61 protein-coding genes, 1 tRNA gene, 1 other RNA gene and 1 pseudogene (1 of these 64 running past the window's edge) are annotated in these 57,671 nt (G+C 40.3%); 17 read left to right on the forward strand and 47 right to left on the reverse strand.

All coding sequences use genetic code 11. The annotated features are described in order from the left end of the window. Positions 1–119: 119 nt before the first annotated feature. From B5771_RS25160 to B5771_RS01785, 5 genes are all read right to left on the reverse strand, one after another. Positions 120–1,130, reverse strand: a complete 1,011-nt coding sequence (locus B5771_RS25160) for a hypothetical protein (protein ID WP_348982924.1) — start codon at positions 1,128–1,130, stop codon at positions 120–122. Between the two features lie 86 nt (positions 1,131–1,216). Then, a complete protein-coding gene (locus B5771_RS01770; protein ID WP_088185982.1) occupies positions 1,217–1,690 on the reverse strand; it encodes a pyridoxamine 5'-phosphate oxidase family protein in 474 nt (157 codons plus the stop codon). A gap of 154 nt (positions 1,691–1,844) precedes the next feature. After that, positions 1,845–2,036: a hypothetical protein gene (locus B5771_RS24975; protein WP_282433305.1), complete on the reverse strand. Its 192-nt coding sequence runs from the start codon at positions 2,034–2,036 to the stop codon at positions 1,845–1,847. Between the two features lie 77 nt (positions 2,037–2,113). Beyond that, positions 2,114–2,371 (reverse strand): GNAT family N-acetyltransferase, encoded by a 258-nt coding sequence (locus B5771_RS24980; protein ID WP_282433306.1) that lies wholly within the window; start codon positions 2,369–2,371, stop codon positions 2,114–2,116. A 699-nt stretch (positions 2,372–3,070) separates the two neighbouring features. Next, on the reverse strand, positions 3,071–3,454 hold the full coding sequence (locus tag B5771_RS01785; RefSeq protein ID WP_088185984.1) for a cytidine/deoxycytidylate deaminase family protein: 384 nt from the start codon (positions 3,452–3,454) through the stop codon (positions 3,071–3,073). Between the two features lie 348 nt (positions 3,455–3,802). On the opposite strand from B5771_RS01785, the pseudogene B5771_RS24625 reads away from it, so the two are divergent. Beyond that, positions 3,803–3,916: pseudogene (locus B5771_RS24625) on the forward strand (HicB family protein); the annotation flags it as partial. 181 nt (positions 3,917–4,097) lie between these two features. Continuing rightward, the gene (locus B5771_RS01795) at positions 4,098–4,307 is read left to right on the forward strand and encodes a hypothetical protein (RefSeq protein WP_047808197.1); all 210 of its coding nucleotides are present in this window, start codon (positions 4,098–4,100) and stop codon (positions 4,305–4,307) included. Between the two features lie 28 nt (positions 4,308–4,335). Here B5771_RS01795 and B5771_RS24050 read toward each other — a convergent pair whose 3' ends face one another. Next, positions 4,336–4,503 carry a hypothetical protein gene (locus B5771_RS24050; protein WP_172408120.1) on the reverse strand — a complete coding sequence of 56 codons (168 nt, stop codon included), beginning with the start codon at positions 4,501–4,503 and terminating at the stop codon, positions 4,336–4,338. 113 nt (positions 4,504–4,616) lie between these two features. On the opposite strand from B5771_RS24050, the gene B5771_RS01800 reads away from it, so the two are divergent. The 3 genes from B5771_RS01800 (at position 4,617) to B5771_RS01820 (ending at position 7,401) form a co-directional block, all read left to right on the forward strand. Then, positions 4,617–4,868, forward strand: coding sequence for a hypothetical protein (locus B5771_RS01800; RefSeq protein WP_088185985.1), 252 nt, complete (start codon positions 4,617–4,619; stop codon positions 4,866–4,868). A gap of 451 nt (positions 4,869–5,319) precedes the next feature. Beyond that, positions 5,320–5,724 carry a type II toxin-antitoxin system HicB family antitoxin gene (locus tag B5771_RS01810; RefSeq protein ID WP_088185986.1) on the forward strand — a complete coding sequence of 135 codons (405 nt, stop codon included), beginning with the start codon at positions 5,320–5,322 and terminating at the stop codon, positions 5,722–5,724. Between the two features lie 513 nt (positions 5,725–6,237). Beyond that, the gene (locus tag B5771_RS01820; protein WP_088185988.1) at positions 6,238–7,401 is read left to right on the forward strand and encodes an MFS transporter; all 1,164 of its coding nucleotides are present in this window, start codon (positions 6,238–6,240) and stop codon (positions 7,399–7,401) included. Positions 7,402–7,930: 529 nt separating this feature from the next. Here B5771_RS01820 and B5771_RS01830 read toward each other — a convergent pair. After that, entirely contained in the window at positions 7,931–8,203 is a 273-nt protein-coding gene (locus tag B5771_RS01830) for a hypothetical protein (protein WP_088185989.1), read from the reverse strand. Between the two features lie 564 nt (positions 8,204–8,767). Next, the gene (locus tag B5771_RS01835) at positions 8,768–9,961 is read right to left on the reverse strand and encodes a hypothetical protein (protein ID WP_088185990.1); all 1,194 of its coding nucleotides are present in this window, start codon (positions 9,959–9,961) and stop codon (positions 8,768–8,770) included. A gap of 594 nt (positions 9,962–10,555) precedes the next feature. Here B5771_RS01835 and B5771_RS24055 point away from each other — a divergent pair. Next, a complete protein-coding gene (locus tag B5771_RS24055) occupies positions 10,556–10,711 on the forward strand; it encodes a hypothetical protein (protein WP_172408121.1) in 156 nt (51 codons plus the stop codon). An 87-nt stretch (positions 10,712–10,798) separates the two neighbouring features. On the opposite strand, the gene fusA is transcribed toward B5771_RS24055, so the two are convergent. Next, positions 10,799–12,820, reverse strand: coding sequence for an elongation factor G (gene fusA, locus B5771_RS01840; RefSeq protein ID WP_088185991.1), 2,022 nt, complete (start codon positions 12,818–12,820; stop codon positions 10,799–10,801). Between the two features lie 140 nt (positions 12,821–12,960). Beyond that, on the reverse strand, positions 12,961–14,124 hold the full coding sequence (gene iadA / locus B5771_RS01845; protein WP_088185992.1) for a beta-aspartyl-peptidase: 1,164 nt from the start codon (positions 14,122–14,124) through the stop codon (positions 12,961–12,963). A 188-nt stretch (positions 14,125–14,312) separates the two neighbouring features. On the opposite strand from iadA, the gene B5771_RS01850 reads away from it, so the two are divergent. Together B5771_RS01850 and B5771_RS01860 are read left to right on the forward strand one after the other, a co-directional pair. Next, entirely contained in the window at positions 14,313–15,854 is a 1,542-nt protein-coding gene (locus B5771_RS01850; RefSeq protein WP_088185993.1) for a polysaccharide biosynthesis protein, read from the forward strand. A gap of 380 nt (positions 15,855–16,234) precedes the next feature. After that, positions 16,235–16,456, forward strand: coding sequence for an alpha/beta-type small acid-soluble spore protein (locus B5771_RS01860; protein ID WP_047808207.1), 222 nt, complete (start codon positions 16,235–16,237; stop codon positions 16,454–16,456). Between the two features lie 43 nt (positions 16,457–16,499). Here the strand turns inward: B5771_RS01860 and surE are convergent, their stop codons facing one another. The 12 genes from surE to B5771_RS01920 all read right to left on the reverse strand — a co-directional run bounded on the left by surE (position 16,500) and on the right by B5771_RS01920 (position 26,832). Then, positions 16,500–17,255 (reverse strand): 5'/3'-nucleotidase SurE, encoded by a 756-nt coding sequence (gene surE, locus B5771_RS01865; protein ID WP_088185995.1) that lies wholly within the window; start codon positions 17,253–17,255, stop codon positions 16,500–16,502. A 14-nt stretch (positions 17,256–17,269) separates the two neighbouring features. After that, on the reverse strand, positions 17,270–17,443 hold the full coding sequence (locus tag B5771_RS01870; protein WP_088186042.1) for a YpmA family protein: 174 nt from the start codon (positions 17,441–17,443) through the stop codon (positions 17,270–17,272). 38 nt (positions 17,444–17,481) lie between these two features. Next, positions 17,482–18,054: a GTP cyclohydrolase I FolE gene (gene folE / locus B5771_RS01875; protein ID WP_172408122.1), complete on the reverse strand. Its 573-nt coding sequence runs from the start codon at positions 18,052–18,054 to the stop codon at positions 17,482–17,484. A 39-nt stretch (positions 18,055–18,093) separates the two neighbouring features. Then, the gene (locus tag B5771_RS01880) at positions 18,094–18,825 is read right to left on the reverse strand and encodes a 7-carboxy-7-deazaguanine synthase QueE (protein ID WP_088185996.1); all 732 of its coding nucleotides are present in this window, start codon (positions 18,823–18,825) and stop codon (positions 18,094–18,096) included. After that, a complete protein-coding gene (locus B5771_RS01885; RefSeq protein ID WP_088185997.1) occupies positions 18,825–19,382 on the reverse strand; it encodes a DUF366 family protein in 558 nt (185 codons plus the stop codon). The genes B5771_RS01880 and B5771_RS01885 overlap by 1 nt, the downstream gene beginning before the upstream one ends. A gap of 59 nt (positions 19,383–19,441) precedes the next feature. Then, complete coding sequence (gene queC / locus B5771_RS01890) at positions 19,442–20,137, reverse strand: 7-cyano-7-deazaguanine synthase QueC (RefSeq protein ID WP_088185998.1); 696 nt, start codon at positions 20,135–20,137, stop codon at positions 19,442–19,444. A 3-nt stretch (positions 20,138–20,140) separates the two neighbouring features. Then, positions 20,141–20,518 (reverse strand): 6-carboxytetrahydropterin synthase QueD, encoded by a 378-nt coding sequence (gene queD / locus B5771_RS01895; protein WP_088185999.1) that lies wholly within the window; start codon positions 20,516–20,518, stop codon positions 20,141–20,143. 99 nt (positions 20,519–20,617) lie between these two features. Further along, the gene (locus tag B5771_RS01900) at positions 20,618–21,784 is read right to left on the reverse strand and encodes a tetratricopeptide repeat protein (protein ID WP_088186000.1); all 1,167 of its coding nucleotides are present in this window, start codon (positions 21,782–21,784) and stop codon (positions 20,618–20,620) included. Positions 21,785–22,200: 416 nt separating this feature from the next. After that, positions 22,201–22,650, reverse strand: a complete 450-nt coding sequence (locus B5771_RS01905) for a Fur family transcriptional regulator (protein WP_088186001.1) — start codon at positions 22,648–22,650, stop codon at positions 22,201–22,203. A 71-nt stretch (positions 22,651–22,721) separates the two neighbouring features. Beyond that, positions 22,722–23,996, reverse strand: coding sequence for a class I SAM-dependent rRNA methyltransferase (locus B5771_RS01910; protein WP_088186002.1), 1,275 nt, complete (start codon positions 23,994–23,996; stop codon positions 22,722–22,724). A gap of 227 nt (positions 23,997–24,223) precedes the next feature. Next, the gene (locus tag B5771_RS01915; RefSeq protein ID WP_047808214.1) at positions 24,224–24,463 is read right to left on the reverse strand and encodes a YkuS family protein; all 240 of its coding nucleotides are present in this window, start codon (positions 24,461–24,463) and stop codon (positions 24,224–24,226) included. Positions 24,464–24,534: 71 nt separating this feature from the next. After that, positions 24,535–26,832: a M28 family metallopeptidase gene (locus B5771_RS01920; protein WP_242966697.1), complete on the reverse strand. Its 2,298-nt coding sequence runs from the start codon at positions 26,830–26,832 to the stop codon at positions 24,535–24,537. 229 nt (positions 26,833–27,061) lie between these two features. On the opposite strand from B5771_RS01920, the gene B5771_RS01925 reads away from it, so the two are divergent. After that, positions 27,062–28,009, forward strand: a complete 948-nt coding sequence (locus tag B5771_RS01925; protein WP_348982925.1) for a phosphatidylserine/phosphatidylglycerophosphate/cardiolipin synthase family protein — start codon at positions 27,062–27,064, stop codon at positions 28,007–28,009. Between the two features lie 73 nt (positions 28,010–28,082). Here the strand turns inward: B5771_RS01925 and B5771_RS01930 are convergent, their stop codons facing one another. The 3 genes from B5771_RS01930 to B5771_RS01940 all read right to left on the reverse strand — a co-directional run bounded on the left by B5771_RS01930 (position 28,083) and on the right by B5771_RS01940 (position 29,502). Then, positions 28,083–28,712, reverse strand: a complete 630-nt coding sequence (locus B5771_RS01930) for a histidine phosphatase family protein (protein ID WP_088186004.1) — start codon at positions 28,710–28,712, stop codon at positions 28,083–28,085. A gap of 103 nt (positions 28,713–28,815) precedes the next feature. After that, a non-coding RNA gene (ssrS, locus tag B5771_RS01935) (6S RNA) lies at positions 28,816–29,001 on the reverse strand. A 51-nt stretch (positions 29,002–29,052) separates the two neighbouring features. Then, positions 29,053–29,502 (reverse strand): IclR family transcriptional regulator, encoded by a 450-nt coding sequence (locus B5771_RS01940; RefSeq protein ID WP_088186005.1) that lies wholly within the window; start codon positions 29,500–29,502, stop codon positions 29,053–29,055. Between the two features lie 289 nt (positions 29,503–29,791). Between B5771_RS01940 and B5771_RS01945 the strand changes: the two genes are divergently transcribed. Beyond that, complete coding sequence (locus B5771_RS01945) at positions 29,792–30,163, forward strand: TIGR04086 family membrane protein (protein ID WP_088186006.1); 372 nt, start codon at positions 29,792–29,794, stop codon at positions 30,161–30,163. 180 nt (positions 30,164–30,343) lie between these two features. Continuing rightward, the gene (locus tag B5771_RS01950; RefSeq protein ID WP_088186007.1) at positions 30,344–30,784 is read left to right on the forward strand and encodes a formylmethanofuran dehydrogenase subunit E family protein; all 441 of its coding nucleotides are present in this window, start codon (positions 30,344–30,346) and stop codon (positions 30,782–30,784) included. Positions 30,785–30,829: 45 nt separating this feature from the next. Here the strand turns inward: B5771_RS01950 and lgt are convergent, their stop codons facing one another. The 8 genes from lgt to B5771_RS01990 all read right to left on the reverse strand — a co-directional run bounded on the left by lgt (position 30,830) and on the right by B5771_RS01990 (position 39,362). After that, positions 30,830–31,639: a prolipoprotein diacylglyceryl transferase gene (gene lgt, locus B5771_RS01955; RefSeq protein WP_088186008.1), complete on the reverse strand. Its 810-nt coding sequence runs from the start codon at positions 31,637–31,639 to the stop codon at positions 30,830–30,832. Positions 31,640–31,899: 260 nt separating this feature from the next. Beyond that, positions 31,900–32,100, reverse strand: a complete 201-nt coding sequence (locus B5771_RS01960; RefSeq protein ID WP_047808221.1) for a hypothetical protein — start codon at positions 32,098–32,100, stop codon at positions 31,900–31,902. A gap of 79 nt (positions 32,101–32,179) precedes the next feature. Then, on the reverse strand, positions 32,180–34,297 hold the full coding sequence (locus B5771_RS01965; protein ID WP_088186009.1) for a cell division FtsA domain-containing protein: 2,118 nt from the start codon (positions 34,295–34,297) through the stop codon (positions 32,180–32,182). A gap of 137 nt (positions 34,298–34,434) precedes the next feature. Continuing rightward, the gene (locus B5771_RS01970; RefSeq protein ID WP_088186010.1) at positions 34,435–35,847 is read right to left on the reverse strand and encodes a glucose-6-phosphate isomerase; all 1,413 of its coding nucleotides are present in this window, start codon (positions 35,845–35,847) and stop codon (positions 34,435–34,437) included. A gap of 83 nt (positions 35,848–35,930) precedes the next feature. After that, the gene (gene pfkA, locus B5771_RS01975; RefSeq protein WP_088186011.1) at positions 35,931–36,902 is read right to left on the reverse strand and encodes a 6-phosphofructokinase; all 972 of its coding nucleotides are present in this window, start codon (positions 36,900–36,902) and stop codon (positions 35,931–35,933) included. Positions 36,903–36,906: 4 nt separating this feature from the next. After that, positions 36,907–37,884 carry a DnaA/Hda family protein gene (locus B5771_RS01980; protein ID WP_088186012.1) on the reverse strand — a complete coding sequence of 326 codons (978 nt, stop codon included), beginning with the start codon at positions 37,882–37,884 and terminating at the stop codon, positions 36,907–36,909. A 76-nt stretch (positions 37,885–37,960) separates the two neighbouring features. Beyond that, positions 37,961–38,860 (reverse strand): selenium metabolism-associated LysR family transcriptional regulator, encoded by a 900-nt coding sequence (locus B5771_RS01985; RefSeq protein ID WP_088186013.1) that lies wholly within the window; start codon positions 38,858–38,860, stop codon positions 37,961–37,963. A 40-nt stretch (positions 38,861–38,900) separates the two neighbouring features. Then, a complete protein-coding gene (locus tag B5771_RS01990) occupies positions 38,901–39,362 on the reverse strand; it encodes a peptidylprolyl isomerase (RefSeq protein ID WP_088186045.1) in 462 nt (153 codons plus the stop codon). 207 nt (positions 39,363–39,569) lie between these two features. On the opposite strand from B5771_RS01990, the gene B5771_RS01995 reads away from it, so the two are divergent. The 4 genes from B5771_RS01995 to B5771_RS02010 all read left to right on the forward strand — a co-directional run bounded on the left by B5771_RS01995 (position 39,570) and on the right by B5771_RS02010 (position 42,684). Beyond that, positions 39,570–40,475, forward strand: coding sequence for a metal ABC transporter substrate-binding protein (locus B5771_RS01995; protein ID WP_047808226.1), 906 nt, complete (start codon positions 39,570–39,572; stop codon positions 40,473–40,475). Positions 40,476–40,497: 22 nt separating this feature from the next. Beyond that, positions 40,498–41,301: a metal ABC transporter ATP-binding protein gene (locus B5771_RS02000; RefSeq protein WP_088186014.1), complete on the forward strand. Its 804-nt coding sequence runs from the start codon at positions 40,498–40,500 to the stop codon at positions 41,299–41,301. After that, the gene (locus B5771_RS02005) at positions 41,286–42,143 is read left to right on the forward strand and encodes a metal ABC transporter permease (RefSeq protein ID WP_088186015.1); all 858 of its coding nucleotides are present in this window, start codon (positions 41,286–41,288) and stop codon (positions 42,141–42,143) included. The genes B5771_RS02000 and B5771_RS02005 overlap by 16 nt, the downstream gene beginning before the upstream one ends. Before the next feature lie 82 nt (positions 42,144–42,225). Then, entirely contained in the window at positions 42,226–42,684 is a 459-nt protein-coding gene (locus B5771_RS02010; RefSeq protein ID WP_088186016.1) for a Fur family transcriptional regulator, read from the forward strand. On the opposite strand, the gene B5771_RS02015 is transcribed toward B5771_RS02010, so the two are convergent. From B5771_RS02015 to B5771_RS02060, 10 genes are all read right to left on the reverse strand, one after another. Then, positions 42,673–43,287: a DedA family protein gene (locus B5771_RS02015; protein ID WP_088186017.1), complete on the reverse strand. Its 615-nt coding sequence runs from the start codon at positions 43,285–43,287 to the stop codon at positions 42,673–42,675. The genes B5771_RS02010 and B5771_RS02015 overlap by 12 nt on opposite strands. A gap of 70 nt (positions 43,288–43,357) precedes the next feature. Beyond that, entirely contained in the window at positions 43,358–43,966 is a 609-nt protein-coding gene (locus B5771_RS02020; RefSeq protein WP_088186018.1) for a DedA family protein, read from the reverse strand. Between the two features lie 166 nt (positions 43,967–44,132). Continuing rightward, on the reverse strand, positions 44,133–45,635 hold the full coding sequence (locus tag B5771_RS02025; RefSeq protein WP_088186019.1) for a SpoVR family protein: 1,503 nt from the start codon (positions 45,633–45,635) through the stop codon (positions 44,133–44,135). Positions 45,636–45,667: 32 nt separating this feature from the next. Beyond that, positions 45,668–46,804 (reverse strand): sporulation protein YhbH, encoded by a 1,137-nt coding sequence (yhbH, locus tag B5771_RS02030; RefSeq protein ID WP_088186020.1) that lies wholly within the window; start codon positions 46,802–46,804, stop codon positions 45,668–45,670. A gap of 23 nt (positions 46,805–46,827) precedes the next feature. Beyond that, positions 46,828–48,729, reverse strand: a complete 1,902-nt coding sequence (locus B5771_RS02035; RefSeq protein ID WP_088186021.1) for a PrkA family serine protein kinase — start codon at positions 48,727–48,729, stop codon at positions 46,828–46,830. Between the two features lie 157 nt (positions 48,730–48,886). After that, positions 48,887–49,090, reverse strand: a complete 204-nt coding sequence (locus B5771_RS02040; protein ID WP_242847054.1) for a hypothetical protein — start codon at positions 49,088–49,090, stop codon at positions 48,887–48,889. Positions 49,091–49,392: 302 nt separating this feature from the next. Continuing rightward, positions 49,393–50,721, reverse strand: coding sequence for a type I glutamate--ammonia ligase (gene glnA, locus B5771_RS02045; protein ID WP_088186022.1), 1,329 nt, complete (start codon positions 50,719–50,721; stop codon positions 49,393–49,395). Positions 50,722–50,859: 138 nt separating this feature from the next. After that, the gene (gene cobO / locus B5771_RS02050; RefSeq protein WP_242966701.1) at positions 50,860–51,393 is read right to left on the reverse strand and encodes a cob(I)yrinic acid a,c-diamide adenosyltransferase; all 534 of its coding nucleotides are present in this window, start codon (positions 51,391–51,393) and stop codon (positions 50,860–50,862) included. A 2-nt stretch (positions 51,394–51,395) separates the two neighbouring features. Continuing rightward, the gene (locus B5771_RS02055) at positions 51,396–51,926 is read right to left on the reverse strand and encodes a hypothetical protein (protein WP_047808236.1); all 531 of its coding nucleotides are present in this window, start codon (positions 51,924–51,926) and stop codon (positions 51,396–51,398) included. 100 nt (positions 51,927–52,026) lie between these two features. Further along, a complete protein-coding gene (locus tag B5771_RS02060; RefSeq protein WP_088186024.1) occupies positions 52,027–53,295 on the reverse strand; it encodes a tetratricopeptide repeat protein in 1,269 nt (422 codons plus the stop codon). 532 nt (positions 53,296–53,827) lie between these two features. On the opposite strand from B5771_RS02060, the gene B5771_RS02070 reads away from it, so the two are divergent. Then, the gene (locus tag B5771_RS02070) at positions 53,828–54,613 is read left to right on the forward strand and encodes a polysaccharide deacetylase family protein (protein WP_047808239.1); all 786 of its coding nucleotides are present in this window, start codon (positions 53,828–53,830) and stop codon (positions 54,611–54,613) included. A gap of 92 nt (positions 54,614–54,705) precedes the next feature. On the opposite strand, the gene B5771_RS02075 is transcribed toward B5771_RS02070, so the two are convergent. Beyond that, complete coding sequence (locus tag B5771_RS02075; protein WP_088186025.1) at positions 54,706–55,575, reverse strand: YitT family protein; 870 nt, start codon at positions 55,573–55,575, stop codon at positions 54,706–54,708. A gap of 151 nt (positions 55,576–55,726) precedes the next feature. Between B5771_RS02075 and B5771_RS02080 the strand changes: the two genes are divergently transcribed. Then, positions 55,727–55,802, forward strand: a tRNA-Arg gene (locus B5771_RS02080). A 46-nt stretch (positions 55,803–55,848) separates the two neighbouring features. Here the strand turns inward: B5771_RS02080 and B5771_RS02085 are convergent. The 3 genes from B5771_RS02085 to B5771_RS02095 form a co-directional block, all read right to left on the reverse strand. Beyond that, positions 55,849–56,523 (reverse strand): deoxynucleoside kinase, encoded by a 675-nt coding sequence (locus B5771_RS02085; RefSeq protein ID WP_088186026.1) that lies wholly within the window; start codon positions 56,521–56,523, stop codon positions 55,849–55,851. 180 nt (positions 56,524–56,703) lie between these two features. After that, positions 56,704–57,297, reverse strand: a complete 594-nt coding sequence (locus tag B5771_RS02090) for an NnrU family protein (RefSeq protein WP_242966698.1) — start codon at positions 57,295–57,297, stop codon at positions 56,704–56,706. A 228-nt stretch (positions 57,298–57,525) separates the two neighbouring features. Next, positions 57,526–57,671, reverse strand: partial view of a hypothetical protein gene (locus B5771_RS02095; protein ID WP_088186027.1) — the 3' portion only. The gene runs 115 nt beyond the window's last position; the window shows 146 of its 261 coding nt (coding positions 116–261); the start codon falls outside the window, past its right edge — the gene reads right to left on this strand; the stop codon is at positions 57,526–57,528.

Raw genomic sequence — 57,671 nt, forward strand, 5'->3', positions numbered from 1 at the left:
TTCATTTGGGATGACCTCCGTTATTTTGATTGGATTCTGTTGGCCAACAGTCCTTTCAAATTGTAACGTGAGGTCTCCTTTTTAACAAAGCTCATTTTTTTCTAAATACAGGAATGCTCCTAATATTGTGCTAATGCGTTTGCAAACAATGACCACCACATAATCAGCTTACCGACACCATTTAGGCCTACTACTACTCCTGAATTATTAATAAACACGTACGATACAAGGCTTCCTGAAATTACAATAGCATATACACCATTTGGCGAAGTCATGAATCCTGTTACCGGATAGGCAGAAGACGCAATCAATGGAGAACCTATAAGTGTTCCATTTAAGTCGTATACATAGCAATAAAAATTACCCCCAGAAGCATAATTAAAAAACACCCTGCTAGTATATGAACTTACTATTGCGGGTTCAGCCATTAAAGGAGAATTATACGTATGAATTAAAGTGCCGTTTTTGTCTGTTAGATACATCGGATAGTTATTAAAAGCCCAAAGCATATGATCCTTAGAAACATTCATAATTTGGGTATTAGCTTGCGAACAAATTATTGTGCTTACTAAGGTTCCTGAGCTATTAAAACCGTAAGCTTTTCCATCTGGTGCGGATGAATTATAGGCCCATAATAAACCAGTGTAGTCATCATAACAGGCTGGAGCATATCCTGTAGGTAAATTTTGAAGATGACCATCAATATTTTGTTTGAGTTGTGCTCCTTGCACTGTCCCTCCGCTTGTATATCCTGCCGGAATTGTTTGTGCTGAAACTGATGGAGTATAATTTAACGCTCCATTATTCGGCATCGTGCCACTAATGCCTGTGTCGTTATCGTTGCTGAATGTTGTCCCAGCTAGTACGTTTGTAGCAACGGCAGTACCTTCCGCACTAGCTTTGATAAAAAAACAGTTACCAGATTGACTCCACCATACGGTATAGGCTTTACCAGCGATAAGATTTGGCGCTGTCGTGGTATTTGGTTTGTATAGCGGTGAGCCATTTATCGTTGTCGAAGCTCCACTGTTTGCTGCACTTGCAATAAACGTCATGGGGAAACCGTCTGTCAAAGTTTCTTTGATTGTTAGGGTTATTGCTGTTGCGGTTCCACCTGCGGTTTGGTACATATAATCGGCCTACTGTGCAATAAAAGACCTGCTTGATTTTTATATCAAGTACAGGTCTTTTATCGAATATAATCTAAAAATGCGAATTAATAATGGTCTTTTCCAGTATAATTTTGAACGATAATTTTAAATACAGAAACGCTATTAACTGTTCCATCATCAAATGAAAAATCCTGTCCAGTCTGGTGTTTCATTAACAGCGATAGCGCTTTTTTCTTTTCTTCAATGGCATCTATAAAGACAACCCTACCCTTTCCAATAATGCTTTTAAAGTAATATCCATATTTACAGGCTATATCCGCTGTAATAAGTCTATGTTCACAATCCATTTCAAAACATACATCGCTGTTCTCTCTCAATGCACAAATTTTTCTTCCTTCCTTTGCACTATGGAAAAATAACACCAATTGACTATTTTCATAAGTATAGCCGAAATTCATTGGCACAATATAAACCCCTGCTTTATCGTGCATAGCAATTCTACAAATTTTACACTGGTCAATAATCTGCATTAATTCCTTTAGTTCTGTTACCTCCCTATCTTTTCTTCTCAAATTCATCATACTCCTTTAAATATTATTGCTACACATTTTGCGTCTACTGCCTAGGAAAAGACCTACTTGGTTTTTATACCAAGTACAGGTCTTTCCACAAATAGGATCAGAAGTAAGTGTAATAAAGTTATGCTCAAACCCCTATCAAAGTTTTTCGCTATTATATAATAAATGAATACATTAACTCTCTTGCAATTTCTGATGTTTTCGGATATTGCCTTACCCCATCGTCCTTCACTAAGGTTAATCCAATTTTATCCATAACTTTACATGAGGCAGCGTTCCTAAAATCGCAATGTGCCACTAAATTAGAAACTTTTAGTTCATTTACTGCAAAGTCCTTTACTGCCATAGCCGCCTCAGTTGCATAACCATTACCCCAATTATTTTTTATTAATTATCCAGCCTAATTCGGCATAAGTTCGCTGTTCATTCAAATAAACAGAAACAGCACCAATTTGTTTTTTCTTCAAGGGTTATGGCAAATTCATAAAATTTTAACTGGTCTTTCTTCCACTCATTTGTGATACGCGTTAAAAAATGCGATGTTTCTTCTATTGTATCATTTGGCAAATGTATCATATATTTAGTGTTTTCAACATCTGATGCATATTCATGAACAGTGTCTAGATCTTCAATATCTAATGGTCGTAAAACTAACCTTTCAGTTTTTAGTACAAAAGACATTTCTATCTCCTTTGTTAGTAAAAAAGCCTTTATTACAGGACATAAAAATAGTTTATTTTTTCAATTTTCATGATATAATTTCTCCTATACATATACGTTTTTTTCAAGCTTCCGTTGACACGGGGGCTTCTTTTTTTTGTGTGATTATGAAGAAAATAGGCTGTCCAATGGTTGACGCAACAGGCAAAGCAGTTGAAGAAACCGCAAGTAATATTAAGATATAAAGAGAGGATGGTATATGATGGAGGACAATAAAAGATTTGTGATATCGATTTTACTTATCACTATGATTATCATTTTTGTCGTTATAGATAAGGGAATAGTAATCGCATCTACCACAGCAGTGGGTATATTAAATTATTGGTTCAAGTCCAACTACCGAAATCGTTGAACTTTTCGCATTTTACGTCTTTAGCGAAGGTCAATCGGTGGCCATTTTTTTAGAGTCCGATAAGAGCGATGTAAATTGCAGCAGCGTTTAACGTTCCATGCATTCCCGACGCGTCACAACCACCTTCATCTTTGCCAGTGTTGAGAATGACGTGTTATTCGATGCCACGGCAGAAGCACGCTCGCAAATCTCTAAGATCATGTAAATCCTGAACCAAATTACATTCATACGTTCAAGCCCTGAGTGGATTATTTCGTGATGCGGCTATCCTTATTTTAATCTTCCGCCGTTAAATGAATTATCTCAACCTAAGGTGCTAGTAGAAACCAATCAAAATCTATACGATAATCCCGACCGAAAACTACCCGTTTTATCCCGGACGAAATAATTAACTTTGAGCATTCGGCACATGGACGATCGGAAATATATATTGTTGCGCCATTTCGTACGTCAGGAGTACATTCTAATAACGCATTTACCTCTGCATGTATTGTTCTGACACAATGATCGTTGACAATTAGACATCCCTCATCTATACAATGTGGTAGGCCAGCCGCGCTTCCGTTGTAGCCAGTTCCCTTAATTCTCCTATCTTTAACAATTACTGCACCTACACTGCGTCTCGGACAGGTGCTTCTGCTGGCTACCTGAGACGCAATATCTAAGAAATAAGAATCCCAATCTTTACGCAATCTTTTTCCTCCTCACAGATAAACCCCAGTAACTCTGTCATTAGACTTAGTGGTTTCGGATAACGTTATATTAACAAACGTAGTTCGTATAACCTCAAAATCAAGAGGTATTACCGAACTAGGTTCGTAATATTTTAACTCTATATGTCTTCGCCTTATTGGAATAAATATCCTTCTGCGCCTGATAAACAACATTTTGACAAGTTCATAGAAACCTAATTCATCGTTTTATGGTAAATTCCTCCCCCTTATTTTTACACTTTGAAATTCTATTCTATTTTATTTTTGCGCACGTAGCATTGTTCTTCCACACGTCTCGCTCTCCCAATAACGTCACAACCGAATATAAAAACCTTTACGATTCCAGCATTGTTAAACACTATCGCTGAGGAGCGTAATATTAATTTCTCGCAAGCCCTACAAAATGCCTTAAAGGACCAACTCGGTATTGTCAACAGCTGATTAGATATAATGAGTTTGCAGCATGAACAAATAAATAATATATTAAGCAGCCTTAACCGGCTTACACGCTCATGTGTTTTTCGCCTTACTTTCGTGAGTTATTTACAGGGTTTTAATCTTTTTTGTCGAAAATATGAGATTGACCATATCAACAGAACAGAAAAAGACAGGAGTTGTTTACTTGAAAGATTTTAAAGAATTCGTAGGGCAAGTAAGAGAAGAACATTATGCAAATGCTGTGGATGCCATTGACCAACTTGGAATTCAGATCCCATTTCCTTTGACTCAAGAGAATTCAAATGACTTGGCTGGCATAATAACAGTCATGAGCACTATTTGCGCTTTTGAACTTCTCGAGAAATATCACAATTGGTTAAATAGCCCTGAGTAGTTTAAGCAAACTCCTTAATCAGCACTAATTACCCACGCCGAACTGAAACTTGCTCTTTCAGCTCGGCTTTTTTGTGATCATTAACCGTCGCATCAACAGCTGCCCAAAAGCCAAGACCGCGTTTCACTTGACTAACACGAGGAGTAATGGCTTTCTTTTGCTCTGCCTCTATCATGAAGCGCAGGCTTTTACTCAATGGTTTCACTTCCATTTCGCTAAATATTCACAGGAATATTCCTTTTTTGCGTCGAAGTTGATAGTTGATAATTGTTTAGACAAACCAATCCATACAGGAAGGAGATGAAATCAATGAGTTTGATAGGCAACAATCTGTCCGATCCAATTGAGCAAGATGAAAAAGGAAAACATGTTTATAAACAGGATTGTCATAATATCAATATCTGCAAGTCCTATGGGGAAATCAGCTTTGCATGTTTAGCAGGGGCTATCGCGAATACTCGGTGCTCATTAGGGGAAAAGATGCGGATAAGAGTATTGAATGACTCTAACCCAAACGCTACTTACAAACCCAAGAAACCGATACCTGAGAAACCAAATTAAGTTGTGAATCTAGACTGCTTGATAAGTTCAGCACTTTTCAATATCGAGATTGCTTCGTTAACTGTAAGTTTTTCTTTGCGGAGAACGCTTACAAAATCTGAAGCAATCTCTTCTTTTTTCTGTTTTATTTTTCTGTTGTCACCGAAATATTTCCGAATTGTAAAAGCTTATGTGAAGTATATTGCGAAACCGTTTTGCGCACGTGTTAATACGTGTTATAATAATTACAGAAGGGGGGAGGAAATAAATGAAAACAAGTGAGCTACTTAAACTACTAGCAAACAACAACATAAAATTCAATAGGCATGGTAAAAACATGACCTTTATTACAGCCCCATAACAATAAATCCTTCCCTGTCCCAAGACATAAAACAGAAATTTCGGAAGGCACACTCAATAGCATACTGATTGATGCGGGATTGAAATAAATAATATAAAGGAGATGTAAAGAATGGCAAAGTATTTATATCCTGCGATCTTTACCTTAGAATCCAAGGGAAACTATACAGTGAATTTTATTGATATTCAGGGTTGTTATACTCAGGGAGATAATTTACAAGATGCTTATGATATGGCAGAAGACGTATTATGTTTACGTCTGTATGACATGGAGGAATCTAATGAACCTATTCCCTCACCTTCGAATCCGGCAGATATAGTCGTGGAAAAAGGTTCCTTCGTAGCTCTAGTTAACGTTGATACCCTTGAATATCGAAAACTTTATGATAATAAAGCGGTTAAAAAGACTCTAACTATTCCAAGTTGGCTTAACGCACAAGCCGAAAAGGCTGGCATAAACTTCTCTCAAGTTCTTCAAACTGCTTTAAAAGACCAACTTAATATTGCCGACAACTAATTAAATATAATGAATTGTAAGCATAAACAAGTGACACTTGCTAGTATTTTTTTCTATAATAGGCTCAGAACGTCTTCAAACATGGAAGCTATTTTATTCTTTGCGAAGATTCCGGATGTATGGGAACCATTTTCACTTGCGAAAGTGGGGGTCTTACGATTGGATAAAAAAAAAGCCCCTCTCAAGGGAGGGGTATATAAAGGTATAATAGGTATTTGGGTATATAGGTAAATGGGCATATGGCTGTATTGACATACGTAATAATAATACTTACTGACCGAAAAGACAAATCACATCTTTTAAAGTTTAGTATAAGAAATACTTATGCAAGAAAATCCACCTCCAATCCAAGGGAGTGGGCTTTCGTCATGCCCAGCGTCCAGCAATGCTGTTTATTTTATCTGGCTCATGGTCTCTGATTAATCGCTTGGGATTTTTTATGGTTTTTTCCAATACCCAATCTTTATTGTGTTATACTAACAAATGACTAATTTCACTTGGGGGGGTAATAACGTGTCTGGCATAACGTTTAAAAGAAATCTTTTAGCTGCAATCACTATCCTATTTTGGTTTGCGCAATATGTCTACATACCATTCCTTACACCCTACCTGCTATCTCTTTCGATATCGGCAACAGTTGTGGGAGTTATTGTTGGAGCATACGGAGTCACCCAACTGCTTTTAAGGATTCCGTTAGGAATTATTACCGATATCGTCGGAAATCACAAAATTTTTATCATTATAGGTGCTTTCTTAGCCGGCACTTCTTCCATCATGATCATACTTTTCGGTTCACCTATTATGCTGTTTGTAGCTAATGCCCTATCAGGAGTTGCTTCTTCAACCTGGATCTCTTTTACTTTGCTTTATTCTTCATACTATGACAAATCAGAAGGTACGAAAGCAATTGGCCTTATCACTTCCCTTATGAACCTCGGTATTTTAGCTGCATTTTTACTCGGTGGAGTTTTTGAACAATTGGGCATCCGCTCACTGTTCATTTTAAGTTTTATATTCGGTATGACCGGCTTCATTCTCTCATTCTTTATCAATTCTGAGACTGCAGGCCGAACAAATGTTACTACCGCTAGTCTTATAAAAGTTATGAAGAATAAGAAACTACTAATAGTCTCTCTTTTGGGCGGTTTTGTTTGGTTTTTAATGTTTGGAACTGTGTACTCCTTTACAACGAGTACTGCAAAAGAGCTTGGTGCAACAGGCCTCCAACTTGGTGTTATTTATGTTTTATTTAGCGTTATGAATATTGTAGGCGCCTATTTCGTCAGTACAAAGGCTTCGAATAAACTTGGCGAAAAAAATAATATAACGTTAGGCTTTATCTTACTGGCGGCATATTGTGCAGGAATAGCCGTCGCTCCTAAGCCTATCTGGTTCTTCCCGCTCCAAATGATCGGCGGGTTTGGAGCAGGCATCCTCACAGCAATTCTTATGGCAATTGCAGTAAGAGGCTTTGATGCAGATAAAAAATCCACGGCTATGGGTTTTTATCAATCGATATATTCACTCGGTATAACGTTTGGACCAATAGTAATGGGGATCTTGATCGACCATTCGTCTAAAGTCTTTTCGTTTTCTGTCATGGCTGTAATTGCCTTAGCCTGTTCCGTTTTCGTGTTAGCAATGTATAAGCTTAGTCCTCTATTTAAACAAGCTTAACGGAAGAGTCAAGAATCTTATCGCCATGCATGGCGCACACAAAAGGGCGCTTATCAGTTTTCATGATCAGCGCCCTTTTGGAATTCAGCTTGTAAGAATTTTGCCGAATAATGATGTCTGAATTAAACAGCTTGAAACTTAGTTCCGCACTTGGGACATTCCGTCATCCCACTAAAATAATCCCAGATTGAGTGACACATTTTGCACTCTTTTATAAAAGGAACAAATGGAGCAATATTCTCCGTTATGTTATTCTCGATTTGATTTGGTTCTCCAGTATATTGTTCCCCAGAATTTTCAACCTCAGACTTGCTAACAGCAATAGACACAAGACAACGTCCTTTCCTCCATAATCGAATATTCTTATAGATAATTATAAGAAAATCTCGACAACTCCGTCAATTAAGAACCCCCCTCGTAATTCGCACTATATTTCACTTATTTAAAGGAAATTATGCGTTTTCGGGAAAAAATTGCTTCCCTTCCTCCAAAGGTAGCTCAGACTCTTTTTCAGGGTGCGAGATGTTAATTATTGTAAAATAAATAGTTTGTGTTCTTCGAGAACAGATTCTAATTCAAGCATATACATGCTTGTAACTTCTCTATTGTCCGAACTCATTTCTGCTAGTTCATTAAAGCTTATTTCATTTTGGCACTTTAATAACGTCCGCAGTATCCCTCGGCTGGCTAAGGGGATCATCCAAAAAGTATTGGGATGTTGCAGCGTTTCAAACCAAGATTCAATTTTAGTTCGATTGGCAAATATCTTGGCAAGAATTCCATTTTCTCTCGAATCAATCATTTCTTAAGCTTCCTCCCTGTTGACAAAATGCATATTGACAATATATTCAACACAAAAACACATAAACCTTCTAAACTTAAAAATTAGCTTCCCTTTAATTCAACTTAATACAAATAGAATGAAGATTTTGTATTGACAAAAAAGACTCTCATCATTTAATGACGAGAGTTGACGGAGGGTAAATCAAACGCCGCTAAACATTATGCCCAAAGGCTTGGACAAATACCTTCAAATGTTTGCCAAATACAGCTCTGTCATGGCCTCTTACGAAATGAGGAAAATCGAAAGGAAGTCAAACAAAAAACCTCCGCGTCCGGAGGTTTAAAGCGCAATGCCCCATTGTATATCCCGCTAAAAGATTCTGAGGGACACAGTTTTAAGAAATCTTCTTCATTTTAAAAAATCATGAGACTAAGAAAACTAAGTGGTATAAATATTTTTCTTACGACATATTATACTATATATTTACATATTTGTGTTAAAAAAGTATCTTGGTAATTTATCACATTAGAACCTGTATAAATTAATAGATAAGAAAAAGCCCTCTCTAGGAGGGCTAGTTAATTAATTACTTTTTTGTTCCATTTTTAACAAATCCGTCATGTTAAAGGAGTTTGCCGCGTTAACTTCCGGAATTTGAATTTCTATCGGAGAGTTTATGCCGGAAATATCCGAATTATAATTAAGAATCATTTCCAAACTACCTTTTGGAGTATCTGCAGCAGATGATTTTTTGTCAATAGTACTCATGAATTGACTCAATTGATTTAAATCAATTTTAAGGTCAATGGTTCCACTCTCTTTTACTACATAACCATTATCGATATAATATTTTAGATCGATCCCCTTATCCCCTAAAAGAGTGACATTTTTCAGCTTATCCATTTGAGCATTAAACGATGCTAAAAAAACAGTTTTACTAGCATCAAATTGTTCAAAAGCCTTATCAAAAGCTTGGATGCTTTTTTCCTTGTCCGATGCTTGACTCATTTGCAGCGTGGAATCAACTAAATTTTTCACAAAATCCATAGCTTCTTTATCTTGACTAAAATTGTTAACGGTATACCGGATTAAATCTTTAAATTGCTGATCATTAAGTCTAATTTCATAGCATCGGACTAACTTATAGCCATCATCCGTTGATATTGATTCAGTTGAATTAGCGACGGTGCTAAAATTCGGGTTAAATCGACTTGCATAACTTTTTAAAAAGTCAATTTCCTTTTCTTGAAATGTTTTGCTGAATTCTAGAAGTTGCTTCAGGCTTTCATTATCCAAACCAGAATCTTTCGTATCCAAAGGGTTCATGACTAAATAATCTTTGTTTGCAGCCTGTTGAGGCAAAGAACTTTTGGCAACTAAAGGAAGTTTTATAATTTCCTTAAGTGACGGAGTATCCCCTGTTAAATCCGAGTCTACCCAAACGGGGATATTAATTTTCATTCCCGGAGTAACTACATCCACAATAGCTTTGCTCTTACCGACTGTTTTTTGATCATTATATGTAGATTCTACATCAAAATTGAGCGAAGCATTATTTAACAGCGCAGCAACAGAATCGATTTGTTGTTGCACCTGAGGATCAAACCCCTGGCCACTAACGTGAAGATTCATCGTTGTTTGAATATGTGATGAATTAATCGTTTGCATGTTCAAGGCAGCGTTAAGAATTTCCTGTTCATTACTGCTGCAACCTGTTAAGACTAGAAGCAACATCATAGCTAAAGCAAACCAGATAACTATTTTTTTCCTTTTCATTCATTTCCTCCCTCTCAACTATCTTAAATTGACTCTGTTATATTATAATATACTTCCTACTACATTGTATATCGGCAAATTAGAAATAATTATCAGGTTAAATTATTTTTCTTGTTTAGGCAAAGTGAATTCGGGCCCACCCCCACTTATAAAAGTGGGGGGCTTAAAACTGGATCAAACAGGGGGCTATGCTCTACGAGTCCTAGGTTTATGTTTTTATTCTGTAACCGAAAAACTTCTCAAGATAGTAAATAGAAAGCCACATGTAAGCAAGGTAATAATTAATTTCATAATCAGCATCTCTTTCAATTCGTTAATATGGGTAAGTTACCCTTGCTTTTAAGATTACACTAGAATTCTTATAATTCCATGAACATTATATTAATAATTTATTAAATTTTTTGCAGGCATGTTCTTGATGTGTCACCTCTAAATACAGAAGTCTCGGCGTTCAGCATAACTTTTCCGCATAAATTAATAGCATTATGTTTAAGATACTTTAGTCCTGGGGAATACATTAATTTTTCTAACATTTATTATGTCAACTCAGGAAATACTGTATGGGGAATCAGTAAACTACAAGGAGGGTTCATAATGAGTAAAGATAAGGATAGAAGAGAAGAATTAGCCGCAAAATATCCTGAAGTAGAACAACATTTTCAAAATATCAAGCAAGAAATGTATGAGCCTCAAATCGAGAGATTAGGAGAAACGAAAAAGGAACAAAAGCAGCGTACAGAAGGTCATTAAGGAATTGTCTTTAAACAAAGCACCAAAAGAAGGACTGATATTCAGAGAGGTATCAGTCCTTCTTCCCGTTCTATCTTACAGCAAGTACTAATGATTATGGGCTACCTTAAGCTGATTTACGATGGTTTCGCTGATTCTATCCGGAACCTCATCGTACTGAAGGAATTTAAGAGTAAATGACCCTCTTCCTTGAGTAAGAGCCCTTAAATCAATAGCATAACGCATCATTTCTGCCTGAGGCACGTGAGCCTTAATAACTTGACATTTTCCAATGGACTCCATCCCTAATACTTTTCCCCGTTTCGTATTAAGATCCCCAATGACATCACCCATGAAGATTTCAGGTACTTTGACTTCAACTTCCACCACCGGCTCGAGCAACGTTGGTTTTGCCAATTCCACTCCCTTGCGAAAGGCAATCATAGCGGCTAGTTTGAACGCCATTTCCGACGAATCAACGGAGTGATAAGAACCATCACAAAGAGTGACCTTAATATCGGTCACAGGATATCCAACCATAGCCCCTTCTGCCATGGCTTCACGGATTCCCTTTTCCACAGCAGGAATATACTGTTTGGGGACTGACCCTCCGAATATCTCCTCAGAAAATTCGAAGTCTTTGCCATCTAAGGGTTCCAGATTAATCCAAACATGTCCATATTGTCCATGCCCGCCCGTTTGTTTTTTATGCTTGCCTTCAACTTTCACGGCTTTACGAATCGTCTCACGATATGGAACGCGAGGAACTTTGATAGCTACAGCAACTCCAAACTTACGAGCTAATTTTTCCTGAATAATATCGAGGTGCATTTCACCTAAACCCATCAACAATAATTCTTTCGTTTCTATATTTTTGCTAAGTTTGATAGTTGGGTCTTCTTCAGCTAATCTTGCTAAAGAGTTGCCCAATTTATCTTCATCGCCCTTGCTCTTTGGTTCAATTGCCATCGATAATGTTGGAATTGGAAAATCTATATCCTCTAATTGGAGCGGATGTTCTTTAGTGCATAAGGTATCCCCAGTTTTTACACTTTGCAATTTAGCAGCCACCGCTATATCTCCCGCTGGAACAGATGTAATGGGCTCCTGGGTTTTGCCTTTCAAGTAAAAGGGTTGACCAATTTTTTCTTCGACGTCGCGATTAACATTATAGACCATGGTTTCCGAGCGAAAAGTCCCTCCATATACTCGAAAAAAAGACATTTTTCCAACATAGGGATCAGCAAGGGTTTTAAAAACTAATGCAGACTTTTGTGGTAAAACCTCAGGTGAAGGAACTATATCGACAATGAAATTAAGAAGATTGTTAATGCCTATATTCTTATACGCTGAACCGCAAAGTACGGGGACCACGAGATTTTGCTTCAATGCTAAACGTAAAGTAGCTTGCAAATCCTGACACGTTAAAGATTCGCCATCAAGATATTTCGTCAGGACTTCATCATCAGCTTCAGCAACCGCTTCTGTCAGTTGTTCTTGCAGAAGGTTTAATTCATCTTGATAGTCTTCAGGAACTTCTTGAATTACATACTTGCCGCTTCCATTTGTCTCATAAGCATACATTTTATTTTCGAGAATATCGATTACTCCATGAAAATCTGCTTCAAGTCCAACTGGAATTTGTAAGGGAGCAAAGCGGGCATCAGGATATACGTCTTTCAACTGTTCAATAATCTTATTAAAATTAGCATTCTCACGATCTAGTTTGTTGATAAATACAACTCTCGGCAGCTTCTTTTCTTCCATAAGTTCCATAGTAATTTCAGCCTGCACTTCCAGACCTGATACACCATTGAGGACAATTATGCCGCACTCCGCAACCCTCAGTGCACTTATGACTTCCCCAATGAAGTCTGAATATCCCGGAGTATCGAGAACATTGACCTTAACTCCTTGCCATTCAACAGGAATAAGACTCGTACTAATCGACACTTTGTGCTTAATTTCTTCTGGCAAAAAATCAGAGACTGTGTTTCCTTCAGTGATTTTGCCGATTCGGTTGATCACACCTGAATTGAAGAGAAAAGCTTCCGACAGAGAAGTCTTTCCTACTCCACCATGGCCGACCAGACAGATATTACGAAGATTTTTCGTGTCATAGTTCTTCAAGACGATCCCTCCTAGTATGTTATTAAGAAAAGGTCTTAGCCTTTTACTTGCAACAGTAATTGGGAGCTTTCATTAAAGTCTGAAGATAATAGTTTTGATTAGTTTATTGAGCCGAGCAGATCAAGTATTCTCATTATAAATTATTTCTTTTCGTAAGTACCCCTTATGAGGGGTGTTTTATTCCTCACCATATAGTTTCCTTTGGCCCAGACATCTCGAACCTGTAAAGACTCATCGAGAACTACCAGGTCAGCATCGTAACCCACTCGTATCATGCCTTTATTTTTAAGAGACAGGACTCCGGCCACATTAGATGTTATGGTACTCAACGCCTTTTCTAAGGCTACTCCATGGTGATGAACAGCTTCTCTGACATCACGCCATAAAACTTCGACAGAGCCAACACCCATGCCAACTAAAACGCCCTCTTCGTTATATTGGGGCATACTTCCATTTCCATCCGAAGTTACAGTAATTCGTTTATTAAGAAGATTGCGTTGGTCTAACATTGAAAGGACGGCCGGTACCTGAAGTTCCGCGGAAAAATCGTCACACCCTGCCGTTAAATCAATGTGTCCTCCTGCTTGCAAGAACTGAATTCCCTGTTCTAACAAGGAATGTGTCCGATTAATATGTGTGGGCATAAATTGAGTAATAGGAATCTCAGTTTGTTCAAGAATCTTCCATATATAATCGAGCCCACGCTTACCCTCCCCAAGATGGAGATGAACAACACCTGCTTTGCTCCCGAGCATTCCGCCGACTCGGGCTTCTGAAGCTAAACGTTCAAGCTCGGCAATTTGAGGTTGAGCAGAACGGTGATCTGAAATTGCGATTTCTCCTGCACCGATTACTTTTTCAATTAGGGCCAAGTCTTGCTGCAGGGTTGGCAAAAGAGTCCTTACTGGTACTTGATAGGCCCCGCTGTAGATAAAGGTGCTTATTCCCTCATCTTCAAGGGCATGAGCTTTCGTAAGAAGTTCAGAAATTGAGCGAGAAACCGAATCTGTCCCTAAGCAGCCGACAACGGTGGTTGTTCCGCTTAAAGTGAGCTGAGAAAGTTGAATTTCTGGAGTTCTGGAAGCCGGACCCGCTTCCCCGCCGCCGCCGCAGATATGTACATGAGCATCTATAAAACCGGGAGTCAAGATCATACCCTGAAGATCAATCTCTTCTCCCTCGACAAAGTCAGGCAGGTGTAGATTCTTCCCGATTACTGCAATGCTTGAACCAACAATGAGGACATCTGTTTCCTCAATATAGTTCGGACTATATATCTTTGCGTTCTTGAGCAGTTGCCACATTATGATTCCCCCCTTGAGGTAGAATGCCCCATTTCAAGAACCATATTCCTCCATGGAAAACTTTTCTCTATTCAACATTAAAATCCTTTTGTTTTTCGCAGCTCGGTGAAAAATTTCTTAAGCATTTCCTTATTTCCCTGCGCATATGGTTAGAAGTAACGATATTGCCATATTTGTGGAGGAAAGAGATGCCAAGAAGGACCTTTGTCTACGGCGCAACAATTCTCTTAGGCGCTAATTTATTGAACCGTGTATTAGGCTTTACTTATCAATATTTAATCATGGCCCATATAGGTGGAGAAGCCTACGGACTCTTTAATATGGTCTTTCCCCTATACATGCTGGCCCTAGTTTTTACGACTGCAGGAATCCCCCTTGCCATTGCCAAAATGGTTGCCGAAGAGGTTTCCTTAGGAAGAGGTTATCAAGCTCGTTCCATCCTTCGCCTTGCCTTTTGGCTTCTTACAGTGTCGGGGGCCTTAGTTTCATCAGGCCTCTATTTCCTGACACCCTACATCGCCCACAGGCTTTTTCCCGACCCCAGAGTCCTGACGATTTTTCAGATTTGTACGCCTGCTATCTTCATAGTCTCTATCTCCTCAGTCTTTCGAGGATATTTTCAAGGCTTACAAAATATGGTCCCTACAGCAGTAAGCCAAATTTGTGAGCAAATCGTCCGCGTTGTTGTAGGCTACACAACAGCCATTTACCTTCTCAAAACCGGTGTTGAATGGGCCGCGGCGGGATTAGCCTTCGGAATGCTGGCCGGTGAAGCAGTCGGCCTTTTGGTAATTATCATCCATTACCAAAGGTCTCGAATACCCTTAGAAAAAGATCCGGCCTCCCATACTTCTTCGAGCAATATTTTACGGCAATTATGGCATCTTGCTTCTCCTGTAACCGTCGGAAGATTATTTTCTACCGGATTGTCTGCTTTAGACGCTATGCTTATCCCCCAACGTCTGCACGCTGCAGGTTACAGTGCGCGGGAAGCAACTACTTTGTTCGGGCAATTAGGGGGATCTGCCTTTACCTTACTTACCTTTCCCAGTGTCTTTACCTTTGCCTTAGCCACATCACTAGTTCCATCTATTTCTGAAGCAGCAGCTCAACATCAGTTTCATATCGTCCGTGCTCGAAGCGTTGAAGCAATACGTTTAACGATCTTGATTGGTATTCCCTGTCTGATCACTCTCTTCTATTTTTCACGTCCGCTAACCATTTTTTTTAAAAGTCCTGAAATCTCACCAATTTTACGAATCTTAGCTTTAGGTGGTATTTTTTCATATATTCAACAAACAACAACAGGAATTCTGCAAGGGCTGGGAAAAGTTCAGCTTCCGGTTCTTCATTCTATTATAGCAGCCATGCTGCGGATCCCCATTTTGATCTACCTTACCGGTCTTCCCCAATGGGGTCTTAGGGGAACTGCCTGGGCTTATGTGATTGGTTTTATTATAATGGCTGCCTTGAACCTTCTAGCTATCACACGAAGCAGCGGCATGCCTATTGACCTTCAGCGGTTTCTCCTCCAACCCTTTAGCGGAGGTATCGCCATGATTCTTGCTTTTAGCCTCTTAGACCCAATCATAGGCGGACATTTAGTGGGATATAGCTTGGAATTTTCCTGCGGAGTTTTGCTTTACGGCACAGTGCTAGTCTTCAATGGCGGCATTACTTTCTCAGATTTAAGACGGCTGCCTTGGCTCGGAAAATTTTTAAAACCTTAAAAGAATTATCTCCACCAACGTCTAAACTGTCCCCCCCATTGCCAATAGGATAACAAAATCAGCACGCCAATAAAAAGAATAATCAGAAACTTATATATAAAGTAGACTTTTATTATTTTTAATATCACGACTAAAGCCCCTAAGAAAATAGGGATAACTAATAGTTTAACTATTGAACTTGAACGCTTTTTATTTCTGAAACTCGGAAATGATAAAAGCAAAGAAAAAACAATAACGTATACTATAAAAGATGCAAATATCATGAAACTTCCTTCCTTAACAAAAAGAAATAAGATATCCATAATTTTAGTGCCATAAAGCTTTAAAAAATGTTAATACTATCATTGTACGGATAAAGATAAGAGGGAGGAGATTTATATATGAGTCGTCGAAATAGAAACGCCGGTATTTTACCACAGCCGGTTTTAGAACAATTCAAATGGGAAGTCGCTGAAGAATTAGGTCTTAGTTCTAAGATCCAAACTCAGGGCTGGGAAAACATGACCTCCCGTGAATGTGGACATGTTGGCGGCAGAATCGGCGGAAGTATGGTAAAAACAATGATCCGACGAGCAAAAGAATCTCTTAATACCCCCGTCTAAACCGTATTCGACGATAAAGGAGTACAGAAATTTCTGTACTCCTTTATTTTAACTTAGCCAGCTCTTCAGTCCAAAGCGACAAATTCGCATAATCCGTTAAGTTACTGTGAACCGGAGTCACAGAAACAAACCCCTCCTGAATTGCCCGCAAATCCGTATCGCTTTCATTATCTGGGGTCATAGTGCCACTTTGCCAATAATAAAGCCTTCCTCTGGGATCAGTTCGCTGTTCAAAAATATTTTCATAAACTGCCTTGCCTAATCTTGTTACTTTCAGTCCCCGCCACTCATTGCGGGGTTTTCCGGGAAGGTTCAAATTGATTAATCCCTTATAATCCAACTTGCGAAAAAGCTTCAAATTCTCAGCGACATAGGCTGCAGCAGGTTCAAACTCCTGATATTCAAAGCTGGCTAAAGACACAGCAATAGAGGGAACACCCAATAAAACTCCTTCCATCGCTGCTGAAACCGTTCCAGAATAAAAAATATCCGTCCCTAAATTAGGACCTTGATTAATCCCTGAAATCAAAAGATCAGGTTTAGGAACAAGTTCACCTTGAATTGCAAGTTTTACACAATCGGAAGGAGTTCCGCTTATGGCAAATCCATTTAAGGATTCCTTCAACAAATGTTCGGTTACAAATAAAGGATTAAATAACGTAATGGAGTGGCCTGTTGCTGAGCGCTGACCTTCTGGGGCTACAATGCTGACATCATATCCGGTATTGCTAAGAACCTTGTAAAGCGTTTGAATTCCTGGAGCAAAATAGCCGTCATCATTGGTCAATAAAATATGCATATTTTTCCTCCTATTTACTCTACTTCATAAATCGACACAACCATTTTATCCTCTTTTTTCGTTAACCCAAACATTAGTCGATAATCTTTTAAGTTTTTATTGAGAAAATCTACCACTTTATAAAGTTCTCGATTAGGGCTAACTTTCTGTGTCGCAATAAGTTCGAGTTTTCCCGACCGTTCCGGCATAGGAGAAGTAGGTCTCTCATCCATAGGATACCTCTTTCTTAGATTTTATGACCTTGAATTAAGGAAAAAGCCTCCGATCTCGTTATAGGATTCGTTTTAAAAATTCCACGGACTGCAGAAGTGAGGGTTCTAGAACCTGCCTTTTTTACACCTCGCATGGTCATACACATATGCTCAGCTTCAATAACAACAAGCACTCCTAAAGGTGTAAGTTCAGCCATAATTGCATCAGCAATCTCAGATGTCAAGCGTTCCTGAAGCTGAGGTCTGCGGGCAAAGCCCTCCACTACACGGGCGAATTTCGATAAACCAGTGATTTTCCCCTTCCTGGGAATATAGGCGACATGGGCCTTACCATAAAAAGGAACAAGGTGATGTTCGCACATAGAATAGACTGGGATGTCCTTAACAATCACCATTTCTTCATGTTCCTCGGAAAACTGTACTTTTAAATGTCTACTGGGGTCTTCATGCAGACCTGCAAATACCTCTGCATACATCCTGGCAACACGTTTTGGTGTGTCCTGAAGTCCCTCTCTTTTAGGATCCTCCCCTATTGCTTCTAAAATCATATAGACAGCCTGCTCAATTTTTTCCAAATCCATCCCCATAATCATTTCTCCTTTACACGATGATCCCTCACCAGTTTTCTATAACTGCCCCATAAAGACATGTGTTTGAGGAATAACTCGGACATTCATAAGCTTTTCCAGAAAGAACCGCTGCCAATCTAAAAGTTGGCCGGGCTTGGGCCTCTCACAACCGTTGACTTTGGTAACAGGCTGCAAAATAGTTAGCAATGACGGGTTAATGCCTGAAATTAAATCCCGAGCCTTTTGAAGATCGTCTAATTTGCTTTCCTCAGTCACAACAATTTTGATAAATACTTCTTTAGCAAGACTTTTACGCAGAAAGTCTTCGTGAACATCCCAAAAGATCTCTTCTCCGAAAGGTAACTTGATATCCATACTGATAATATCAATAAGTGACAATATTTTGAGAAGTTGGGACGGGAGTGTTCCATTCGTTTCCAGATAAATTGGAAGATTCTTCTTCTTGATTAAGGGTAGAAACGACGAAAGTTCATCAGCCCAAAGAAGAGGTTCTCCGCCAGTGATGCTTAGGGAGTGATGGAGAGAAAAATCGTAAGACTGAAGCAACTCCACTAGTTCGAAAATATCAATAGGATTTTCGAATTCCTGAAAACTTCGCGAACCTGGGTTGATTTCCATGCGAAATTGTTTCGGAACTATAGTCTCTGTATCACAATATGGACATTTTAAATTGCAGCGAGGAAACCTTAAGAAAATTTGACGTGTGCCGACGTACGGGCCTTCCCCTTGAATCGATGAAAAAATTTCAGTTACCGGTAACTTAATCATCACATAACCCCGCGAACTTTACAACGAGCATGGCGCATCGACAAGACCTCGGCACAATAACGTTTGGCAACGTTCTCTCCGAATTCCAAAACATTACAGACTTGAAGATCATTTAAGCCAGTCGTCGGAATAGGAGTATTATGGCTGGAAACGTTTAAGCCGCAGTGGATAAGCGTGGAGACAGGCGAAAGAGTTGCAATACTTACAGAAAGCTTTCGGTCTCCATCATAAAGGTCATCTCCAGTTCGTCTCAGAGAGGATACTCCTAATTTTTCCAGTTCTTCTTTAATAGTTGCTATTAGCAAGCGCTGCCGAACAATCGTCTTCTCTAAATCCATTTCAAAATGTTCAACGATAAAATGCAGCATGTCCTCACTATAGATCCAATCCTGTGCTGCCACATCTTCCATGTCCACCATCTCATTTTGTTCAACGCGGCATGCTCCTCGAAACACACACATACTATCCCCCATTAAACCAAAGTTTTTGTAGGTAAACAGGGATTGAAGCTGACTCCCATCATAGTTGAGAGGATTTTGACAAATATGATATTTCAAGACTATTCCCTCTTTTCGCGGCCTTTGAGTCTTTTAACATTCAAATGTTTAAGATACTATTAAGGAGTGTCGAACAGTTCACTTACCAAAGCTTCAGCCTTATTTGCGATTAACGCTCGTTTCATTCTCAAACAACTCTCGCAATGTCCACAAGGGCGCTGCCCATTTTCATAACAGCTCCACACCTTTTCAAATGGAATATTGAGTCTTAAGCCTTCTCGGACGATTTCAGATTTTGATAACGCTGCAGTAGGGCTATCAACCGTTACCGTATTTTGAGTCGAGTATTTGAAGCAATCATTCATTGCGGTCATGAATTCTAAAGAATTATCCGGAAATGTTGCGGCCTCTTCCCGATTGAAGCCCGTAATCAGAGTTACCGCTTCACCCATATTTTCGGCATATACAGCGGCAATGTTCATAAACAAGCCATTGCGATTAGGCACCCAAACCTGATGAGCGCTTTCAAGAGCTTCTTCTTCAATATTATCAAGTTGTTTAAACTCTAATTGAGGTAAATCTGTTGAACGATTAACCAGGGCAGTACGAGTCTGCTCTTGAAGAAAAGGCAAAGCAATAATCGTATGGCGGATATTAAAATGGTCGGCAATCTGACGAGATGCAGATATTTCCTTCTCCTTTGCCCGTTGACCATAATCAAAGGTTATAGCTAAATCTAAGGTTGTTTTCTCGAGAAATAGGGCCATAGCCACGGTTGAATCTAAACCGCCTGATAGTAAAACGATACCGGCCAAAAGTCAGTCCTCCTTATAAATTGCCCAGGCATCTGGAGCTTCGAAAACTTTCACCCATACTAAGCGATTTTCACCTAATACTAAATTCTGCTTAAATTCACAGAATAAAAATTGGGCTATAAGCTCTGCTGTAGGGTTGACTCCTGCGGGTCCAAACGCCGGCAAATCATTGAGCAGGCTGTGATCTAACAAATCAAGAGTCTTTCTAATCGCCTGTTTTACTTCACTAAAATCCACCAGCATTCCCAAATTATCTAATTGTTCACCTTCAATACAAACGACAACATTCCAACGATGCCCATGCAAATTGGAACACTTGCCCTTGTAATTACGGATAAAATGAGCGGCATCAAAATGCGCCTGAACACATACCTGATACATAGTTAACTCCTTATTTGAGATATTACTATTTATATTAACATTTTTAGATACAAAATAAAAATGAAATTTAAGCAAAAGAAGAAGGGTTTTCCCTTCTTCTTAAGCTAATTTCAGTGCTTTATTATAGCAATCAATGGCTGTATCATACTGATTCATTTGATCGTAGACATTTCCCAGCAAAGCCCATCCCGCTGAATGATTGGGGTCTATTTCTATAAGTTTATTTAGAGATTCTATACACTCCTGCCAATTACCTTTACGAGTAAGACATACACTAAGGTTATAAAGAATCAACGGGTGATCGGGGCTTAGCTCTAAAGCCTTTTTATAGTATTCCACCGCCCTTCTTGATCTTCCTTGATGAACAAGGGTAAAGGCGAGGTTGTTCAGTAGAATTGGATCTTGGGGATAAATCTTTATAGCCCGATCCAAGAGGTTTAATGCTTCCTGTGTTCGTCCCTGATTTTGATAGACTGCGGCAAGATTACTTAAAGAATCGTAATGTTCCGGCTCATATTTAAGGGTGAATTTGTAGTATTGGATTCCCTTTTTTATTTGTCCGATTTGAATATAACAATAGGCTAATCTTGCCGCTAAATCAGGCGTTCCGCCATAACGAAGGGCCCGATCAAAACTAAAGCAGGCATCGGCCAATTGCTCCAACTTCAAGTGCATTTCTCCCTTTTCTTCCCAATATCGTGATTCGCGCGGTGATAGTTGACAACACCCTTGAAAACAGCGCAAGGCTTCTTGATATTCTTCATGATAAGCATAAATAATCCCTAGTCGATAATAGGTTTCCGCATTTTTAGGTTCTGCTCGACAGGAATTGTCAAGAGCCTTAACTCCCTCCTGCCAATTTCCTTGTTCCAAATGACAATCTGCAAGAATCCCCCAGAACTTGGAACTTTGCGGTTTTAATTTAAGCGCATCTTCAATCATAGTTTTCGCTTGCAGAATGAGGCCTTGTCCAAGATAACATTGCGCTAAGAGACCACATATCATCCCCGATTCGTCATTGCCCTTTCGTTCCAGAATTTCTAAATAATCCCTTGCTTCTTGAAATGCCTGAACTTCAATTAAATGTTCAACTTCATTTAGCCGAAGTTTACCTTTGCTTTGCTTCAATAAATCTACCCATTCCTGGATAGCTAAATCCGTTTTTCCCAGCCAAAAGTGCCATTTTGCTTGCAAAGAATTCCACAGATATGTTTTCTTAAGAGACGGCCTTTTTTGTTTGACGTTTGAGGCCAAAGGTACACCCATTGTCTCAGCCCCTTTTTTACTTATTTTTCCATTATTTCATTCTCCTTTTTTTCTTTTAATCCTTCTGGGACACTCGGGAATCGAACGCCAAAAGCCTTGGATATACGCGATTATTCATTAAACTTAGGCTGCTTTTCCTTTACTCTCGTCAGATTATTATAATTACTACTTAATTTATGTCATAATAAGTTTTTATTCCTATAAATCAGCTGTGAACTCGTTCAGCTAAAGCTGAACATCGGGGCTTAACTGGCTAAATAGTTTAACAGTGTCCTCGATATTTCATTCTGACAGCAAAAAACTCAGCTAAATTGCCGAGTTTTTGTAAACAGAGGTTTTATTTCTTTAATGTTCCATCAAGAAAGAAGATTTGACCTATAATGACTTCTTAAGGCGAATTAAGGTAAAGAGGCGCATTACTGCGCCCCTTCACATTTAGAACAATAGCCATAAAATTTCAAATCGTGGTCGGAAACTTTAAAATGATTTCGTTTCATAATGACGGCTTCTAAGGACTCTAATAAATCATCATCAAATTCCGAAACATTTCCACAGCGTAAACAGATAAGGTGATGGTGGTGATGATGTTCGTCCTTACGACTAAATTCATAACGAGTGCGGCCATCTCCAAAATCGTTCTTAATAAGAACTCCAATTTCCGCCAATATATCTAAAGTTCGATAAACGGTAGCAAGACCTATCTCTGGGTTTTCATTTTTAACGAGCATATATACTTCTTCGGCACTTAAATGCCGATCCACATGCTCCACAAACATGTGGAGAATCGTCTGTCTTTGAGGAGTTACTTTATAGGAGTGATTACGCAGCAAGTTGCAGATATTGTCAAACGTTCTAAAGTTCTCCATCAATGCCCCTCCTCCATATATTTCCTATTATAAGACATTATTTTCACTTTGCAAAGTGATTTTAAGAAATATTAACGATTAAAGACTTCATAAATCGCGAACTTTAGATAGTCTGTTTCTTCACTTCCTAAAAGAACTGGATGATCTTTACCGGCACGACGGAATTCTACTAGGCGCAAGACTTTATGAGCATCTGCTGCAGCGTCTTGCAGCATTTTTTGAAATCGTGCTGAACTTAAATGGTATGAGCATGATGCTGTTATTAAAACACCACCATCTCGAACTAACTTCATCCCTTGAAGATTTATTTCCTTATAGCCTCGCAGCGCTCCTTCCAGAACCTGACGACTTTTAGCAAAGGCCGGAGGATCTAAAATGACTACGTCCCAAGTCTTCTTCTCGTTTACTTGGTTTCTTAAAAAATCAAAAGCATTTTCCGCAACAAATTGAGTACGATGCAGAAATCCATTAAGCAATGCATTTCTCTTAGCCATTTCAATAGCTTTCTCTGAGATATCAACACAAGTAACCTTTTTAGCCCCATACAGACACGCGTGCAGCATAAACGATCCTGTATGGGAAAAGCAATCTAAGACCTCAGCACCATCCCAAAACGGATTTTTAATTTCTTTTCCCTTTTTATCTTGAGGACGTCCTTCAGGATCCTGGTAAATCCCATGACTCGCTCCCCATCCAGTCATAATGGGCTTTAAGGAAGCACGATTTTCACGTTGATCAAAGAAATACCCAGTCTTCTGTCCTTCAGCTACATCGACCATGATCTTTAACTCATTTTCCTGGAGGGTTATTTGGGTATCAAAAGGAGTATCCACGAAGCCGACTCTCTCTTCCAGACCTTCCAAGCGCCGAACAGAAACATCGCTTCGTTCATAAATTCCTCGTGGATTGAAGATTTTTTTTAAAGCCTGAAATATCCACTGTCGTCGGACTTCCATGCCAAGGGCAAGAATTTGAACCACAAGAACGTCTTCATATTTATCAATAATCAGGCCTGGCAAGAAATCCGCTTCACCGTGGACAACCCGACAGGAGGTTATATTAGATAATAACCATTGTCGCCGCTTCCAAGCACTTTGAATTTTGTTTAAAAAAAACTCTTCATCAATAGAGTTTTCCGAATAGGATATCACTCGCAGAATCAGCTGCGATACAGGGTTATAAAATCCTTGGGCCAAGAAATGTCCATCGTGATTTAAAATATGTACAATATCTCCTCCTGAGGGATTCCCTTCGATTCTGCCAATTTCTCCGGGATAGATCCAGGGATGCCCCTGTTCAAGCCTCCTTTTGCGATTTCTTATAAGAAACACTCTTGGTATAGACATAACAGATCCTCGCTTTCAAAAACGTAAAGATTCATATCTTTAAAATATACCGTGAAATCAAAGGAAAGGAAAGCTTTCATTTCCCTTTTCTTTCATAGTTACATCCATACAATCGTTTCTACCATCTCATATAGGAATATCCTAGAGGGATAGCGGATAGGCGATATGCTAAAAAACCATCCTTTTTCGGATGGTTTAAGAAGTGGGAGTGGTTCGAGTTCATTCTATTAGGAAAAACGATCCCTAAGAACCTCAACGACTTCTTCTGCACTACGACCGGAGGCATTAATAACTGGCAGCTTGACCGGCCAATCCGCCGATAAATTATGAGTTCCATCACCCTTAACGACAACTGCCCGAATATTATACAATGCCTTTCCTTCTAAAGGAGCGGTCTTAAATCCTGAAGCATGTAATGCTTGTACGACATTGCTGAGTCCATCTTCTACTGCTATCATTTTATACATTTATTTCACCCTCTCCTTGAAGTATACTTAGTTTCCCACCAATAAATCATCTTATCCAGAGAGAAATTTCCTTAAAAAGAATAGTTTTCTTTAAATAAGCGCAGATAGTCTATCGATAATTGCTTGTTATGTATTTGCAGCTGAGGCTCCGAACAAGGAAATATTCCTTCGATTGAACATGTTAGCAATCCCTGAGTTTCTACGCTTAAATGAATGGTGTTCTTCTGAGGCGGGGTTCTTTGTAAGAGCAGCGAATACTTGCCCGTTGGCTGCCGAAATCCTATTAATTGTATTTGTTTAGGCAGTTTGGTCATTGGAAGGAACTCATCCGTTTTAGCTTCAAAAGGATGATCACTTTCCAATTCTAGTTGAACCAAATAGGGTTCTTGAAGATAATTCAATTTTATGGTTAGATCCAAAAGTCTTTGAGCATTTAAACTTTTCTCCTCAACTGTCGTCGTCACACTTAAAGGAGCTTTCTCATTCACTAGAGGTACCTCGACGCTTTTTCCTTCTTTGACGCCTAAATCCTTCACTAATTGACTCGGTAAACGTTCATCCGAATAAATATGAATTTTCCCCTCCTGGTTCCCGATCCATTCTTCTTGAACTGTAACTTGCTGTGGGTACTTCGCGTTGAAGGAGGGTACCAAACCCAAACAGAGTACCAGCAGACCAAGCCCAATCAAGGCCGGCATTTTTACATAGACCAAAATTTTTTTGGCAAGGGCGGATCTCTTCAGGGCGACATGACAGCAGGCAAGCAAAAAGGGAACTAAAAGTAAGGCATACGTCACGAGGAAAATGACAGGGTATTTATGGATGGCTTCATTAAAACTCAACCATTGTTCAGAAGTCAAAAGCTCATAATGGATTGAATATAAGAAATAAGGACCTATTAGCACGAACACGATATTAGGAAAAAAGAACTGAATATCTAGACAAAAGAGCCAGAAAACAAAAGGAAAGGCAAGATCAATGCGTATAAGAGCTAAGCTTAGACTCACAATCAAGAGCGGAAGTCCGGCAGCTAACCAGTAGAGATTCGCATCCCGGGTCATCGGCAGCTTTTTTAACCAACCGGCAAGAAGTATAATAAGACCAACAGAAATCCCCACACGGGCGATAAGGTATACTTCAGGATGAGCATAATAAACCTTTTGAGTATGTTTTAAGCTTTGCCAGAGGAGTTCTCCAATTCCACCAGTTCCTATAATAATTATACTCAGCAAGGTAATAATGCCAGTACTTACAAAGACATCCTTCCAGGGTATTTTATCTCTACGTTTTTTCAGGTAATTGAAGTAGATAATAACTGTTAAAAGCAAAATGAGAATAATAAGTCCTCTCAGGGCAAAACTAGGCAGTACAAAAACATTTCCGCCAATCTGAAACGAAAGATACAACTCATCCCAGTTCTGGGATCCAAGTCTGTCTAGTTTTACGTTATTCACTAATAAATGAACAAGATTACCAACGTTTTGCAAAGTTTCCAAGGATACATGGTCCAACTGATCTTCTGGTCTATGAAAATATCCTTCCGGCCTCCCGTAAATCCCTAAGCCCAAGGCAGGAATCCCCTGATCTAGAAAAGAGCTAAAATCACTTGAACCGCCCTGCGAATTATCCCGAGTCATAACGGTAAAATCTCGGCTGAGATGAAAAGGAATATGGCTCTCTTTAGCCAAAGCCGAAACTTGTTTAAGCAGATCCGGCGGGGCAGATTTATTGCCTGCAACATCAATTTCCAGAGGAGTTCCGACCATATCAACATTGATCATCCATTGTACAGCTGATAAATCGGCTTGTGAGATATAATAGTTTGAACCGACTAGTCCATTTTCTTCAGCTCCGAAGAAAACCAATTGATAAGTTTTTTCATGAGGTTCCTTGCTTAAGACTCGTGCAAGTTCAAGCAATACTCCTACCCCTGAACCATTATCTACAGCTCCAGGTACATTCATTGCTGCCGTATCATAATGGGCACCGAGTACAACAGTATCTGGAAGCGTTCCAGGCAGCTCAGCGATGATATTTTGGCTATTTATCAATTCAACACGTTTTTGAGGATCATTGAGGGATGGATTGCGAAGGATCACTTTACTAAATGGCTGTTCACGAACTTTCCAGCCATTTCGACTTAAAACATAAGCAATATACTGGGCTGCCTTTAGCTCTCCTTTGCTCCCGGCCGGGCGAGGACCAATCTTATCTGTAAGGTATTTTACATGGTCGAAGGCTAAGGCCGCAGAGAAATTTAAACCTGATCCCTGGGCAGGCAGTACAGCTTGGGCCTTGCTGTTCATATATCCGAGAATTACTAAAACGCTAAAAATAATCGATATAAAAATAGTCCAACGAGTTTTCATCACCCTCATAACCCCATGCCCTTTCAAAGCTTTAAACTCACCCTGCCCAATTCTTATGAAAAACTTCTTAATGTTATGCCTTTCCAATCTTTTAACCTTTTGGACACATATGTTATAATGTAGACAAATTTTGACCTTGGGAGAAGTAAGTATTATGCCTAAGCGACATATCCCCTTAGTTACAATAGTTATTCTTTTATTCTGCCTTCTGTTTTTAAGTGGATGTACCATGAAAGTTCCTAAAATTTTTGCTAAGAAGGCCCCAATTTCCAATCTTTCCGCCGAAGCACTTTTGATTGATCAAGAGGCTATCTATCAGCGCACCATCAGTCTGATTCAATCAGCACAATCCTCAATTTATGTGGAACAAGCCGAGTTTGACGACCCTCAGCTCATTAATCTTTTGCTGTCTAAATCCCGTTCAGGTATTGAAGTCCATATTCTCTTAGATCAATGGCAGAAACAAAATTGGGCTACTCTCGACCAGTTGAAAAATCAAAATGTATCGATTCAGTACTATCCTGCTCAGAAAGGACAAAATGACCATACCAAGTGGTTAATTGTTGACCAAGACAAAGCTTTAGTTTACGGACCATCATGGACAAGTAAAAGCTTCAAGGCTCATGATTTAGCTGTGGAGCTTTCTGGAAGTTCTGCCTGGAAAATCGCAGCACTCTTCTCCAAGGATTGGGAATTCACCACAACTTTTCCCCTAGATGTACCCAAACCAACTACTCTTAATAACGATAATATTACATTGGCTGTCAACGCTAACGTCAAGGAACAACTGCTGGAGTATATATCCAGCAGTACAAAATCCATCTGGGTTGAAAACACAGAAATCACTGAGCCTGATATTGTTCAAGCCTTACTTGACGCTGCTGGAAAGGGCCGAAATATCCGCATTATATTAGACTCCAGTGCTGCCAGCAAGACACCGGTAACTCTGGAAAAATTAAAAGCCGCCGGCATCTCCATACGTTATTTTCCTAAGCAGTCACCTCTCGGACTTCACCTGGCAATTTTTGACCAGAACTCCTTTCTGGCAAGCGGCTCCGATTGGACACGTTATAACTTTGTTGCAGATCATGAGTTTTCTATTACTGTCCCCTCACCTGCTGCAACCTCAAAATTAGACCAGATGTTTCAAGAGGACTGGAAGAAAAGCTCACCCTAAGCAAAAATCCCGGATTCACATAAAAACCACCCAAAGCATTTTGCCTTGGGTGGTTTTTATGTGAATCAAGAGTTTAGTTTCTTTGGTCAATTTTTTCTAAATGCTGACAATCCCCGACCAACTCAGGCTTCCATTCATCACCGTCAACTTCAAAAATATTTAGGGCAGTATTATTCTGCCAAGGCGTTTTGGTCCAATCATGAATCTCAAAGCCTAAAGCTTTGGTTACTAATAGTTTCAGAGTTAACCCATGAGTTACCACACAAATAGTCTCTCCTGGATGGTTATCAAGAATCTTTTGTACAAAATCCCAGGAGCGTAATAGTACCATTGCCATATTTTCACCGCCGGGAGCCGTAACTAAATGGGGGGAAGCATCCCATATTTTAAACAAATCCGGGTACGCTTTCCTTAATTCTCCCCAAATATGCCCTTCCCAATCACCAAAGGAAAATTCTCGCAAGGCGGGATTGATGATTAATTGATCCAATCCGATTTCTCGCCGAATCTCTTCGGCAGTTCCCCGAGCCCTAGGAGCGTCACTGGTATATATATATTGAATCCCCTCGTCCTTAAGTCTATTGGCCAAAGATCGAGCCTGAAGCAGCCCAGTTTCGGAAAGAGGGGAATCCAGACGACCCTGTACACGCCCCTCAATATTCCACAAGGTTTGGCCATGACGAGTTAAAATTATCCTTGTCATTAGTTCACCTCTTAAAAAAACTTATCCGGCGAAAAAGCATCTTGAGATAAAAGATCTCCCTTTTCGCGGACATAAAATACAACAAGGGTAGGAAATTCTCCCTACCCTCCCCAACTTGCCGTAAGATTTCAGGTTTCTGACCCCGCTTTCGCAGGTGGGCACCTAGTCCATGCTTTCCAACTTCCCTGTTTCCACAAAGAAAGGGCATGTTGTAATCACATGACATTTAGTTCCCGTGTCATTAATAGGATCAAAACCATGAAAATCTCTACGCACAAGTCAGGCTATGTTTTTATTATATCACCATAATTAAAAAAAATCTCTAGCAAATGCTTGGAAATTATCGTTTTCGCAGTTTATCCTCAATTTCCGCCATTCGATCCTGCAATAAGGCAATGGACATCTCTTGAGTACGTACGCGTCGACGAAGATGATCGACTAGCTGAAGAAGTTCTTGGAGATTTTCGTTAATGGTATCATTATTTTGTGGTTCGTCGGCCATAGAATTTTCATCGTTCTCTTTTTCACTAGACAAAGGTTCCATAGCGTCAACTGATTGGGCTGCTAGTAAGTAACGAAACCGAGCATATCTTGAATTTCTGCCAGGCTGAACATCAAGTACTCCATCTTCTGCCAATGCTTGAATGGCTCGTTTTAAGGTGACACTTGCTGCTCCTGTTTCACGTTGAATATCTGAATATGCTAATTCAAAATCTTGTCCTTGATACATATTAGAAATCTTCTCAAAAAAATCGACAAATTTCCGATGAGTTTTTTCCTTTAATCTCAAAGCTAGTTCATCCTTCCACAACACTAATTAAAACACTGAAGAATAATTAATATTATAGCAAATTTTAAGCAAAAATCCATACTAAGAATTACTTTTAATATGAAGTTCGAAATACAATTTTAAAATAATCTTTCTATCTCCATAAAGTTTTTGAATTACTCCATCTGATAAACTTAAAGTATGTTCTTCGGCTGGTTCTCCGGAAATATATTTTTATCTTTATAGCAAGGTGTTGTCATACTCTTTGAAAAAGAGGCATAGGTAGTTAACAATTAAAAGGAGGGATACCATGACAAAATCCTTTCAGTTAACGATGATTTTAAAAGGAATTCTTCTAGCAACCGTGTCAGCCTTATTGTTATCGGTAGTTTTCGGGATCGTACTTTCCTACACATCTGTTCCTGAATCAGACTTGTTCCTCAATATTATCTTTGGCTTTAGTGTTTTTGCAGCATCCTTTATTACTGCACATCAAGCAGGCACTAAAGGTTTATACTACGGACTTGCCATCGGATTGGGCTTTTCACTCATCGTTCTTATCTTATCTGCTGTTTTGTGGTCGGATGCGCCTTCATGGCTCAGAATGGGTGAAAAGGCCGTTATTGCTCTTGTATCCGGTGGAATAGGCGGGATTATAGGAGTTCTTTTTCCTAACACTTAGAACAATTGGGCTCAAACTCTTCAAATTAAGTTATTTATGAGAGGAAAACCCTTAAGAGATTTCCCTCTCATTTCTATTTACAATAAAATATCACGATATCTATTAATGTGATCATAACTCTTTTCTTTTGATCCCCTAAGTTATACAATATCCTCAAAGCAAACGAAAGGGGAATAATCTATGTGTATTGAAAAAACTCCTTGGGAACAAGTGATTGATTTTCACGGTCATACTTGCCCGGAAATAGCTTTAGGTTACAGGGTTGCCCAAATAGCTATGCGCGAATTGGGTATTAAACCAACGCCCAGCACTGAGCTTATGGTGACAGCCCAAACCCACTCTTGTGCTTTAGACGCCTTTCAAATATTAAACCATGCAACCTTCGGCCGAGGGGCACTAAAGGTCGATGAGAATAAACAGCACAAATACCTCTTTGCATATTCGAACACCTCTGTCCGTGTGACCATTACGGTACTCCCGAAAATTCTCGAGCATTTGGTTATTCCTGAAAATTTAGCCACCCGCCGCGAAATCCAAAATGCAACTTTGGAAGCAATCCAGTTTATTCTCAGTTCTGAAGAGAACATGTTTTGTACAATTCAAAAAGACGATCACCAGTAATGCACGTTCAAAAGTACCGGGAACTAAGAAGAATGATAGCTCTCCTTAAATAGAATCTTGAGGAGTATTGTTTAAATCCTTATGTTGACGATCTTTCCATATTCTCCATGCCAACAAACATAAGGCGATAATGACAGCTACTGAGCTGCTCCATTGTGCCGCTGTCCAATGGAACAAGAACCTTGGACTATCACCCCTCAGCCCTTCGAGAAAAAACCTTGAGGTGTTATAGAAGATCAAATAAAGAAGAAAAATCGTCCCTGAAGGCCATTTCTTCAGCTTAAGAATGACGAGAATTGCAAAGATAATAACGTCGGCTTGTCCTTCCCATACTTCAGCTGGCCAAAGGGGTTGGTTGCCAAAAGTATCCCGGGCAATTGTCCCGACCGGATAGAGGATGCCAAAGTTTCCTCCTGTTGGACCCCCGAAAGCATCGCCATTCATCAGATTAGCGTCTCTGCCTATTGATTGAGCAAGCATCAAGCCGGGAGCAATTAAATCGGCAAGCTCCCAGAAAGGAAGCTTTTTACGCCAGACATATAGTCCCCCTCCTAATAAAGCCCCGACGACTCCGCCTTGAATAGAAAGTCCCCCATGCCAGATAGCAATAATTTCACCAGGATATTTGCTATAGTAAGACCAATCGAAAAAAAACACCTGCCAAATTCTTGCGCCCAGCAAACCACAAAGAAGTAATATTGGCGCTAAATCAAGCATGGTCTCCATATATTCTTCTCGTTTTTCAGCTTTCGCAAAGTATAAGGTGACTCCTACTCCCAGAACAAAGGCTAGCGCAAAAAGCGTGCCATAAGCACGTATTGGAAAACTCCCAATAAAAAACCAAAACTGATGCATTAATTTTTCCTCCACTCAAATATAGCTGCCCGTTTTTCAAGTTTCCAGTATTATAGCCAAACTTCCTATGATTATATCCAACTATATCCAAAATTGCAATTCAGACTACGCCTAAAACACAACTAAATATTGAAGCTAAAGAAAACTTAGCTGGCGAAAACGGCAGGTTAGCTGCACTTATACTATCAGGTGAAGACACTGTCTGATAGCACAAAAAATAACGACAGATCCGATGCAATGTCCATCGGATCTGTTGTGTTTTAGAGAGTATTCAGTTTAGAAAAGAAACGATTATGCCGGTCCGAATCAGGAATAGATGCCTCTCGTTCTTTTTTTCCCAACGGTTTTTGAACTGTTTGGAAATAGGTTGAATGTTTCTTTTTACCAGTTAAAGCATCTGAATAAACAGTAACTACTAAAATAGCGACAGCAATAAGAGCTACTAACCATTGAAAGAGCATAATAGTTTACACCTCCATCACCATTTTATGGCCTCTGGGAAGAATGTCAAGTGTTCTTTTGCTCAATCTTTTAGCAATGTCACTCGAAATTAGCCGACACACGATCACCGGGATGCAGGACCGTCGTAAATTCAGCCTCCTGCCCGTTTACACGTAATTTTAAAGAAGCCCCTTTCGGCATCTCATCTGGGAACTTAACGAAAGGCAATAAGTCCGAAAGAATCGGCATCCCTTTATAACCGTTGACTCTTAAATCCATTCCATCTTCGAGTAATTCATCATCTGAGACGGGTTTTCCATGAAATATGATTTCAGCAACTTGGGGAGGGTATTCAAATTCTTGTCCGTTAATCGTAAAAATCAGCGGCTTTGGTTGGAGACTCAATTCGCCAATCCTTTTCTGTTCCTGACGAACCTCTATAGAATCACCATCTTGGACCGGACAGTTTCCTTCAACAAGACAACCATTAACCAATAGCTGCCGTTCCAAAACAATTTTTCGCACTTCCCCATTAACTTTAATAGTTAAGGTTACTGGAGCTAAAATTGGCTCTTTAAACAGAGTTTTCTTTTGCTCTAATAAATTTTGCAGATTATCGTTAGAAATATAGGTTAACTTATAGCCATCTTGAATTTTATCGTCAATATTTAACACCTGATCATTATGAAAAATACGGGGTGAAAAGTCTTCTCGCCTCCCATTCCAGAAAATCCATTTCTTTTCATAGGGAGGCAGAATTTCGCCGATGGTCATCTCAGCATCTTTGCCGGGAAGACCGGGAATAAACTCAATCTGGTCTCCACTGTTCAACATCTGATCAAATCGGCCCGGTCGAGAGTTAACCGTCAATTGGGCCGACCGCCCCATGGTTCCCTTGATTATCTGCACTTCTTGATTCCATTCGAAGGTAAGAGCTGCCCCCGGTTTCCCGACAAAGGAACGAGGAGATATTCCCGCTGCAAGCAGAGCCTCTGCGACCGTTGTCAATTGCACCTCAAAAATTGGTATCGGTATATTGTTGACAGTTACTGTGTAATATTGAAGTCCGGTTCCTTCAAGCGCGGATATACCAATTCCTATAGGAGTTATACTCTCAGGCCCCTTAAGATCTTTTTCGCCCTGAACGTCCTCTAAACGTTCTCGAATTTGAATTCCAACGCGTTTCGGAGAAATCCCTAAAACTTCTGATAACATTTTGGGGAGCATGGGCGTTAGACTTCCTCCGCCAATAAGAATAATCCCTTGGGGAACATTTTCATTTAGTTTTGTGATTTCTTTGGCTACATCTTGAGCCAGTTTACTAACGACAGGTTCAATTACCGTTAGTACCTCTTCTTTAGAAACAGTTACCTTGTTACCGAGAAAATCTGCGAATTTTAGTCGGGATTTAGTATTCAGCTCTCGCTTTATCTTTTCACCCACTTTAAAATCAAGGAGATAATGTTCACAAATGGCTTCTGTGACCTCATCCCCGGCCATCGGCACCATCCCGTAAGCAAAAAAAGATCCTTCTCGAGTCAGGGCTATATCTGCTGTTCCCGCCCCCACATCAACAAGTGCCAGGTTTAGACGCCGCATATTCTGAGGTATCGCTGCCTGCCCTGCCGCAATCGGTTCTAAAGTTAAGCTCATCATTTCTAAACCAACTTGCCCCAGAACCGATACTAAACCATCGACAACAGTTCTAGGCAAAAACGTAGCAATCACTTTAACTTTGGCCTTTTTTCCCCGCTGCCCGATAAGGTTGGAAATCTCTTCGTCTTCGTTCCAGCAGGCAATAGTGCTGTATCCGACACAATGATATTGCTTTGTGTTATGTTCGCTGGATGATACTAATTGGTGCAGAGCCTGATGGACTGCTTCTAACTCCAAAGCCAAGATCATTTCTTGTTCCCACCGCACAGGCAACAATTCCCGACGTTCGGCGCTGGCTATTTCCGTTCGCAGGGCTCTGCCGGCTGCGGCAACAGCAACTTGTTTAAGGCTTACATCTAACGTTTTCTCCAAAGTCTCTTTAACAGCGCTGACGGCTCGTGCCACTTCATTGACATCATGAACTTGCCCGTCATACATAGCACGCTGACGATGTTCGATACAGGCACTTGCCAGAATTTCATACCCTTGATCTTGGGTTTTAGCCATCACTAATCCCATGACCATTCGAGTTCCAATATCCAAGGCAAAAATAGGTTCCATTGTTTCACCTCTTTTGGAATAAATTCGACTTTAATTGGTAAAATCCTTCTAAAAATAGACATAAAGAAACCCCCATATACCTTTGCCTCGACGAAGTACACGAGAGTTTAGCAGAGCGTTAAGATTTTCGTTAAGATTTACGTTAAAATATGCCGTTCGCTGCCATAGGCCTCGATGGCCAACTTTTCAGCTTCATAGCCGGGGCGTCCCATTAAACCGTAAGTACCATTTTTACCTTCCTCTACGCCTGGCTGATCAAAGGCGTTGATATTGAGCAGTTCACCCATATAGGCAGTTTCCCATTCCAGAAGAAGAAGTAATTGTCCAATAGTATAGGGAGTTAAGGCAGAAAGGATAATTTTCAGATGCTGCCTGCCTGCCTTGGTTAAGGCATATTCGGTAGCTTTTTGCTCAGCAAATAAAAGCTCCTCTAAGGTTTTCCCTCCTAAAAATCGAATATCTTCCGGTAAGGTTAAATCCTCAGGAATTTTTTGAGTTACTTGGAATTCTTTCAAAGTTAGGAAGGTGATAACCTTATCATCCGGTCCTTCCGTATATAGCTGAATCTGAGAGTGTTGATCCGTTACTCCCAGAGCTTTTACCGGAGTCTGCCCTAAAGTAACCTCTTTCCCTAATCGATCATAACGTTTACCCAAACTTTCCGCCCATAACTGAGCATACCAATCGGCCATTGTTTTCAAGCCATCCACATAAGGCATAAATACTGAAATGTTTTTTCCTTTTTGCCAAGACAAATAAGATAAGGCAGTCTTCAATTGGGCAGGGTTAACAAAAACTCCCTTCGTTTCTCTAATTCGCCTGTCCATCTCTATAGCCCCTGCTAAGAGTTGTTCGACGTCAATTCCGCAGATTGCCGCCGCCAGAAGACCAACTGGGGTCAATTCGGAAAATCTTCCTCCGATACCTGAGGGAATTACAAAACGTTTAAATCCTTCCTTTAGGGCTATGGGCAAAAGGTTGCCTTTTTGTTGATCTGTAGTAACAACCAGATGATCGGCATAGCTTTCTCCGCAGGAATGACGCAAGTAATCGCGAACTATGAGGAATTGTGCCATGGTTTCTGAGGTATTTCCGGATTTGGAAATAACATTGTAGAGAGTTTTTTGCGGATCAAGTATTTGACCTAGCTCTCGAAAACGAAGCGGATCAATATTATCCAAGACATAGAACCGAGATCGGCCAGACCTCTTCTCCGGTGCTAATTCGTTGTAGTAATAATGATTTAACGCTTGCTGAACCGCTAAAGGGCCAAGAGCTGACCCTCCTATGCCCAGGACAACAAAGTTATCGAATCTTGAAGCGGCTTGATCAGCATATTCGCACAGTTCAGGAAGTTGACTGAGCATGGACGGCAAAAGCAGAGAAAAGTCCAAATTTCCCGATTCCCTCCGAGCATGCAAGGAATCTTGAGCCTCGTCCAATTTCGCCTGCAATCCTTGTAAATCTTCCTTGGAAAAACCTTTAGGATTTTGAGACGAATACATCATTCCTGTGTAATCGATGCAAAGTTTAGATGTTTCATTAACCATTGCAAAACCTCTTCTCCACAAAAAATTTATCCAATCGTAAAACTCCGACGTTCAGCTTTAGCTGAACGCATTCACTCCTTCCGTTAAATTGATAACTGATTAGCTAAATCATAAAGTTCGCGATTTAGAGGACGACGAGGACCATAAGCATCATCAAGGGGCCTGGAAACTACAGCTTGATTAATGTAAGCTGTCATACGATTCGTTTCATTAGCCATAAGGATTTCAACGGCTTTGCCCCCCATAGCTGCGGCAATTACGGCATCAAGAGCACTGGGATTACCTCCGCGCTGCAAGTGCCCAAGAACTGTGATACGAGTTTCAAAGCCTGAGCGGACATGCAATTCTTCTCCGATTTTGTAGGCGCTTCCAACACCCTCAGCAACAAGGATAATGCTATGATTCTTACCCCGTTGATGACCTCTGAGTAATTTATTGCTGATTTCATCCAAATCATAGGGAATCTCCGGCACCAGAATCGATTCTGCGCCACAGGCCAAACCTGCCTGGAGGGCAATATTCCCACAGTTTCGTCCCATAACTTCAACAATAAATGTCCGGTCATGAGATGACGCCGTATCACGAATTTTGCTTACAGCATCAACAACCGTATTAACCGCAGTATCAAAACCAATGGTTAGGTCTGTTCCGGCAATATCATTGTCAATGGTGCCGGGAATCCCAACAACCTTGACTCCTTGAGCTACAAGGGTTTGGGCACCTCGAAAAGATCCATCTCCACCTATGACAACGAGGGCATCAATCTTTCGTTCCTGCAATTGAGCGAGAGCCTTTTGCTGTCCGGCAGGAGTCTTCATTTCTTCTGAACGGGCAGTCTTCAGGACTGTTCCTCCCCGCAGAACGATATCCGCTACGGAACCAATACTCATTTCCTGGATTTCGCCGTGAATGAGTCCTTCATACCCTCGATGAACACCAAAAATAGTCAGCCCGTGGAAAATACCTTTACGAACAACTGCCCGAACAGCAGCATTCATTCCGGGGGCATCTCCTCCGCTTGTAAGCACCCCTATTCTCTGAATCGAGTCTGACATCGGATCACTCCTTCGTAATATCTTTAAACTTATTTTTTATTTCTTGATAACGGTTAAGTAATTCCTGATTCTGAAACAACTTTTCTTCCATTTTTTTATAGGCGGTGATAATGGTAGAATGTCGGCGATTAAAATATGAGGCTATGGCCGGATATGAGAGATTGCAAAGGGTTCGAACCGCGTAAATTGCTAATTGTCTGGCTTCGTTGACAGAAGGTTTTTGAGTAGAACCAACAATTTCTTCGAGAGTAAAACCCATAACTTGAGACGCAGCCTGAAGGATGTTCATTGGGCTTATCTCCTGACTCTGTTTTCTGACCTCCTCTTGCCAATAGGACAAAAAGCATTGCTTACTAAGTTCATCGTTATGAAGTTCCGCATAGTTCAAAAAACCGTGAAGGATTTTTTGCGCCCCGGTGAGACTTTCTGTTCGCAGGGCAATCATTTCCGAAATAGCGAGATCCATTGAAAGTAATAAGCGATGTGAGTATTCTTCCACAAAGCCTTCTAACTCATAGCCCTGAGGCTTATTGATGGGGATGACAATTCCGCTTAGCAAACGCGACGTCAAACGGTCTCCTAAATAGTTCAGATTCAGAACATCGGTTTCCAGAACCGCTACCATTTTACCTCCTCTTTGTATGATATTTTCATAAGTAAAAAGAATTTCTTCGATCGTTTGCTTTTTTCCAGCTAAACATTGCAGATCATCCAAAAGCAGCAAGGATGCAGAGCGATAGTATTGGCGAAACCGGGGGAGATTATTTTCCTGTGCAGCAAAAGCATATTGACGAGAAAAGGATGGAGAATCGATTAAAATACTCCCCTCTTTTTTCCTCTGTTGATTAAGAAAGTTTAAAAGAGAAGACTTTCCAACACCCGGTGGTCCGTAAATAAGCGTCATGCTTGGCGCCGTTTCGAATTCGTAATGCTTCATGAAACGCCACGCCCTTATATTAAAATCGCTTAAAAACCAGTTCAAGCGATCCTCTCCTTTTTGTCATCGATATAAAAATGCATTGTCAGCCTATGCTGAAAATTCAATGTCCCTTCCCAAGTTATTTAAGGTCTGATCTCCGAAGGGAAAGGTAACGATAACACTCTTCGGCGATATATGATAGGGATTTATTACGGCGAGTTAAAAGATAAAAACCTCGTTCCAGATTCAAATCTTTAACCGACAATTCGACCAAACCTGATTTTTCACCTTGTTCAATAGCATGTCTTGATAAAAATGAATAGCCCCATCCAGATCGAACAGAGTTTTTAACGCCTTCTGTGCTGCCAACTTCTAAAACGATATTGAAATCATGTAAATCAAAACCGTGTTTAGCGAGAGCCTCTTCAAAAGCACGTCGATGTCCTGATCCATTCTCTCGAATCACCATTGGATAAGACTTGAGCGTTTGAAGATCAACACTTTTCTTGGCCTGTAACGGATGATCCTCGTGAACAAGTATGACCAGTTCATCTTTAAGCCAATATTCAGACGTTAGTTTTTCAGTATCGAAGACCGCACCTACAACAGCAAAGTCTACCTCATGGTTTAAAACTTTTTCAGCGACCTCCAAACTGTCACCAATCGTCAATTTAAAGCTTATATCGGGAAAGGACTTACGGAAATTTGCTAAGTACATTGGCAATAAATACTCACCTGGGACATTGGAAGCTCCGATATGTATTTTCCCACTCATAACCCGTTCCGAATTTCCAATTTTTTCTATTATTTCTGTCCAGGAATCCAGCATATGCTTTGAATGACGATAAAATATTTCTCCCTCTTGAGTTAGGACAAAGCCTTTCCCTTTGCGATTAATGAGTTTGACACCGCCTAATTTCTCTTCTAGAGCACGCATTTGATTTGAAACCGCAGGCTGACTAATCTCTAATTTCCGAGCAACAACCGTGAAGCTCTCCTCTTCAACGACTTGAACAAATAAACGCATTAAATCGAACATAGCTGTCTCCTCTTAGAGGGAAAAAGAGGGCATAGCCCTCCTATTCCGCGTTATTGGTCACTTTCTTCATCCGTTGGTCTTCAAGAGGTTTATCGGCACGGTCTCTCGGCACATTTACAATTCGGTCAACTTCCTCCATGCCCTCAATAACCTTTCCAAACGAAGCATATTGTCCGTCTAAGTGACTTGAGGGTTTAACCACAATAAAGAACTGAGAACTTGCTGAATTAGGATTAGCAGTTCGAGCCATGGATATAACACCACGTTCATGCTTTAGATCATTCCTAAAGCCATTGGCCGTAAACTCCCCTCGAATTGTCTGTTTACTTCCGCCCATACCTGTACCATTGGGGTCTCCGCCTTGAATCATAAAACCGGGAATAACTCTATGGAAAATAAGGCCATCGTAAAATCCTTGCTCTGTAAGAGTTATAAAGTTCTTGACCGTTTCCGGTGCTATTTCCGGATAAAGTTCAATCTTAATAGTATTACCGTTTTCCATTTCAATTGTCACAATTGGATTTTTAGTCGTACTTTCATTTGCCACAAGTGCAGCCTCCTTTAAGTTTATCCTTTAAATTATACCACTTGAGTTAATTTTAGCCTAATCCTCAAAGAAATAACCTTAAGAGATCGATAATAATTGACATTTCTAAGATCTTATATTAAACTCCTTATTGAAACAATATTACATTAAGGAGTGTGTCCTATGTCTCACAAACCCATTTACGTTTTTTGGGCTATTGTACTTGTTTCCTTTCTACTAGTCAGTGGCTGCAGTACACAGGCTCCTGCGGTTTCGGTCCAGCCCAAAACCGTAGTTACTAGTATCTCTCCCATTGCGGATCTTATCAAGCAAGTGGCTGGCGACAAAGTTAAAGTGATTAATTTAGTGCCTGCCGGGAGCGATCCTCATGAATTCGAGCCTAAACCATCAGACGTGCGTCAAGTTGCTGCTTCCAGCATTTTCTTCGCTAATGGTGTCGGTGAAGAAGTGTATTTAAATAAAGTGATTTCCAATGCCGCCAATCCCAACCTCCGTACAGTTGTACTGTCAGATGGTCTAACCATATTAGGCAAAGATCAGGGTGGAGAAGGCAATCCTCATCTCTGGCTTGATGTGCAAAATGCCAAACATTACGTTGAAACAATTCGTGATCAACTATCTCAGACTTATCCGGAAGATAAGCAGTATTTTAATCAAAACGCTGCTGCGTATCTTACAAAATTGACAGAGCTTGATCAATGGATTCGCTCCCAAATTTCCAGCCTTCCGCCAGAATCACGAAAGATGGTCGTCTTGCACGATGCCTGGAGTTATTATGCCAAACAATACGGTTTAACTTTCGTTCAGCCTTTGCTTCATACCGGTGAAGCCGAACCTTCGGCTAAAGAGTACGCTGATTTGATCCAACTTATCCATGAACAAAAGATTCATGCCGTATTCAGCGAAGCAGGTTTTAATCCGAAGTTAGCGCAGCAGTTGGCCTCGGAAACCGGTGTAAAATTTATCGACAATCTTCACGATGATACATTAGGCGATACACCGGACTCTAATTCCTATATTGCGATGATGAAAACGAATACCACTGTCATCGTTTCTGCTTTAAAATAACATAGAGAGTAGGACTAAAACCATGTCTGATAGTTTTGTCATAGAATTTGATCATTTTAGTCTCAAGTACGGCGACCGGCAGGTCCTTAAGGATATTCATCTGCGCATTCCTAAAGGATCCTGTATCGGAATCATTGGGCCTAACGGATCTGGAAAAACGTCTCTCATCCGCAGTATTGTAGGCCTCAACAAACCGTATCAGGGAACAGTCCGCGTCTTTGGCGAACAACCCCGGCGCTCCTGGCGCCGCCGGCACCAAATCGGCTATGTACCTCAGCTCAAATCTATCAACAAAGAATTTCCTATTTCCGTCTATGAAGTGGTCATGTTAGGCCGTGTCGGACGTCTCGGACCTTTACACTTTCCCAGAAAAGAAGACCATCAAGTTGTTCAGGAATCGCTCAAACGCGTTAAAATGTTGGACATTGCTGATCGTCCAATCGGTCAGCTCTCAGGAGGACAACAACAACGAGTATTCATAGCCCGTGCTCTGGCCCAAGAATCAAAACTTTTGTTATTGGATGAACCTGCAACAGGTCTGGATATTCCGACCCAGCAAAGTATTTACGAGCTGCTCGAACAACTTCACGAGGATGGAATAACGACCATAACTACCACCCATGATCTCTTAGCTTTGGATTTTCACCACTTTGGCCGAATTTTATGCTTAAACGAGCAAGTTATTGCCTTCGGGCCACCTGAGAAAGTCCTCACACCCGCGATATTAACCCAAACGTTTTCGGGACTTCCTTGGCCCCATCATCTCGTCGATGAGGATTCTCGTCTTTCGAGTAAGGAGGATTCTATTTCATGCACTTGCTCTTAGACCCCCTTCATTATGCTTTTATGCAAAACGCTTTTATTGGAACTGTGGCAATTGGTATATTATGTGCCGTTATCGGAAGTTTTGTTGTCTTACTCCGCTTAGCATTTATTGGCGAAGGATTAGCTCACGGCTCTCTTGCGGGCTTGGCCATAGGTTACCTTCTGAATTGGGATCTCTACCTCACTGCCAATTTTTATACGATTGGCCTGGCGCTGCTCATCGGATTTGTCCATGAAAAAGCTAAAGTCACGTTAGATACAGCCATCGGTATTATTTTCTCAACCTCAATGGCTTTAGGAATTGCTTTAATAAGCAGTATGAAATTTTACACAACGGATCTTACAGGATATCTCTTTGGTTCTGTCTTGGCTATTACCCCTTTTGACTTGAGAATAATATTAGGGGCATCCATTCTTATCCTTTTAATTATTATTCTTTTCTTGAAGGAATTTGTCTTCTATGCCTTTGATCCCGAAATGGCAGAAGTAGCAGGCTTATCGCGAGGATTCCTTCATTATTCAATGCTCATTATGATCGCAATTACCGTCGTCGTTGCCTCACAGACAGTAGGGATTATTTTAGTTACTGCTCTCTTAATCATTCCTGCTGCCTCAGCTCAACAATGGACTCGTTCCTTAAAAAGCCTCCTCCTGCTTGCTATTTTCTTTGGTCTAGCCAGTGCCGTAATTGGCCTATATATTTCTTACTACTTCAATGTTGCCTCGGGTGCAAGTATTGCTATAACTGCTGCTGTAGTTTTCCTTCTTAGTCTTATTTTTTCAAGGGAACGCCAACCGCTTAGGCGAAGCTTTGGGCTCAAAGAAACTACAAAGAAACTATGAGAAAACTATGTAACCATAGGTTATACTTTCCGACAGTAAAAAAAACAAGCGGCCTTAACCGCCCGAAATAGGAGATAACGTTATGAACTATGGAGAAATTCTTGAATATATCCAGCAACAAGGATATCGCCTTACTTCAGCTCGGAAGCACATTGTTGAAGTTCTTTGTCACAATTCCGATTATCTGGGAGCCTATGACATTCACCACATTCTAGAAGAGAACAACAAACATATTGCAGTCGTTTCTATTTATCGTGTTTTGGAAATGTTGAACAGTATCGGTTTGCTGGAAAAGGAGGAATTCGGAAGCGGCGGAGAACGATATTGTTTGAAAAACGCCGCCGAACAACATGGCCATCAGCTTATTTGTACCAAATGCGGCCAAAGTAAAGAGTTAAGTGACTGTCCCATAAAGCATCTTGCTCAATCTATTGAGGCTCAAAGCGGTTATCGCATTCAAAATCATTGGCTGCGTTTTTTCGGTTTATGTCCTCACTGTCAATCAGAAGAAGATTTAAAGCCGCCGCAATCAATCCTCTAAACTCGCTTTTCCTCGTTTAATACTATAGAGATAGATTAAGAAGACTATCAGGGCAAGAACGATTCCCCCTCTAACAAGATAACGATGCAAGATGAAGGTAATCTTCTCCCAATGCGCGCCTAAAATTCGGCCCAGAGTAATAAAGGTAAACGCCCAAAGAAAGGCCCCGGTTGCAGCTAACAAAGCATAGCGACCGTAATGCAGTTTGCTCATACCTGAGAAATATGCAGTAAAATGCCGAAATCCCGGGAAGAAGTATCCAATAACAATTAAACGATCACCAAAGCGCTGAAACCAATGTTCAGCGCTTTTAATCTTTTTGTCGTTAAAATGCAGAAAAGGTCCAACTTTTTGTAGAAAAGGAATTCCTAACCTTCGGCCAATCCAATAGCTTAAATTCATTCCCATAAAGCTGCCGAAAGCTGCAACCAAAAGCGTCTTGGCAAAGTTCATTCGGCCTAAGATCGTTTGAAAACCACTGAAGGTCATTAAAAACTCGTCAGGAACGGGGATGCCAATCATACCACCCATAAGCATGATAAACAAGCCGGCATAACGATAATGAAAAATTATGCTCATTACATAGTGTTCTAATTCGTGCATGCCTAGCTCCTTCTCCAGATTATCTTAATTCTTAAGTATTGATCAATAGCCTGCAGCAAGTATATAAAGCTTACCGTTTTTTTAGGTGTTTCCAAACCAGCATAATAAGGATAACGACGATTGCCCCTCCCACGACGACATCAGCACGATGAAAATAGGGCTTAAGGGCGTTCCAATTTTGGCCTAATTTTTGGCCAATATATATCAATAACGTACACCAAAGAAACGCTCCAATTGTCGTATAGGTCGCCATTTTTAAGGGATTCATACGTGCAATTCCCGCCGGTAAGGAAATGAATGTCCGAACAATAGGCAATACACGACCAATAAAGACTGTAATTTCACCGTTGCGTTCAAAAATTCTCTCGGTCCAGGCTAATTCTTTAGCATTAATGAAGAAGTATTTGCCATACCGTTTTAAAAAGGGACGGCCACCCCATACACCAACATAATAGGCAGCTAAGGCTCCAAAAAGATTTCCCAGAGTAGCGGCAATAGTCGCTTGCCAAAAGCCAAAATGACCGCTAAAAACCATATATCCAGTGAAAGGAAGAATAATTTCGCTTGGCAAAGGTATACAGGCGCTTTCAATCGCCATTGCCAAAAACACTCCTAAATAGCCAAAGGAAGAAATGATATGTATGACGAACTGTCCCAGTTGAGTTATAATCGCTTCCAAATTATATCTCCCTCCTTTACTATTAAATAAACACACCGTGGGTATTTTATCATATACTCGAAATCTTTACCAGTTTCCTTAGAAATCATTTCTAAAAATCGGCCAAAGCAGACTAAGATTTCATCTGCTTTGGCCAGAGTATGATGTTAATTGTCATTTTGCAGTTCTAATTATTATCAGTTTTGATTTTTTGCCGCCGGCTGACAAGCCCATCACTAAATTCGAAAATATGGGGTTTTCCATCAACAACTGTTTCCAGAGCTGCAGATTTTCCCCAAAGAAACTGAACTAAAGAAAGGGTCTTTTCAAGATAAACGATATCAAGATCCACGCCTTCATGGCAATGTTTGAGATAAAGTCCCCCTTTGCCCTCATAATCTCCTTCTTGCACGACTATGCGCGGATTGCCTCCATTAACAAGCTGTTGAACTAAATTGTCCCGTACTTTCTCCCAATCAATTTCCGTGACTTGCCAGTGGGCTCCTACTTTGCGGAAATTAAACAAATTTAGTTCTTCCACTAATTCTTTGCTCAGATGATTGCGAATAAAGGAAAGATCATTTTCCGTCTCCCGCAGTTCGAAGAGTTCTTCCAGCGATTTCTTTTTAGCAAGGCTTTCCCATAGTTTCACTCCTAAATAATAAGGATTAAGCCCCATGCGTGAAGGCTGAACAACTTGACTATGCATCAAGGAAAATTCCAAAGCTTCATTCTCAGTAAGCTCAAGTTCGCGCATTATTTTGGCATGCCAAAAGGTTGCCCATCCTTCGTTGATAATTTTAGTTTCGATTTGAGGGAAAAAGTAGAGTGACTCTTCGCGGACAATGCTTACAATATCCCTTTGCCATTCTTCCAAACCCGGAGAGAATTCAATGAGATAATACAAAAGGTCCTCATAATCCTGTTTTGGCTGTGTCCCATGTTCTTTGTCAGATAATTCCTCCCACAAATCTTCATAAGGAGTAGAGTTCCTCGATTTTTTCCCCGCAGCCTTATTAGGCTCTCTCGTTGTAGCTTTCGTCTGTTGACAATTACCGCAGCTTCCGCAAGTTCCCTTTGTCGAGCAGCCTTGACCTTGGCAGTTCGACCCCTGGCAAGAATTTTCTCCTCCTGTCTGCTTATTTTTCAGAGGATGTTTTGGGGTCTTGTCTGTTTTATAATCCGGCCCGATATGAGAGCGAAAGTCAACGTGTTCTTGGATCGCCAGAACTGCATCTAAAGTAGATTCCACCTTTTCCCGGCCATACAAACATTCATATTCACGAATTTTTTCCGCGTGGGCAGCCATTCTTTCCACCATGTCTTTTGGTGTATGGGAAAAATAATGGTTATTTTTAAAAAAGTCTACATGAGCATAAACATGACCTATTACAAGCTTGTTCTGGGTTAAATGATTACCCTCCAGTAGGAAAGCATAGGCGGGATTTGTATTAATTACCAGCTCATAAATCCTACTTAAGTTCAAATCGTACTGAGTTTTCATACGATAAAATGCCTTACCAAAACTCCAGTGAGCAAAACGCACCGGCATGCCGTAGGCTCCGAAGGTATACAAGGCCTCGGCAGGAACAATTTCAAAATTTACCGGATAGAAATCAAGTCCCATGCCTCGTGCCACCTGAGCGATGTTCTGGGCTATGGTCGTTAACCTAACCATCTCTGTATCCATGCCTTCCCCCCTTATGGTAACTCTTCCGAGGCCTAAGAAAAAACGGTCTTTAAAGCATCATAAACTTCGTTGCGATCACGAATCGTTACTAATCTGAGCTTTGGATCAGTAATACGTTTTAATGTCGACATCAACGTACTGGAATAATGGGTTCTCAGAATTTCGCCATATCCAACCACCTGACTTACCTCGACGAGATTTTTCATCAGGGTTAAAGCCCGAGAATTATCCGACCCTATATTATCTCCGTCCGTAAAATGAACCGGATAGATATTAAAATGCGCTGGTGGATAGTCGCTTTCAATTAAATCCAACGCGTATTTATATACTGAAGAACAACGCGTTCCGCCGCTTTCTCCCCGAGTAAAGAATTCTTCCTCGGTAACTTCTTTGGCCTCCGTGTGATGAGCTAAAAATCGGATTTCCACATTTTCATATTTTAGACGTAAAAACCTGACCATCCAAAAGAAGAACGTTCGTGAAATATACTTTTCAAACTGTCCCATGGAACCTGACGTATCCATCATCGCTAAAATAACGGCATTCGTCTCGAAATTCGGCCGGGTCTCCCAGGTCTTAAACCGCAAATCCTCAGGAGTAATCTTAAGTCGTTGGTCTTTATCCTTGTTTTCTTGCAAGGCCTGTCTTTTAATGCTTTCCAGCAGCGTACGTTTTTTATCAACATTGGCCATAAGCCCTTTTTTGCGGACATCATTAAATTCAGGCCGATCATGAGCAATCAACGGGCGTTTCTTATCATCTAAATTTGGCAGTTTTAATTCAGCAAAGAGGATATTGGCTAAATCTTCATAAGTGACTTCAGCTTCATAAATATCCTCCCCAGGATTTTCCCCAGCTCCGCTTCCCGAGGAACCTTTTCCTTTGCCTAGTTCGCGACCCAGGATATCACCTGGGGACATTTTTTTATTTCCCTGACCTGTATGATTTTTTTTATTAAGATCATATTTAAAGCGAAATTCTTCTAGAGATCGCATAGGAATCTTTGTGCTTTTTTTACCATCAGATAAAATGATACTTTCATCAACAATTAAATCGCCAAGTTGTTGTTTGATGACTTCTTCAACTTTTTCTTTGTGTCGCCTTTGATCCATATACCCTTTACGATGCAAACCCCAGTCATCATGGTTTACAATAATGTCCTCAGCCATATTATCCCTCCTCTGGTTTATTTCTAGCGGTTAAGGAGGGCCCCGACATATTTTACAATTTGATTAGCACAAATCGGACAGTATCCATGCTCATTGATAAGACGATCCATGACATTATTAATTCTCTTCAACTGTTCCTGATCAGGATGTTCTACTGAGGTTGTGATTTTTACAATATCCTTTAGATCAGCAAACAGTTTCTTTTCGATGGCCTCTTTTAAACGCTCATGAGATTCATAGTTAAATGGTTTTCCTTTACGGGCGTACATGGAAATTCGAATTAAGATTTCTTCGCGGAAGGTCTTCTTGGCATTTTCTGTGACACCAATTTGCTCTTCAATGCTTCGCATTAACTGCTCATCAGGAGGTAATTCCTCACCTGTTATGGGATCCATCAATTTCGTAGAATTACAAAAGGCTTCTACATTATCAAGATAATTGTTGAGTAGGGATTTTGCCGATTCCTCATAGGCAAAGACGAAGGCTTTCTGAACCTCTTTCTTAGCCATTTCGTCATATTCACGTCGGGCTACAGAGATTAAATTCAGGAGATTTTCTCTTTCCTCTTTCATAATTGACGTATGCTGGGATAACCCATCCTTTAATGCTCTGAGAATGTCCAAAGCATTGATGCAGGCACGTTCATCTCGAATCAGGGCCGTTGAGATGCGATTAATGACATAACGTGGATCCACCCCGCTCATTCCTTCGCCTTGTTCCTCTCCTTCCAGCATGAGTTCCTTAATGTCCTTTTGATTGAATCCCTCAACATCTTCGCCATCATAGATTTTCATTTTTTTCACGAGATCCATTCCTTGTTTTTTCGATGGCTTCAGTCGGGAAAGAACTCCGAAGACAGAGGTGGCCCAGAGACTATGGGGGGCAATGTGAACATTTTTAATATCGCTCTGGCTAATTAATTTTTCATATATTTTGATTTCATCACTTACTCGGAGGTTATAAGGAATTTGCATAACGATGATTCTCGATTGTAAGGCTTCATTTTTCTTATTAGCGACAAACGTTCGATACTCATTCTCATTAGTATGAGCAACTACCAGCTCATCAGCTGATATTAGGGCAAACCTCCCGGCTTTGAAATTCCCTTCCTGGGATAAACTCAAAAGATTCCAAAGAAACTTCTCGTCCGATTTCAGCATCTCCTGGAATTCCATTAAACCCCTGTTGGCTTTATTCAATTCTCCGTCAAAACGGTAGGCTCGAGGATCGGATTCCGATCCATATTCTGTAATCGAAGAAAAATCAATGCTGCCGGTTAAGTCAGCAATGTCTTGCGACTTGGGGTCTGAAGGAGTAAAAGTGCCAATTCCCACTCTCTGTTCTTCTGAAAAGAGAATCCGCTTGACAGGAAAACGTTCCACTTCTCCCTTAAATTCTTCATCCAAACGCAAGCGACAAACGGGACAGAGATTTCCTTCAATTCGGATGCCATACTTCTCTTCAAATTGAGATCTTAATGATAAGGGCAACAAATGCAAAGGGTCTTCGTGCATAGGGCAGCCATCAATGGCATAAACTGCACCTTCTTCAGTTCTCGTGAATTCTTCAATGCCCCGTTTCAATAAACTTACAATCGTTGACTTGCCACCACTTACAGGGCCCATGAGCAATAAAATCCGTTTCCGTACGTCCAAACGTTTGGCAGCACTATGAAAATATTCCTCAATCAGGCGTTCCAATGTCTTATCTAACCCAAAGAGTTCTTTGTCAAAAAAATGATATTTCTTTAGATCACCCTTTGTTTCCACACCTGCGGCTTTGATCATCGCATATATTCGCGCATGCGCATGCATCGCTAAATTTGGATTTTTAACAACCATTTGCAAGTAATCCGCAAAGGTTCCCTTCCATTCCAATGAAGCCTCTATCTCTCGATATTCACGTAACCAATTAATAACTTCCATTATTTGCCCTCCCTTCTCCAATCAATCAGTGACGGATATATATAAGTATATGCCTTGTCGCCCTAGATAAGGCATATACTTTTAAACTTCTTTTCTAAAGAAAAATTAAGAACACCCAAAAAGTGGTGTTCTCCATTCATCGGGCAATTATAAACTATTAATTAATTTTCTCCAAATCCCAAGGATCATAAGCAAACTCACCTGGCAGAATATCTAACCGCGCTACTACATACTCTCCGATCTCATCACGATCAATCCGTACAACGGTCCCTAGGCAGCGATTACTTGTTGTAACTCTGTCCCCAACTTTAAACTTGCGTTGAGTTCGAAAGGAAGAGCGGGATACCGAATCATTATTTATCGAAAACACATCATTATCCTCCTTCTTAAATCGCACTATGTTACTTAATATTATCAAGTGAAGAGTGTAAATTCCAGATAATATTTAGAATATTTTAAATTTTACATTGTGATTTTTTTAATAAAGTATATGCTCATGCGTTAAGTCATTTTCATGACATTAATATTTTATTTCTGAATTAAGAAGGCCTCTCTCAAGACGGCAGGTTAGCTGCACTAAGAGGAAAGTATAACCGAAGGCAAACTTTACGGATTGCATAAAAAGATCCGCAGCAAGTGCGGATCTTTTTATGCAATCATTTCTTAGTATAAGGCTAAATATCGATCTAATTCCCATTGTGAGACTGTTACTCGAAAACTGTCCCATTCTTCCATCTTCGCTTCGTAAAAACGGTGATAGATATGATTTCCTAAAGCGTCTTGCATAACCGGCGCTTGAGCTAATTCATCTAAAGCCTCTTTCAAACTGCCTGGCAAGGAACCAATATTCAGATTGGCGCGTTCTTCATTAGTCATGGCAAAAATATTCATATCAACAGCCGGAGGTGGAGTAAGTTTATTTTTAATTCCGTCCAGTCCGGCTTTTAATTGAACAGCGAGTGCTAAGTAAGGGTTGCAGGAAGGGTCAGGACTTCTTAATTCAATGCGCGTCGAAGCCCCTCTTTTCGCCGGGATCCGTATCAAAGGACTTCTGTTTCGCCCGGACCAAGCTATGTAGCAAGGGGCTTCATAACCGGGAACAAGTCGCTTATACGAGTTAATAGTCGGGTTCGTAATGGCGGTAAAGGAACGAGCATGTTTCATTAGACCGGCAACATATTGATAGGCAATTTCGGAAAGTTCAAGGGGATCATTAGGATCATAAAAAGCATTTTTTCCGTCTTTGAATAAAGATTGATTACTGTGCATCCCCGAACCATTGATACCGAAAATGGGTTTGGGCATAAAGGTAGCATGTAGGCCATGGTGTTGGGCTATTGTACGAACTACAAAGCGAAAGGTCGCAATCTTGTCAGCAATATCCAAAGCATCCGCATACTTAAAGTCAATTTCATGTTGTCCGGGGGCGACTTCATGATGAGAAGCTTCAATTTCATAACCCATCTGTTCTAAGGTCAGAACCATATCCCGCCGAGCATTTTCTCCTAAATCGACGGGTGTTAAGTCAAAATATCCTGCCTTGTCATGAGTAACCGTTGTCGGCCGCCCTTCCGGATCTGTATGGAAAAGAAAAAACTCCAACTCCGGACCTACATTTAAGGTATAACCAAGATCTGCTGCCTCCTTTAAAGCCTTTTTTAAAGCGCTTCTCGGGCAGCCTCCGAAAGAAGTTCCGTCCGGATTATAGACGTCGCAGATAAGACGAGCGACTGCTCCTTCTTTAGGGCGCCAAGGAAATACAACAAAGGTATTAGGATCCGGCCGTAAATACATATCAGATTCTTCAATCCGTGCAAACCCTTCAATCGAAGATCCATCAAACATCAGTTGACCATCCAGCGCTTTCTCCAATTGTTCTATGGTAATGGCCACATTTTTCAGAATTCCAAAGATATCCGTAAATTGTAAGCGAATAAACTTGACTCCTTTTTCCTGAGCTTCACGAAGGACATCATCATTAGTCATGATCATAGTGAATCTCTCCTTTCAAGTTTCCCAAACGATAAACGTCCATGCTCTAACCCTATTCGGTTTTGCATGGACGACTTTGTCCGACACTTATTTTCTAGTATACTCAGTGTTTCCTTTATTTACAATGCCCGGACAACTTTAATATTCAATCCCCTTGCGAGCCATTATTCCTTGGTCAAACGGATGCTTCTTTTGAACCATTTCAGTCACCAGGTCCGCCCTGGCAATTAAAGATTCTGAAGCATTACGGCCGGTCAATACTAACTCTACATGATCAGGTTTAGAATTTAAAACGTTGAAGACGTCCTGTTCCGCTAAAAGGTCAAACCAGATAGCATTAATGACCTCATCGAGAATAACAATATCCCACTCCCCTGAAGAAACAACTTCCTGGGCTCGCTTAAAAGCTCTTTGGGCTTCTTGTACATGTTCTTCCCCGGGAGTATCTTTGTATACCCACCCCTTTCCGCCAAAGTGTTCCAGTTGACATTCAGGATATAGACGGCTTAGTCCTTGCAATTCTCCGTAGTCATCGTTTCCTTTCATAAACTGAATAATGTACACGTTAAAGCCGTGTCCCACGGCTCGGACTGCCAGTCCAAAAGCAGCTGTCGTTTTTCCCTTGCCATTTCCAGTGTATATTTGAATTAATCCTTTTTCTATAGCTGGCATCATTATTGCACCTTCCGAATCCATTGTTCTAGTTGAGGATGTACGTAAACAACATTGGGCGACCTCAAGATTTCCGGAAATCTTTCCAAGGTTTGCTGGTTGAACGGGATAGAAAAAAACAGTTTAATCGCTGATTTTTCATCATTTGCCCTTAACTCTACTTTATCAGGGTAAAGATAGTACGAATAGTTCCCATCGCGCCATCGAACCTCAAGTTCCCCAAGCTTCAATCGAATTATACCAAACTCCTCAATTTTCACAGACTCTACGCTAGAAAAGGGCTGTCGTAAATATTCTGCTTCTAAAGCGACTTGTCCAACTTTAAATTGCAATTCCAAAAGTTGTTCAATGATCAATCGTGCTGGTATGGATATATCCTCAAAGGCCCTGCGCTCGCTAAGCAACTCCTCAAGAAGAAGCTCAAATTTTCGCACATGGACAGACCGTACTTTTTGTACTTTCTTTAACGCTCTTTCAAAGCTATGATAAACATCTTCAATACACTCAAGGAGCATTGTATCTTCCTCACGCATAGATTCCCCTCCTATCCATATCACTATACCAGAATGTGTCTATCTTTATTTTAGCTGAATTGGCTTAAATTATAAAGCTCTTTTGGAAATTTTGGAAGGATTAAATCGTTCGTCTGCGTCGAATTTTCTTTGATACTTTTTGAACTCTAGTTTCAATCCAGCCCGTGGCGATTTCAGCATTACGTCCCATTTCCAAGGCCTTCCAATAACATTCTAATGCTTCTCTGTAGCTGCGCCTCCCTTCATAAAATTCTGCTAGTCGAATCATTGCATCTAAGGGGAAACCTCCTTGCATTTTTGTCTTAGCATCAGGGGCCTCGAGTTTACCGCTATGCTCTTCTCCCTGTTGCAGAGTTTCTTTTAGAAGTGTCAGTGATTCACAAACCTCTCCGATATGTGATTGCTCTCCCAGAGTTTCGAAGAGACTTAAAGATTTCAAATAGTATTGTTCTGCCATCGAATAATCCATGGTTAAATGGAGCAAATTGGCCAAATTTTGATAGCGAAGGGCCATCTCAAGGTCTTGCTCCGGATAATAACGGATAGAAAGATCCAGATAATATTTTGCCTCCTCCACTAAATTTATGGATTGTTCAATTTTACTTAAGAAAAAACAGCTTTCACTAAAAATCTGTTTCGTATCAAATTTTAAGCATAGAGCAACAGCTCTTTGTTGGCATTCAAAAGCGGAGCGCATTTCATTTTGTTCGAAATATAATAACGCTAAATATTGAAGGGCGTTCGTTAAAGCAACCACGTCGAGAATTTGAATAAAGACCCAACAAGCATGCTTTAAATTTTGAGTTGCTTCCTCCCGTTTCTTTTGGCGGAAACATAATTCTCCAATCAAAACATCTAATTCGCCTTCACCTTTAAGAAAACCATTAGCACGACAAATCTCTTGAGCCTGCTCATAAGCCTTCTTCGCTTTATGCCAATCGGCAAGTGCAGCGTAAACTTGACCAAGGTCAGCGTACAGCATCCCAAGCCTCAAAGGCGGCGAAGTCGTTGGATAAACCGCTATAGCCTTTTCATAGTCTTGACAAGCAGCCTGAAACTTTCCCCTTTTAACAGCAACGCTGGCCAAACCGGCCCAAGCTTCAGAGATCCCCTTGGCATTTTGTATTTCTTGGCAAATACGGAGTGCAGATTGAAACCCTTCTTCGGCTAGTACATAAAAGCCCAAACGAACTCTTGCCGTCGCTAAGAGTCGCAATGTGAAGGCAACAATCTCAGGAACTGACAATTGGTCCGCCAGGATGAGCGCTTGGGAATAATAGTTTTCCGCTTTTGCATATTGTTCTTCACCTAAACACTGAGTACCATCCTCCATTAAGTTCCTCCAGACTGTTAATTCCACTTCGTACATATTATCCCCTCCATGTATGTTTCATAATATGCACGATTAAATTTATTGGGTATTATAAAATCATAAGATTTAAGAGAGCTAAGGAACATTAGAGAGAACAAGCATGCAACCTAGACATAAAAGTCGAAATATGATAATCTTTTTCTAGAAGGGGGGTTTAGACCTTGAATACTTATCACCCATCTCAATCTTCTAATATTTGGATGATTGCAATCAAACTACTTATACTCATTCTAGGTCTTTATGTTTCAGCTGTAGTATTGGGTAAAGTTTTTACCTGGCTATTCGCCATCACTTTCTTCCTGATACACCTTATAGTGATTGTAGCAGCCTCTTTTTTAGTTCTTCACTTATTACTAAAGTTATTATTTAAAGTTGATTTAATTAAACAGGTGTTTGGACGACAAATTTTTAAACATTTTTAAGAAAATCAATTCTCAATAAATCAACGCCCTTAAAGGGCGTTTTTTTGTTTTCACCTCATGATCTGCTGTTTAAACGAATATCTTTATTCCAAAGGAGGAATGCCAAAGTGAGATTTATCATTTTTAAAAAACCATCCTGGCGTAACCTTGCTCTTTGGGGAATCTTATTGCTCGTTTTGATCACTTACCGAGAGAATGTGACTGCAGTTTTTTCTGGAAAACTGAAACCCATCTATTCGGCAACAGTCAATACCCCGTCTATAGGTCTAACCTTTGATATCAGTTGGGGAGAAAAAACCCCAGGGCCAATTCTTGATATTTTGAAACGGGAAGGAGTTCACGCTACATTTTTTCTTTCTAGTCCTTGGGCTGAAAAGCATCAAGCCTTAGTCCAGCGCATAGTTGCGGATGGCCACGAAATTGGGTCCCATGGAAACCGCCATATTGATCTTAACACCTTAGGATCTGGCGAAATTGAACAGGAGATATCCTCCGCTCAAGAAGTTCTAGAACGAATATCCGGTCAAAAAGTGCGGCTTATCCGCGCTCCGAATGGAGCTTATGATAATAAAGTAATTGCTGTCGCCCATAAGCTTGGCTACCGAGTTATTCAATGGAGCGTTGACTCACTTGACTGGAAACGACCCGGACCATCGGCAGTAGTTAATAACGTTCTTAATGGGATACGCTCAGGTGGAGGAGCTAAAGCAGGGGACATTATTTTATTTCATGCTTCAGACTCTGCGCCTGATACGATTCAAGCCTTGCCTACAGTCATAGAACAGCTAAAAAATAAGGGCTACACCCTTATGCCCGTAGGAAAACTATTGTCAGAAGCCAGTGGAACTTGGCCTCCTGAAAGTAAATTAGATAATGAATCATCCCCAAAGTAAGTGTCATTGCGATTCTCTGGTTAAAAATTTTAAGAGCGAATCAACCTCTTGCCGTTTAGTTGCTTGATCTCTCCTCGATCGGTGGTGGATTATCAGTGTCCCTTCCATGATGAAAAGCCTTCGCCCACGACTTCAGGAACCTCAGAAATGGCCACAAAAGACATCGGATCTTGTTCGCGAACAATCTCTTTTAATTGAGACAACTCCGTACGATTAATAACACAATAGACAACCTGCTTAGATTCTCCCGAAAAAGCGCCTGTCGCTTGAAATAGGGTTACCCCGCGTTCCAGCTTGGACATTATTTCATTCGCAATCTCTTGGGGGCAAGAGGTTACCACCATTACTGACTTAGAATAACTGAGACCTTCCTGAACTAAGTCAACTACCCGGGTCGCAATGAACATATATATCATGGCATACATGGCCATTTCTGGTTTAAATAAAACAGCCGCCATCATAAAAATTACCGCATCAATTGCCAGTAAAATCTGACCTACACTGAAAGGCGTCGTTCTCGCAAATAAAACAGCCAAAATATCTGTACCGCCCAGAGAACCTCGCGAACGAAAAATAATTCCCATGCCGATCCCTGAAACAACCCCGCCAGAAATTGCGGCCAACAGCGTATCATGAGTTAAAGGGGGTAATTGGGTCGTCATAGAGAGAGTCATTGACAAAACAGCAACACCCAACACACTTAAAAGTAAGAATCTGCGTCCAACTAATTTAAGCCCTACGATGAAAAGAGGTATATTTAAAGCCAATATAATCCAGCTCACAGGCCATTTAAACAAATAATGCAAAATAATCGCAATCCCTGTAACCCCGCCATCCGCTATGCGGTTAGGAATGATCAAAGTATTAATACTTACACTCACTATTGTGGCACCGAGAATTATTCCTAAGAGGTGCTTTAATAATTGCCAAGAAAAGGTCTCTTTTATCTGCTTCCAGTGCAATGAAATTCCTCATTTCTTGAATCAGCTCAGTTATTTTCCTTGTAGCATTATACAGCAGACTCCTTTAGGAGACAACTTCCCGACCAAATCATGAGCTTTCGATCTTGACAAATCGGAACAAATTGGGTAAAGTAAAGAAGTGTCCTCTTATGCGCTCGTAGCTCAGTGGATAGAGTGACGGTTTCCGAAGCCGGAGGTCGCAGGTTCAAATCCCGCCGGGCGCACCATAATGTATTTAAAGCCACAACCTGAGAGTTGTGGCTTTGTTTTTTTCTAATCTAGCAACTGTTTGACAGTTATGTATATATCGTTGTGAATTTCTTCAATACTTCTCAGTTTATCGTTTGAGACACAATCAATCCTCTTCCATTCGTAATCAGCACCTATTTCACAGGCAGTGTTATATGAATGTACCAAATACTCGTAATTACTCTCATGGATATCCTTATTCTCACCGCCAAATTTATTTTGGCGATTATTCATTAAGGTTTGACTAAAATGAGGATGCATGTCGAGGAAAATTACACAATCCGGAACAGGCAGTTTAAATTTTTGAAACTCCAAATCTTCTAACCAATCAAGATAAACTTTTCTTTCTCCTTTATCCAATAATTTAGAGGCCTGATGAACCATATTCGAGGTGGTATAGCGATCAGCTAATATAATGCCGCCTCCTAAGTAGAACTCTTCCCATTCTTTCTTATAGGATGCATACCTATCAACCGTATAAAAAGCAGAAGCAGCATAAGGATTCACATCGTTAGGATTCCTACCGAACTCCCCTTTTAAATACATCTTAATTAGGGCCGAGGAATCACTCTTATAATTAGGGAATTCCACTCTTTTTATAGTATAATTTTCTGCTTTTAGCCGCTCAAATAATAATTTTGTTTGCGTTGCTTTACCTGAACCATCACCAGCTTCTATAACGATCAGCTTTCCCTTCAAAAGAAATCCCTCCTTAGCGTTTTTCGGACATTCTCTTTCGACTTCATTCTCCTCGACTTGTAAAACGTTCTACATAAAGTTCAAGCTAAACATATAATAGAACTTTAGTCGAAGTTTCTGAGCACGTAACATCTCTGTTGGTCTTCCAATGAGGTATCGCCAAAACGAACTAAACAACAACTATTCCACTCGTTTCATAAACGGAATCAAGGCTGGAACTTTCTTCTGATATCTCATGTACGATAAGCCAAATTGTTTAACAAGTTTCTTTTCCTCTAACCTAATACCTATTAGGATATAAACGGTTAGAATTGTATGAACTATAATATCTATCCTTGACGAATTCAGACTCCACATAAGTACGATCGTGGCTAAATACATCGGATGACGAACTATGCCCAATAGTCCTTTATTAGTAATGGCCTTAGGGAGAGTGTTTTCCTCCCCAAACTCCTTTATCTGACGGATACCAATAAACTCTAAAGGATCATAACTTACAAAGGCCCATAAAATTGTCAGGCATGAGAAAATAATCAAGCCAGATTGTAAAATCGTCCATGGGGGAACAAACTTTATGACCAATTTTGTGTCTATAGATTTGGTGTAGTTTTGAAACGTCATAAACAGGAGAATGGAAAGTAGATTATAAAAAATTCGATAATATGCATAGTATCTTCCCAACAATCGCCTCATCCAATCAGTAAATCTCAAATCAATTAATAGACTATGAATAAAGGCAAATCCAACCCACATCATAATGACAATAACATCCATGATTTTAATTGATTCCTCCACTGATAGACAAAGTGCTAATATATAAAAGGTTGACAAAAATCTTGTCAACCTTTGCTGACGGTCTTAATTATAACCAATTTGATTACCTTTGCAAACCGCGAGAAAAAACAATACACGGGTAAAATGTCAAGAAAAATGAACGCCTTTAGATGTGCAAAGCATGATCTTCAAATTCGCGATTTAGTTAAGTAGTTTATTTGTAAACTACTATAGAACTGGTTGTTTAACTTCGTAGTAAAATCCTCTGTTACTCCAATTAAAACTCCCTTCTTGAACTACCAATGTTTCTGCATTATGCCCCCAAGGAATTAGGTAACCATCTAAATGAGTTCCATTTTTAAGTTCCTTAGTTT

The organism is Desulfosporosinus sp. FKA (genome assembly GCF_002196785.1).
Classification (GTDB): domain Bacteria; phylum Bacillota; class Desulfitobacteriia; order Desulfitobacteriales; family Desulfitobacteriaceae; genus Desulfosporosinus; species Desulfosporosinus acididurans.

Excerpts from the sequence above, each read along its gene's own strand:
- B5771_RS01880 (WP_088185996.1), bottom strand. The coding sequence starts at position 18,825 with ATGATTAAGTTACCGGTAACTGAAATTTTTTCATCGATTCAAGGGGAA.
- glnA (WP_088186022.1), bottom strand. The coding sequence starts at position 50,721 with ATGATCATGACTAATGATGATGTCCTTCGTGAAGCTCAGGAAAAAGGA.
- B5771_RS02005 (WP_088186015.1), top strand. The coding sequence starts at position 41,286 with ATGCACTTGCTCTTAGACCCCCTTCATTATGCTTTTATGCAAAACGCT.
- B5771_RS02000 (WP_088186014.1), top strand. The coding sequence starts at position 40,498 with ATGTCTGATAGTTTTGTCATAGAATTTGATCATTTTAGTCTCAAGTAC.
- B5771_RS01945 (WP_088186006.1), top strand. The coding sequence starts at position 29,792 with ATGACAAAATCCTTTCAGTTAACGATGATTTTAAAAGGAATTCTTCTA.
- B5771_RS01800 (WP_088185985.1), top strand. The coding sequence starts at position 4,617 with ATGAGTTTGATAGGCAACAATCTGTCCGATCCAATTGAGCAAGATGAA.
- yhbH (WP_088186020.1), bottom strand. The coding sequence starts at position 46,804 with ATGGCTGAGGACATTATTGTAAACCATGATGACTGGGGTTTGCATCGT.
- queD (WP_088185999.1), bottom strand. The coding sequence starts at position 20,518 with ATGTATCAGGTATGTGTTCAGGCGCATTTTGATGCCGCTCATTTTATC.
- B5771_RS01950 (WP_088186007.1), top strand. The coding sequence starts at position 30,344 with ATGTGTATTGAAAAAACTCCTTGGGAACAAGTGATTGATTTTCACGGT.
- B5771_RS01925 (WP_348982925.1), top strand. The coding sequence starts at position 27,062 with ATGAAAGTTCCTAAAATTTTTGCTAAGAAGGCCCCAATTTCCAATCTT.
- B5771_RS02015 (WP_088186017.1), bottom strand. The coding sequence starts at position 43,287 with ATGCACGAATTAGAACACTATGTAATGAGCATAATTTTTCATTATCGT.
- B5771_RS01970 (WP_088186010.1), bottom strand. The coding sequence starts at position 35,847 with ATGGTTAATGAAACATCTAAACTTTGCATCGATTACACAGGAATGATG.
- B5771_RS01910 (WP_088186002.1), bottom strand. The coding sequence starts at position 23,996 with ATGTCTATACCAAGAGTGTTTCTTATAAGAAATCGCAAAAGGAGGCTT.
- B5771_RS01985 (WP_088186013.1), bottom strand. The coding sequence starts at position 38,860 with ATGTTCGATTTAATGCGTTTATTTGTTCAAGTCGTTGAAGAGGAGAGC.
- B5771_RS01870 (WP_088186042.1), bottom strand. The coding sequence starts at position 17,443 with ATGCCGGAACGGTCGGGAAAACTCGAACTTATTGCGACACAGAAAGTT.
- B5771_RS24980 (WP_282433306.1), bottom strand. The coding sequence starts at position 2,371 with ATGTCTTTTGTACTAAAAACTGAAAGGTTAGTTTTACGACCATTAGAT.
- B5771_RS01930 (WP_088186004.1), bottom strand. The coding sequence starts at position 28,712 with ATGACAAGGATAATTTTAACTCGTCATGGCCAAACCTTGTGGAATATT.
- iadA (WP_088185992.1), bottom strand. The coding sequence starts at position 14,124 with ATGTGGCAACTGCTCAAGAACGCAAAGATATATAGTCCGAACTATATT.
- B5771_RS02060 (WP_088186024.1), bottom strand. The coding sequence starts at position 53,295 with ATGTACGAAGTGGAATTAACAGTCTGGAGGAACTTAATGGAGGATGGT.
- B5771_RS01835 (WP_088185990.1), bottom strand. The coding sequence starts at position 9,961 with ATGAAAAGGAAAAAAATAGTTATCTGGTTTGCTTTAGCTATGATGTTG.
- B5771_RS02035 (WP_088186021.1), bottom strand. The coding sequence starts at position 48,729 with ATGGAAGTTATTAATTGGTTACGTGAATATCGAGAGATAGAGGCTTCA.
- B5771_RS01900 (WP_088186000.1), bottom strand. The coding sequence starts at position 21,784 with ATGGGTGTACCTTTGGCCTCAAACGTCAAACAAAAAAGGCCGTCTCTT.
- B5771_RS24055 (WP_172408121.1), top strand. The coding sequence starts at position 10,556 with ATGAGTAAAGATAAGGATAGAAGAGAAGAATTAGCCGCAAAATATCCT.
- lgt (WP_088186008.1), bottom strand. The coding sequence starts at position 31,639 with ATGCATCAGTTTTGGTTTTTTATTGGGAGTTTTCCAATACGTGCTTAT.
- B5771_RS01810 (WP_088185986.1), top strand. The coding sequence starts at position 5,320 with ATGGCAAAGTATTTATATCCTGCGATCTTTACCTTAGAATCCAAGGGA.
- pfkA (WP_088186011.1), bottom strand. The coding sequence starts at position 36,902 with ATGTCAGACTCGATTCAGAGAATAGGGGTGCTTACAAGCGGAGGAGAT.
- B5771_RS01860 (WP_047808207.1), top strand. The coding sequence starts at position 16,235 with ATGAGTCGTCGAAATAGAAACGCCGGTATTTTACCACAGCCGGTTTTA.
- folE (WP_172408122.1), bottom strand. The coding sequence starts at position 18,054 with ATGGGGATGGATTTGGAAAAAATTGAGCAGGCTGTCTATATGATTTTA.
- B5771_RS25160 (WP_348982924.1), bottom strand. The coding sequence starts at position 1,130 with ATGTACCAAACCGCAGGTGGAACCGCAACAGCAATAACCCTAACAATC.
- cobO (WP_242966701.1), bottom strand. The coding sequence starts at position 51,393 with ATGCCAGCTATAGAAAAAGGATTAATTCAAATATACACTGGAAATGGC.
- B5771_RS01995 (WP_047808226.1), top strand. The coding sequence starts at position 39,570 with ATGTCTCACAAACCCATTTACGTTTTTTGGGCTATTGTACTTGTTTCC.
- surE (WP_088185995.1), bottom strand. The coding sequence starts at position 17,255 with ATGCATATTTTATTGACCAATGATGACGGCTATTTTGCTCCAGGAATT.
- B5771_RS01850 (WP_088185993.1), top strand. The coding sequence starts at position 14,313 with ATGCCAAGAAGGACCTTTGTCTACGGCGCAACAATTCTCTTAGGCGCT.
- B5771_RS01960 (WP_047808221.1), bottom strand. The coding sequence starts at position 32,100 with ATGCTCTTTCAATGGTTAGTAGCTCTTATTGCTGTCGCTATTTTAGTA.
- B5771_RS01830 (WP_088185989.1), bottom strand. The coding sequence starts at position 8,203 with ATGATTGATTCGAGAGAAAATGGAATTCTTGCCAAGATATTTGCCAAT.
- B5771_RS24975 (WP_282433305.1), bottom strand. The coding sequence starts at position 2,036 with ATGGCAGTAAAGGACTTTGCAGTAAATGAACTAAAAGTTTCTAATTTA.
- B5771_RS02025 (WP_088186019.1), bottom strand. The coding sequence starts at position 45,635 with ATGGATACAGAGATGGTTAGGTTAACGACCATAGCCCAGAACATCGCT.
- B5771_RS01965 (WP_088186009.1), bottom strand. The coding sequence starts at position 34,297 with ATGGAACCTATTTTTGCCTTGGATATTGGAACTCGAATGGTCATGGGA.
- B5771_RS01990 (WP_088186045.1), bottom strand. The coding sequence starts at position 39,362 with ATGGAAAACGGTAATACTATTAAGATTGAACTTTATCCGGAAATAGCA.
- B5771_RS01920 (WP_242966697.1), bottom strand. The coding sequence starts at position 26,832 with ATGAAAACTCGTTGGACTATTTTTATATCGATTATTTTTAGCGTTTTA.
- B5771_RS02090 (WP_242966698.1), bottom strand. The coding sequence starts at position 57,297 with ATGGATGTTATTGTCATTATGATGTGGGTTGGATTTGCCTTTATTCAT.
- B5771_RS01905 (WP_088186001.1), bottom strand. The coding sequence starts at position 22,650 with ATGGAGAACTTTAGAACGTTTGACAATATCTGCAACTTGCTGCGTAAT.
- B5771_RS02010 (WP_088186016.1), top strand. The coding sequence starts at position 42,226 with ATGAACTATGGAGAAATTCTTGAATATATCCAGCAACAAGGATATCGC.
- B5771_RS01915 (WP_047808214.1), bottom strand. The coding sequence starts at position 24,463 with ATGTATAAAATGATAGCAGTAGAAGATGGACTCAGCAATGTCGTACAA.
- B5771_RS02055 (WP_047808236.1), bottom strand. The coding sequence starts at position 51,926 with ATGCGTGAGGAAGATACAATGCTCCTTGAGTGTATTGAAGATGTTTAT.
- B5771_RS01770 (WP_088185982.1), bottom strand. The coding sequence starts at position 1,690 with ATGAATTTGAGAAGAAAAGATAGGGAGGTAACAGAACTAAAGGAATTA.